The sequence below is a fragment of the Arthrobacter sp. LAR12-1-1.1 genome, assembly GCF_040676555.1.
Taxonomy (GTDB): domain Bacteria; phylum Actinomycetota; class Actinomycetes; order Actinomycetales; family Micrococcaceae; genus Arthrobacter.
Genome location: NZ_JBEGIG010000056.1, coordinates 114,418 through 171,529 on the forward strand (window position 1 = coordinate 114,418; position 57,112 = coordinate 171,529).

Consider the following 57,112-nt stretch of genomic DNA (forward strand, 5'->3'; position numbering starts at 1 on the left):
ACCGGAAGGTGGGGACCGCCGTCGTGCCGGACGCTCCGGCTCTAGATGCCTTGGGTGCTAGGCGAGGCGGGTCAGCCAGCCGTGGGTATCCTCCACGGTGCCGGTCTGGATCCCCAGCAGCTGGGCGCGGATGGCCAGGGTGGTCTCACCCGCCGTGGCGTCTTCGGAGCCGATGAACTCGGTGGCGTCCTTGAGCACGCCGATGGGGGTGATGACCGCGGCGGTGCCGCAGGCGAAGACCTCGGCGATGTCCCCGGAGGCAACGCCGTCGCGCCACTCATCCAGGGTGATCTTGCGTTCGGTGACTTCCCGGCCCATGTCCCGGGCCACCTGCATCACGGACATCCTGGTGATCCCCTCCAGGATGGTTCCGGACAGCGCGGGGGTGACCAGCGAGCCGTCCTTCATGACGAAGAAAACGTTCATGCCGCCGAGTTCCTCGACGGCGTTGTCGTTGAACTGGTCCAGGAACAGGACCTGCTTGCAGCCGTGTGCCTCGGCTTCCTGCTGGGCGATCAGCGAGGCGGCGTAGTTGCCGCCGCACTTGGCGGCGCCTGTTCCGCCGCGGCCGGCGCGGGCGTACTCACGCGAGATCCAGATGGAGACGGGCTTGAGTTCGCCGCCGAAGTAATTGCCGGCCGGGGAGGCGATCACGCGGAAGGAGACCTCGCGCGCTGCCCGCACGCCCAGGAACGCCTCGGTGGCGATCATGAAGGGCCGCAGGTACAGGGCTTCGCCGTCACCGGAGGGCACCCAGTCCTTGTCTGCCGCGACCAGTTCGCGGATGGCGCCGAGGAAGTACTCTTCCGGGAGTTCGGGCAGGGCCAGGCGCCGCGCGGACTTGTTCAGCCGGGCGGCGTTGGCCTCGGCCCGGAACGTCCAGATCGAGCCGTCGGCGTGGCGGTAGGCCTTGAGGCCCTCGAAGATCTCCTGGCCGTAGTGCAGCACTGCGGCGGACGGGTCCAGGGAAATCGGGCCGTAGGGCTCAACCCGAGCGTTGTGCCAGCCACCGTTGCCTTCGGCGTCGACGCTGTAGTCGACAATCGAGGTGTGGTCGGTGAAATAGTCGCCGAACCCCGGGTTCGCCAGGATGGCTGCACGCTCTTCAGCAGACTTCGGGGTCTCCGACAGGTGCTGGGTGAATTCGACGCCATGGGCAGTCTGAGTCATGGTTCCTCCACGATCGGCTGCCTGGTGTGGGAACGTCGTTCACCCTCGGACCACGGCAGCATATTGGTGATTCGAAACAAGCTTACGCCCGTTGGCAGCGGGGTTTAGCGGCACCTGCAGGGCAGAGAATACGGCCAGGACCTACAGCGCCGCCGCGATGGCGTCGCCCACCGCGCTGGTGGTGCGGACGGCGCCGTCGCGGGCCTCGACGTCGGCCGTCACGGCCGCCTCGATCTTCCGGGCGGCGCCGGCGAAGCCGAGGTGGTCGAGCAGGAGCGCCGCGGAGAGGATGGCCGCGGTGGGGTCGGCCTTCTGCTGGCCGGCAATGTCCGGGGCGGACCCGTGGACCGGTTCGAACATGGACGGCGCGGTGCGGTCCATGTTGAGGTTGCCGGAGGCGGCGAGGCCGATCCCGCCGGTCACGGCTGCCGCGAGGTCGGTGATGATGTCGCCGAACAGGTTGTCGGTGACGATCACGTCGAAGCGGGCCGGATCGGTGACCATGAAAATCGTGGCGGCGTCGACGTGGAGGTAGTCGTGCGTGACCTCGGGGAACTCCTGGGCCACTGCCTCAACCGTGCGCTTCCAGAGCTGGCCGGCGAAGACCAGGACGTTGTGCTTGTGCACCAGCGTGAGCTTCTTGCGGGGGCGTTCGTTGGCCCGGCGGAACGCATCGCGGACCACGCGTTCCACGCCGTGGGCCGTGTTCACGGAGACCTCGGTGGCCACCTCGTGGGGGGTGCCGGCGCGCAGTGTGCCGCCGTTGCCCACGTACGGGCCTTCGGTGCCCTCGCGGACCACGATGAAATCGATCTTGCCCGGGTTGGCGAGCGGGCTGCCAACGCCGGCATACAGGCGGGAGGGCCGCAGGTTGACGAAGTGGTCCAGGCTGAAGCGCAGCTTGAGCAGGAGCTCACGCTCGATGATGCCGGACGGGATCCGGGTGTCGCCGGGGGCCGCCCCGACGGCGCCGAACAAGATGGCGTCGCGCGTGCGAAGATCGGCGAGGGTGGCCGCGGGCAGGGTCTCCCCCGTCTCGAGCCAGTGCTCCGCGCCCAGCTTGTAGTGGGTCTGCTGGAGCACGATCCCCTCGGCGGCCGCGGCCTTCTCAAGGACCTTCAGGGCTTCGGCCGTGACCTCCGGACCAATGCCGTCGCCCGGGATGACTGCCAGATCAATCGTGGATGCGCTCATGTTTTCAGCGTAGCCAAGTGATCCACATTCTGGTCAAGTCGTCTCACTATCCGATCATGCCTCCGGACGAAGAACGCTCCCGCACCCCAATTCAGGGGTGCGGGAGCGTCAGGCGGCGGACCGACTCAGGCCTCGGCGGGTTCCTCGTACTTCGGGAACACCGGGGCCGGGGCCGGCAGTTCCGTGCCGGCGACGATCGGCGTGCCGACGGCCGTGAACTGGCGCGCCGGGCCTTCTGGCTGGCCGAGCGTGTGCAGGATCGCCGCCGTCGCCGTCGGCATCACCGGCTGGGCCAGGATCGCGACGATCCGCAGCACCTCGAGCGTCACGTAGAGCACCGTGTTCATGCGTTCGACGTCGGTCTTGCGCAGCACCCAGGGAGCCTGCTCGGCGAAGTAGGCGTTGGTGTCCCCCAGGACTGTCCAGATGGCCTCCAGGGCGCGGCTGAACTCCTGCTTCTCGAACGCGGCCCGGGCGGCGTCCAGCAGCCCGTTGGCCTGGGCCAGAATTGCGGTGTCCTCGGCGGAGAACGCGCCCGGCGCGGGCACGCGGCCCTCGCAGTTCTTGGCCACCATGGACAGCGACCGCTGGGCCAGGTTGCCGAAGTTGTTGGCGAGGTCGGAGTTCATCCGGCCCACGATTGCCTCGTGGTTGTAGTTGCCGTCCGCGCCGAAGGGGACCTCGCGCAGGAAGAAGTAGCGCACCTGGTCCAGGCCGTACTGGGCCACGAAGTCCGCGGGCGCCACCACGTTGCCCAGCGACTTGGACATCTTGACGCCGTTGTTCTGCAGGAAGCCGTGGATCATGATCCGCTTCGGCAACTCCAGTCCGGCGCTCATGAGGAACGCCGGCCAGTAGATGGCGTGGAAGCGGGAGATGTCCTTGCCGATCACGTGGACGTCGGCCGGCCAGAACTTTTTGAAGGAGCCCGAGTCGACGTCCGGGTAGCCGACCCCGGTCAGATAGTTGGTCAGCGCGTCGACCCACACGTACATGACGTGCTTGTCGTTGCCGGGCACGGGAACGCCCCAGTCGAAGGTGGTGCGGCTGATGGACAGGTCCTCCAGCCCGCGCCTGACGAAGCTGATGACCTCATTGAAGCGGGACTGCGGGGCACCGAATTCGGGGTGGGCCTCGTACAGCGCCAGCAGCTTGTCCTGATAGGCGGACAGCCGGAAAAAGTAGCTCTCCTCGGCCGTCCAGGTGACCTCGGTGTCCGATTCGCGCGAGTAGCGGATGCCGTCGTCCTTGACCACGGTCTCGTCCTCGACGTAAAACGCCTCGTCGCGGACCGAATACCAGCCCTCGTACTTGGACAGGTAGATGTCCCCGTTGGCCTCCATCTTCTTCCAGATGGCCTGCGACGCCGCGTAATGGTCGGCGTCCGTGGTGCGGATGAAGCGGTCGTACGAGACTCCCAGGGCGGCGTGCGCCCCCTTGTAGATCTCGGCGTTCCGGTCCACCAGTTCCTTGGGCGTGACGCCTTCCTTCTCGGCGGCCTGGGCGATCTTCATGCCGTGCTCGTCCGTTCCGGTCAGGAAGAAGACGTCGTACCCGTCCAGGCGCTTGAAGCGGGCCATCGCATCGGTGGCGATGTACTCGTACGCATGGCCGATGTGCGGCACCCCGTTGGGGTACGTGATGGCCGTGGTGATGTAGAACGGGGTCTTATCAGTTGAAGTCACGGTCTAAATCTAGATCAGTTCTGTGAGGGTATCGCTCTGGCGGACCAGTTCGTGGTCATGTGAAGCCACCAGCACGGCAATGCCGTCCGAGGTGGTGTCCTTGAGGATGCTGATGATGCGGTTGGCCGCGGCACGGTCCAGGCTGGCCGTGGGCTCGTCGACCACCAGGACGCGGGTGCCGAGGATGAGCGCCCGGGCGATCGCCACGCGCTGGCGTTCACCGCCGGAGAGCTGCGCCGGGCGGTGGCGCATACGCCGGCCGAGGCCCACGAGGTCCAAAAGGTCCTTGGCCATGTCGCGGCGCTGCTCAACCTCGCCGTCGGGCACGGCCGGCAGCAGGACGTTCTCGAGTGCGCTCATCCCGTCGATCAGGGCGCCGCCCTGGTCCACGTAGCCGATCAGGGCGCGGCGGCGGTCGGCGATCTCGTCGTCGCCCATGGTCTCCAGCGAGTCGCCTTCCCAGAACACCCGGCCCGACGTCGGCAGGGTCAGTCCCGCGCCGACGGTCAGGATGCTGGTCTTGCCCGAGCCGGAGCGGCCCGCGACGCAGTGCATTTCGCCGGCGTGCAGCGTCATGTTGAAGTCGTCCACCACGTTGACGGCCTCGGCACCGCCCTTGCCGCCGCCGTAGTGGATGGTGATGTTGCTCAGTTCCAGCGGCGTGGCGTGGTCCGTGGCCTTCACGATCGTGTTGGCGCGGGTCTTGTGTGCACCGCGACGGGTGCTGGCGGTCATCCGGTCGTGTGCCTCCCGGTCAAGGTTCAGCTCGTTAGTCATTGGACCACTTTCGTTGCAATCGGAATCCAGCAAAGTACAGCTACGAGACCGGCAATTGCGGCCCACAGCGCGGCATAGGGGGCGAGGAGGAGGCCGATGCCGAGGGCGCCCACGACGCCGAGGGGCAGCGCGACGGTTCCCACCATGGCGTTTTCAAAGAAGCGGACCTGGCCCAGCATGTCAGGGTTCCAGCCCATGGCCCGCAGCGTGCCGAGGTACTGGCGCTTGGCCTGCAGCTCGAAGCGCCCGGTGACCATGGTCAGCAGCAGCCCGACGGCAACGCCGGACACAGCCAGGATGATGCTCGGGAGCGCGATGCTGGCCGCGGCCAGCCCGCTGAGGGCGCTGGCGCCGGCGGCCCGGGGAATGTCGATCAGCAGGGCGACCAGTCCGCCGACGGCCGCGGCGAAAACACCGACGGCAACGGCGAGTGAGATGGTGTTGAACTTGTTGGCGCTCAGCTGCCGGTTGGCGAAGGTCAGCGGGGAATCGACCGCAATGAGCCGTTCATCGTGTTGCGGCTCCTGGTCCACTACCTCGCGGTGGCGCAGCTGCTGCGCAGCGACGAACGCCGCACCTACGTACAGCACCAGGACCGACGCCGAGACCACCGCGGTGGCGGTGCTCCAGCTGATCAGGCTCAGGGCGATTCCGGCGACGGCCAGCAGCGCGGCGCCGACGCCGAATTCGGCCAGCACCCAGGAGCGGATCCTGCGCTGGGTCCAGCCCATGGCACGCAGGGTTCCGGCCTCGCTGCGCCGTTTGCGGATGTAGCTGACGGTGGAGGCGCCGGTCAGGAGGGCGGCGCCGCAGAGGGTCAGGAACAGCAGGGTCAGGTTCGTGGCGGTCAGGGAGCCGGAAACGGCGTCCGCGGCGTCCTGGCGGACCCACGACTGCTGCACGGTGCCCAGCGGCGATTCCTTGCCGGCGTCGTCCTTGGAGTAGCCGGGAACGGCGATGCTGGCGTCCTCGCGGGCCGAACCGGCCACCACGGTGGCCTGCAGGCCCATGTCGCGGATCTCGTTGGCGAGCTTCTCCACCTCGGGCTGCGCCTGCTTCCAGCTGCCCGGAACCTTGGCGCGGACCCGGACGGCGTCGATCACGGAGGCGTTCTGCTCATAGCCGCGGGCGGCGGCGAGGCCGTAGAAGTCGGTGATGGCACCGGCGGACTGGCTGACCAGTCCCGTGGCGCTCAGCGAAGGCTTGAGCTCGGTGTTGACGTCGGTGCCGGACGCATCCTTGGTCAGGGTGAACGGCGCGGGGTCGTAGCCGCCCAGGGGCAGCCGGTTGACGTCGCCGGCGGCATCCTTGACGCTCGCGGCGTCGAACGTGCCGTAAACCATGGCCAGCGGCGTGGCCAGCTTCTTGCCGGTTTCGAGGTTCTCCCGGTAGGAGCGCTCATCGACAGGATTGCGCTGGGTCTGGTCGACGGCGGCACCGTTGGCGGCCTTGTCCGGCAGGCGGTTCACGGTGACCCAGTCACCGGGCGAGGCGCTCTTGTCCACGGCGCCGTTGGCGGCGGTTTCGCCGTCCTTGTACGCCGGGGCGGCGGCAAAGTTGGTGCTCCAGGTGGCGGGGTTGTAGAGGCCCTGGCTGAAGGAGCCGGTGTCGCCCATGAGCTGGGAGAGGTCCTTGGACCCGGGCCAGGCGAGGGCGAACGGGGACTTCGAAACGAACGGCAGGTAGTCCTTGTCCAGCGAGCGGGTCACGGTGCCGACGTCGTTGGTGACGTTGCCGGAGTCGTCGATTTCCTCGATCTTGACCGAGTACTTCAGATCCACGGCGGTGCCGGAGCGGACGATCAGCGGGATGGCCTGCGAATCGGCGGTGAGCTGGCCGTCACGCTTGGCCTGCTGGTACTGGGTCATCAGCGGTGCCCAGTACTTGAGTTTGACGCCGAGGAAGTCCGGGCCTTCCTTGAGTTCGTCCATGGAGATGCCGTTGGTGAAGAGGCTCTCGAAGTGCCGGCCAATGGCGCCGGCGTTGCGGGCGTCCGCGGGCGGGGCTTTCTCCAGCGGGGCCAGGAAGTCACCGGCCGTGCCGAGCAGTGCGCGTTCGGAGACGGGGTCGACGGCGACGACGGACTCGGTCACCTGCGGCGCCATGGGCAGGGAAACGGAGAGGTTGAATAGGTTGTGCTCGGAGCCGCCGGCCGGGGTGGGGAACTTGATGCCGGTCTCGCCCTCCGGGCCCTGGATGCGGACGTTCTGGCCGCCGGCGACCTGTTCCTGGATCAGCTTCGCCTTGCCGACGGAGCCCTCGGCCGTGGTCTTGAACAGGGTCTGGTCCGAGTGGCCGTCGGAGCTGACGGCGCTGGCGGTCAGACGGTACTTCTTCGGCGTGTCGCTCAGCACCGATTCCGCGGCCGGCCACTTGCTCGGGTCCGTGGCGGTCGGGTCGCCGGAAGTGCCCGCGAGGCCCGCGTTGAAGCCGAGGTAGTCGGTGGCATCCAGCCGCGGCGATTCCAGGTTCTGCGTCACGCGCGAGACCAGGCTGATGGGCGCGGCCACCGAGGTGCCGGAGAGCTTGCGGATCGAATCCAGCTGCTCGAAGCTGACGCCGCCCTGGCCGGTGGCGATGTCCGGCTGCATCAGGCCGCCGTTATCATCGGCCTTGGCCTGGACCAGGACGTCATAGAGCCCCCGCGAGTTTTGGTCCACGGTCCTGTTCAGCGCCGCCTGGGACTGACCCTGGACGAGCACGGACAGGCACATGGCCACGATCAAAATGGACGCGGTCAACAGAAGCACTCTGCTTCTGATGAACCTCTGGACGGCGTTCATTGGGCTCCTGAAAGCTGGATTGCGTGCGCACGCCGCAGTTCATTTCCTGCGGAATTGAGGGCGTCCCGTGCCGGGCGTGCAAAAGTAAAGGCCGGTCTGCCGGCCGCGGACCGAAATTCGGTCCTAGCCATTGTACGCAGACCGGCCGGCCGCTTGTGGCCGCCGGCGGCGGTCATGCCGCCGCCGGCGGCCTGCGGGGAGGATTTTAGTCCTCGAGGTCAACCTCACGGACCATGTCAGCGCCGATCCCGGCCTTGATCGCGTCAAGGACCTGCTGGGGAACGGAGCTGTCGATGGTCAGCAGGGCCAGCACCTGGCCGCCCTCTGTCTGGCGTGCCACCTGCATGCCGGCGATGTTGATGTTGTTCATGCCCAGGATGTGGCCGATTGTGCCGATCACGCCGGGGCGGTCCGAGTAGGCAACCACCACGAGGTGTTCGCTGATCGGGATCTCCACCTCGTAGCCGTTGACGCCGACCAGTTTCTGGATCTGCTTCGGGCCCGTCAGGGTTCCGGCGACGGAGATCTGGCTGCCGTCGCTGAGGGCGCCGCGCAGGGTCAGGACGTTGCGGTACGACTCGGTGTCCGGCGTCGTGATGAGCCGGACGTTGATGCCGCGCTGCTCGGCGATCACGGGGGCGTTGACGTAGGAGACCTGCTCGGTCACGACGTCGGCAAAGATGCCCTTGAGTGCCGCGAGTTCCAGCACCTTGACATCGAGCGAGGAGATCTCGCCTGCCACCTCGACGTCGAACTGCGTGAGGGAGGCATGGGTCAGCGCGGTGAAGATGCGGCCCAGCTTTTCCATCAGCGGGATGCCGGGGCGGACGTCCGGGGCGATGACGCCGCCGGCGACGTTGACGGCGTCGGGGACCAGTTCGCCGGCCAGGGCCAGGCGGACGGACTTCGCGACGGAAACGCCGGCCTTTTCCTGGGCCTCGTCGGTGGAGGCGCCCAGGTGCGGGGTCACCACGACGTTGTCGAGCTTGAAGAACGGCAGGTCGGTGCTGGGTTCCTTGGAAAAGACGTCGACGCCGGCGCCGGCGATGTCACCGGCCTGCAGCGCGGTGTAGAGGGCTTCCTCGTCCACCAGGCCGCCGCGGGCGACGTTGACGACGTACGCCGTGCTCTTCATCTTCTTGAAGGCGTCGGCGCCGAGCATGCCGACGGTCTCCGGGGTCTTGGGCATGTGGATGGTGATGAAGTCCGACTGTGCAAGGAGCTCATCGAGGGTCACCAGCTGCACGCCGAGCTGGGCGGCCCGGGCGGAGGTGATGTAGGGGTCGTACGCGAGGATCTTGGTGTCGAAGCCCTTCAGGCGGGCCGCGACCAGGGCGCCGATCCGGCCCAGGCCGATGATGCCGATCTTCTTCTCGAAGAGCTCGATGCCGGTGTACTTGGAGCGCTTCCACTCCCCGTCCTTGAGGGCGGAGCTGGCCTGCGGGATGTGGCGGGCGAGGCTCAGGATGTGCCCGACGGTCAGTTCGGCGGCGGAGACGATGTTCGAGGTCGGCGCGTTGACCACCATGACGCCGGCCTGCGTGGCCGCTTTGATGTCGACGTTGTCCAGGCCGACGCCGGCGCGGGCGATCACCTTGAGGTTCTTGGCGGCGGCGATGGCCTCGGCGTCCAGCTGGGTGGCGGAGCGGACCAGGATCGCGTCGACGTCGGCGATCGCGGAGAGCAGCTGGGAACGGTCGGAGCCGTCAGTCTGGCGGATTTCAAAGTCCGGGCCGAGGGCCTCGACTGTGGCGGGCGAAAGTTCCTCAGCGAGGAGTACGACAGGTTTGGTGCTTGTCACCGGTGACCTCTTTAGCTCTCTTGTGTATCTGGTGGGGATTTTGGTGAATCGGGTGATGCTGGTGATGCGCGTGGTGCTGGACAGCAGGGAAGCCGGACCCCAGGATGTGGTGTCCGGCTCCCCTGCCGGGCAATGCCTAGCGGGCGACTGAACCTTCGGTGTAGTCGTCCTCGTTCTTGATCCAGGAGAACAGCTTGCGCAGTTCGCGGCCGGTGGCCTCGATCGGGTGGTCCTCACCCTTCTTGCGCAGGGCCTTGAACTCCGGCGCGCCGGCGTCCTGGTCATCGATGAAGCGCTTGGCGAAAGTGCCGTCCTGGATGTCCGCCAGGACAGCCTTCATGTTTTCCTTCACCTGCGGGGTGATGACGCGCGGGCCGGAGACGTAGTCGCCGTATTCCGCGGTGTCGGAAACGCTCCAGCGCTGCTTGGCGATGCCGCCTTCGACCATGAGGTCGACGATCAGCTTGAGCTCGTGCAGCACCTCGAAGTAGGCGACCTCGGGCTTGTAGCCGGCCTCGGTGAGGGTCTCGAAGCCGTACTGGATCAGCTGCGAGGCGCCGCCGCAGAGGACAGCCTGCTCGCCGAAGAGGTCGGTTTCGGTCTCTTCGGTGAAGGTGGTCTCGATGACGCCCGCACGGGTGCCGCCGATGGCCTTGGCGTAGGACAGGGCCAGTTCCTTGGCCTTGCCGGACGGGTTCTGCTCGACGGCGATCAGGTCCGGCACGCCGCGGCCGGCTTCGAACTCGCGGCGCACGATGTGGCCCGGGCCCTTGGGGGCAACGAGGGCGACGTCGACGTCGGCCGGGGGCTGGATGTAGCCGTAGCGGATGTTGAAGCCGTGGCCGAAGAACAGGGCGTCGCCCGGCTGCAGGTTCGGGGCGATGTCCTCGGCGTAGACGTGGCGCTGGACCTGGTCCGGGGTCAGGACCATGATGAGGTCGGCCTCGGCGACGGCGTCGGCAACGTTCAGGACCCGCAGTCCCTCGGCCTCGGCCTTGGCACGGGACTTCGAGCCTTCCTTCAGGCCGACGCGGACGTCAACGCCGGAATCGCGCAGGCTGAGGGCGTGGGCGTGGCCCTGGGAGCCGTAACCGATGACGGCGACGGTGCGGCCCTGGATGATCGACAGGTCGGCGTCGTCGTCGTAAAACATTTCAGTCACTGGGGTGTCTCCTTTTGAGTGGATTCTTCGTAGATATTCTCTGTGGTGCTGCGGTACAACGGGGCGCCTCCGTCTATGCGGTGTCTTAGGCGCTGCGGAGGGCCCTGTCACTCATGGAGCGGGATCCCCGCCCAACTGCCAAGGTGCCGGACTGCACGATTTCGCGGATGCCGAAAGGCTCCAGCACTGACAAGAGTGCCGTGAGCTTCTCGGGGTGGCCCGTTGCCTCAATGACCACCGACTCTGTGGAGACGTCGACCACTGAAGCGCGGAACAGGTCTGCAGCCTGGGTGACCTGCAGGCGTGTTGCGGCATCCGCACGTACCTTGACCAGGATGTGGTCGCGCTGTACGGAAGATTCTGAGGTGAGCTCGACGATCTTGATCACGTTGACCAGCTTGTTCAGCTGCTTCGTGACCTGCTCGATCAGCTCGCCATCGGCGTCGACCACCACGGTCATCCGGGACATGCCCGGGACTTCGGTGGGGCCGACGGCCAGGGAATTGATGTTAAAGGCCCGGCGGGCGAAGAGGCTGGCGACGCGGGTCAGCACACCGGGCTTGTCTTCGACCAGAACGGACAATGTGTGGCGGGTCATGTTCAGTCCTCCTCTTCCCATTCCGGGGTCATGTTGCGGGCAACCTGGATCTGGTCGTTGCTGACCCCGGCGGGGACCATCGGCCACACCATCGAGTTGGGGCTCACGACGAAGTCGATGACCACCGGGCGGTCATTGATCTCCAGGGCCTTCTGGATGGTGGCGTCGATGTCTTCGTCGCGTTCGCACCGGAAGGCAGCGCAGCCGTAGGCGTCCGCCAGCTTGACGAAGTCCGGGATGCGGACCGTGTCATGTCCCGTGTTGAGGTCGGTATTGGAGTAGCGGCCCTCGTAGAACAGGGTCTGCCACTGCCGGACCATGCCGAGGGAGGAGTTGTTGATGATGGCGACCTTGATCGGGATCTTGTTGATCGCGCAGGTGGCCAGTTCCTGGTTGGTCATCTGGAAACAGCCGTCGCCGTCGATCGCCCAGACCACGCGGTCCGGTTCGCCCACCTTGGCGCCCATGGCCGCCGGAACGGCGTAGCCCATGGTGCCGGCGCCGCCGGAGTTGAGCCAGGCGTGCGGGCGTTCGTACTTGATGAACTGCGAGGCCCACATCTGGTGCTGTCCGACGCCGGCGACGTAGACGCCCTCGGGTCCGGTCAGGGCGCCGATGCGTTCGATGACGCGCTGGGGGGCACTGAGCCCGTCCTCGGGTTCGGTCCAGCCGAGCGGGTAGGTTTCCTTGAGGTTGTTAAGGAACGCCCACCAGGTGGTCAGATCCGGGGTGCCGAAGGCCTCGAACTGCAGGCGCAGGGCCTCGGTCAGCTCCGGGATGATCTCCTTGACCGAGCCAACGATCGGGACGTCGGCCGTACGGTTCTTGGAAATTTCCGCCGGATCGATGTCGGCGTGGATGACCTTGGCGTTCGGGGCAAAGGACTTCAGGATGCCGGTCACGCGGTCATCGAACCGGGCGCCGAGGGTGATCAGCAGGTCCGACTGCTGCAGGGCCGTCACGGCGGAAACCGTGCCGTGCATGCCCGGCATGCCCACGTGCTGCGGGTGCGAGTCCGGGAACACGCCCCGGGCCATCAGGGTGGTCACCACGGGAGCGCCCGTCAGCTCAGCGAGTTCGCGCAGTTCGGCCGAGGCGTGGGCCTTGACCACACCGCCGCCGACGTAGAGCACGGGCTTGCTGGCACCGGCAATGAGCCGGGCGGCCTCACGGACCTGCTTGCTGTGGCCGCGCACCACCGGCCGGTATCCCGGGAGATCGATCTTGGGCGGCCAGGAGAACGTCATCTGGCCCTGCTGGGCGTCTTTGGCGACGTCCACGAGGACCGGGCCCGGGCGTCCGGTGGAGGCCAGGTGGAAGGCTTCGGCCATCACATGCGGGATGTCGTTGGGGTCGGTGACCAGGAAGGAGTGCTTCGTGATCGGCATGGTGATCCCGACGATGTCCGCTTCCTGGAAGGCGTCGGTGCCGATCACCCCGCTGGAGACCTGTCCGGTGATGGCCACTATCGGCACGGAGTCCATGTGGGCATCCATGATGGCGGTGACGAGGTTGGTGGCACCGGGGCCCGAGGTGGCGATGCAGACGCCAACCCGTCCGGTGACCATGGCGTAGCCTTGCGCGGCGTGGCCGGCTCCCTGTTCGTGACGGACCAGAACGTGGTTCATTTTGGAGGCCATCAAGGGGTCGTAGGTGGGCAGGATCGCGCCACCGGGCAAACCGAAAATGTCCTGGACGCCGAGTTCTTCGAGCGAACGGACAATTGCTTGCGAACCGGTCATGACCGTCGGGGGTACGACGTTGTTCGGTCCGAGGACAGGAGAGACGGCAGCAGAGTCGACGCCGGCGTCAGCCGGACGTTCGACGCGTTCCGGAGCCTTGTGGGCTCCAGTGGACTTGGTGGCCATCAGCGAGGGGCTGATCGGCGATCCTTTGCTCATCGGACTCTTCCTTTGTGGATCTTCGGTGATCGTGGAACTACGGTGTCTTACTGGTGGTGCGGCTGGTGATGCAGGAAATAAAAAAACCCCTCAGCCGGCGGGCTCTTCGAGGGGTTGCGCGTGACGGTTCGTTACCAGTGAAGGCTATTGAGCCACGCGCTTGGTAAGTACGACGACGACGCCGGCGGTAACGATCTCGATCATGCGTTCAGTTTTCCCTCTGAGTGAGACAGGTGTCAACGGGCCCGGCCTCTGTCTCACTATTTGGACAACACTGTCCACTGATTGGTCCTCCTAGTTTCCCTCTTGCCTTGGACGCCAAAACGGCGAGCCGCCCAATTTGGCGGCAGGCGGGAGTCTCCTACCCCGAGTGGACGGCGCGGACGCCGCCCACTCGGGGCCCCTCGGAGCCTCCCTTATTAAGCGTGGTCACCCACGCTTAGAGAATCAGCCGCAGTAGGCGCCGGTGGAGGCGCTGTGGACGAGCTTGGCGTACTTGGCGAGGACGCCCTTGGTGAACTTGGCCGGGAGCGGCTCCCAGCCGACCTTGCGGGCCTCGAGCTCGGACTCGTCGACCAGGAGGTCGAAGGTGCGGGCCGCGATGTCCACGCGGATCCGGTCACCGTCCTTGACGAAAGCGATGGGGCCGCCGTCGACCGCTTCCGGCGCGACGTGGCCGATGCACAGGCCGGTGGTTCCGCCGGAGAACCGTCCGTCGGTCAGCAGCAGGACGTCCTTGCCCAGGCCAGCGCCCTTGATGGCGCCGGTGATGGCGAGCATCTCGCGCATGCCGGGGCCGCCCTTCGGGCCTTCGTAGCGGATCACCACGACGTCGCCCTTATGGATCTCGCCCTTGTCCAGGGCGTCCAGGGCACCCTGTTCGCGCTCGAACACGCGGGCCGTGCCCTCGAAGACGTCGGCGTCGAAGCCTGCGCTCTTGACGACGGCGCCTTCAGGGGCCATCGAGCCGTGCAGGATGGTGATGCCGCCGGTCTTGTGGATCGGGTTGTCCAGTGCACGCAGGATCTTGCCGTCCAGGTCCGGCGGGTTGATCGCGGCGAGGTTCTCCGCCACGGTCTTGCCGGTGACGGTGAGGCAGTCGCCGTGCAGCAGGCCGGCGTCGAGCAGGGCTTTCATGATCACCGGCACGCCGCCGATCTTGTCGACGTCGGTCATCACGTAGCGGCCGAACGGCTTGAGGTCGCCCAGGTGCGGGATCTTGTCCCCGATCCGGTTGAAGTCTTCCAGCGTCAGCTCCACCTCGGCTTCGCGGGCGATCGCGAGCAGGTGCAGCACGGCGTTGGTGGAACCGCCGAAGGCCATGGTGACGGCAATCGCGTTCTCGAACGCCTTGCGCGTCATAATGTCCCGGGCCGTGATGCCCAGGCGCAGGAGGTTGACCACGGCCTCGCCGGACTTGTGCGCAAAGGCATCGCGGCGGCGGTCCGCGGAGGGCGGTGCGGCGGAGCCGGGCAGTGACATGCCCAGGGCCTCGCCGATGCAGGCCATGGTGTTCGCCGTGTACATGCCGCCGCAGGCGCCTTCGCCCGGGCAGATTGCTTTTTCGATGCGGTCCAGGTCCTCGCGGCTCATCTTGCCGGCCGCGCACGCGCCGACGGCTTCAAACGCGTCGATGAGGGTGACTTCCTTTTCGGAGCCGTCCTCAAGCTTGACCCAGCCGGGCATGATGGAGCCGGCATAGAGGAACACAGAGGCCAGGTCCAGGCGGGCCGCCGCCATCAGCATGCCGGGCAGCGACTTGTCGCAACCGGCCAGGAGCACAGAGCCGTCGATCCGTTCGGCCTGCATGACCGTCTCGACCGAGTCGGCAATGACTTCGCGGGACACCAGGGAGAAGTGCATGCCCTCGTGGCCCATGGAGATGCCGTCGGAGACGGAGATGGTGCCGAACTGCATCGGGAACCCGCCGCCGGCGTGGACGCCTTCTTTGGCGCCCTGGGCCAGCCGGTTCAACGAAAGGTTGCAGGGGGTGATCTCGTTCCACGAGCTCGCCACGCCGATCTGCGGCTTGGCGAAGTCGTCGTCGCCCATGCCGACTGCCCGGAACATGCCGCGCGCCGGGGCGGCGTGGATTCCATCGGTAACGACCCGGCTGCGGGGCTTGATGTCCGGCTTGGTGTCTGCTGCTGTTTGGGTGTCCTGACTCATGGCTCAAAGTCTAGGGCTCCGCCGCAGACGCCAACGACCCCACAACGGAGCGTTAAGCGGAAAACCGGGAATATTTCGATCAAATAGTGGACTCTCGTCTCACATCATGAACCGCGAGGCCGGTTTGCCTCAGATCCGGTGAGCCGTGTCACGCAGTTCCGGGGCTTCGGCGACACTCTGGGCTTCGGCCTTGAGCATCGCCAGGACCTGCTGGATGGTGGTCCGGGCCGCGACATCCGGACGGGCCAGCGCAACGATGCTCCGGCTCGCCTTCACGCCCTTGAGCGGGCGCAGGACGAACCCCCGGCCCTGGTTGCTGACCGCCGTGTACCGCGGCAGCAGGCTCAGCCCATGCCCGGCGCTGACCAGGGCTTCCAACACCCGCAGATCCGGGAACTGCTGGGCACGGACGGCTTGCGAGTCGGCACGCACCTCGATCTGGCGCAGCACGGTGTCGAAGGGAAAGCCCTCGGGAACTCCCATCCACGGGAAGCCGACGACGTCCTCGGCGCACAGCGTGGCCTTGCCGGCCAAGGCGTGCCCGGCCGGCAGTGCCACATCCAGCGGTTCGTCCAGCAGCGGCACCACAGTCAGGCCCTGGCCGCCGAAAACCTCCGGACCGTCGACGCTGTGCGCCAGGACGATGTCGTAGTCCGCGGTCAGCCCGGCGAACCCGGCAACGCCCGGGTCCTCGAAATGCGCTTCGAACCGCAGCCCTTCCACGGACTTGACCCGGTGGAGCATGCCCGGAAGGAACATCTCCGCGGCGCTGGGAAAGAAGGCCGCCACCACCCTCGTCTGCCAGCCGCGCCGGTACGTGTCGATTGTTGCTTCTGCCCGCGCCATGGCCGTCGACACGTCGGCGGCGGCCCCGGCCATGGCCAGCCCTGCCTCGGTTAGCCGAACTCCCCGGCCGGACTTCTCCACCAGTACGACGCCCAGTTCCTCCTGCAGGGTCTTTAGCTGCTGCGACACGGCCGATGGCGTGACCTTCATGGCCTCGGCGGTGGCGCCGACGGTCCCCCGGCCGGCGAGTTCGCGCAGAATCTGCAGTCGCTTGAAATCCATGAGGCGAGGCTACACGCCGGGGCCAGGTTTGATTGCTGGACAGCCGGCTTCGCCCGGACGTAACGTCAAGCATCGGCAACCCATGCCTCCTGGACTGAAAGGCTCTGCTATGGACTGGATAGTCTGGCTCGTCGTCATCATCGTGGTGGTCGCTGTCATTTGGTGGCTGCTGAACCGCAATAAGAGCCGCCCGGGCGCAGGATCCGCATCCGCTGCAGGCACCGGCACCAGTACCCCGGCCGGCACTTCTGCCGGTCCGACGGCGGCGGCAGGATCTGCTGCCGGTCCGACGGCGGCAGCCATGGCCGCGCCGGACGCAGCGCCGGCGCCTGAGCCGGCCGCGACTGCCCGGGAGTCGGCGCCCGCCCCCGAGGCGCCCGAGTCCCCGGCGGCCACAGCCGCCCCTCCGATCGAGCCGGCCGCCACCGAGGCGGCACCGGAAGCAGCAGGCACATCGGGCAATGCCGAGTGGGAGACCCAGTGGTCCGAGACCGCCCCGCCGGCGGACACCCATACTCCAGCGGCCCATTTTGATCCGGCCCACGGCGCACACGCTGCGGCGGCGGAACCTGGTGCGGGTGCGGAACCGGCAGCCGCGGCGGGCCTTCCGGTCCACCACCCCGAATACACCGAGCCCCACGCGCCGACGCTGCCCGGAGCCGAATCGGCAGCCGCGGAACCGGTCGAGGACGAAAACGCCGCTGCCGGCGGCACCGGCACTGTGTCCGGTACCGGCAGGAGCACGAGCACCGGCACTGGCACCGGCACTGGCACCGGCACCGGCACCGGCACCGGCACCACGATGCCTGCCGCGGCCGGCCCCGTGACGCAGCCCGCGCCCCTCCCTGGCGCAGAAACGATGCAGACAGCAGCATCGTCCGCGGCGGCCGAGGCCTCCGCAAGCCACACGGCCGAGCCCACCGGCCATCTGGCCACTGAGCAGCCCTACGGCGAGGGGTCAGCGGCTCCGGCGGCGGACGGAAGCGGCCCCGAAGGATTCACCGTCAAGGGCAATGCCTCGTCGATGATCTACCACGACGAGACCAGCCCGGCGTATGACGAAACCCGGGCGGAAGTGTGGTTTGCCTCCGCGGCGCACGCCGAAGCGGCCGGGTTCCGGCCGCCGCGCCGGACGCGGCAGTAGCCGCCGGCCCGGCCGGCGTCCCGCACGTTCTCACCATCTCCCTTGATGCTCCCCCGCTTCGCTGGCAGGCGCTTCTTTTCCAGGGCAGCAGCCCGGGCCACCGCCCTGGCCGTTGCGCTGTTGTTCCTGGGCGCCTGTACAGGTGGCGGCCCAACCACGCCCGTGGTTCAGTCAGGCGACGGCACCGCAACCGGCCCAGCAGCCACACCGCCTGAACCGACCGTTGCGGGCCGGATCGACGGGCTGAAACTGCCGTGGTCCACGGTCTACCTGCCCGACGGCACCGCGGTGATCTCCGAGCGCGACACCGCACTGCTCAGGACCATCAAAGGCGGCCAGCTGGGTACGCTCGGCAAAGTGCCCGGCGTCGTACCCGGCGGAGAAGGTGGCCTCTTGGGCCTTGCCCTTTCCCCCGACTTTGCCGCGGACCGGTACCTTTACGCGTACTTCACCGCGCCGGCGGACAACAGAATCGCCCGCATGCGGCTGGAGGAGCGCGGCGGCCGGCTGGAGCTCGGTGCCCTGCAACCCGTTTTCACCGGGATTCCAAAGGCCGGCACGCATAACGGCGGACGGATCCGCTTTGGGCCCGATGGCTTCCTGTATGTGGGAACGGGCGACTCGCAGCGCCGCGAACAGCCGCAGGACAGCGGCGCCCTGGGCGGAAAGATCCTCCGCCTCACCGCGGACGGCCGGCCGGCGCCGGGAAACCCGTTCGGCGAGAACCCGGTCTACAGCCTTGGCCACAGGAACGTCCAGGGGCTGGCGTGGGACAGCGCGGGCCGGCTGTGGGCCAGCGAATTCGGCCCCGACGTCAACGACGAGCTCAACCTGATCGTGCCCGGCGGCAACTACGGCTGGCCGGACGTAACAGGCGCCCCGCACCGCTCCGGCTTCCTGGACGCCAAAGTGGTGTGGCCGTCGACGGCGGAGTCGTCCCCCAGCGGACTGGAAATTGTCGGCAGCACCGCCTACCTGGGCGCCCTGCGCGGCCAAAGACTCTGGATTGTTCCCCTCAGGGGCGAATTTGCCGAAGATCCTGTGAGCTATTTCACGCGAGAGTACGGCCGGGTTCGCAACGTTTCACTCGCTCCTGACGGCCGGCTATGGCTCCTCAGCAACGGCCAAAACCCTGATTTTGCGCTGATTTTGGACCTTCACAGCTAGCCGCAACCGGCCCGCACCCTCCGATTTCACAGGACAGCCAATCTCGTGTAGAGTTTCATGTCGTTGCGGAGAACAACGAGGGAAATAAAAAGCCCGCGGTGAACGAAAACAACAGATGCACCTCTAGCTCAACTGGCAGAGCAATTGACTCTTAATCAATGGGTTCCGGGTTCGAGTCCCGGGGGGTGCACCACCGAGAATCCCCGTCCTGCAGGCCTACCGGCCCGCGGGACGGGGTTTCTTTTTTGTTGGCGAAAGCAGCCTCACCGGGCCCAGCTTCCCGACCGGCCGGAGGTGTAACCCTACGATGGTGAGGATGAACTCCATCCGGAAGGCCTGTTACGTGTCCGCCGTGGCAGTGGTGCTCGGGGCATCGCCTCTCGTCCTGGCGTTGCCCGCAGCGGCCGATCCTTGCGGGCCAGCCGGCCTCCTCCCGGCGAAATTCTGTCCGGCACGGCCGACGCCGGGGCCGCCGGCCGCCTCCCCGACGCCCAGCCCGACTGTCCCGGGCAACGTTGCCCCGCCACCGTCGGGAGCCGTGCCTCCCCCAGCACCCTCCCAAAGGCCGACGCCAGCGCCGTCCCAGGGGCAGCCCGTCCAGCCCCCGCAGGTCCCGGCGCCGCCGACGTCGGACCCAGTTCCAGCAGCGGACCAAGACAATGCGGCCCCACCGGCCACGGCGTCTGTTCCGGCTGCTGTCACGACTGGGACCTCCGCGCCTCCAGCGGCGGATGCGAGCCAGCACCCGGACCCCTCAGCGGAGCAGCCGCTGGGTGCCGTGGGCAGCCAAGGTGATTCGGGACCGGACGGGCAGCTCGGCATAGCCGGGTCCCTGCTGGCACTAAGTGGCCTCCTCATCGGGCTCTCCGCGGCAATTGGCCTCCGCCGGCCGGCCCAACCGTGAATCGGCCGCCGGACCGTCACATTTCGGCTGTCACACTTCAATGTGGGGTCGGCGGCCGTCGAGTCACGCCGTGTCCCTAGACCTTCTCGCGGGGCCGGTCAACTACCGTGTCCGGCTCTTCGACTGTGAACTCCTTGCTGCGGCGCGGGAAGCCCCAGAACCTGCTGTCCTTTGCCTCCACGCGGGGCTCCGGGCGATCCTCAGATTCCTTTGCGGCATCCTTCCGGACATCCCGCCAGGAATCCCTGTTGTACGGATAGCACATCACTGACCTCCTTCATGGTGATTGCCCTTTAATCGTCCCTCCGATGCGGTGGCGCGTCGATACTCCGGGCCTGCCCATTTCCGCCTGAACGGCGAGCCGGGCCTGGGGTTCTCTGGGAGCTGTCCGTCGACGCCGCGCGGTCTTCCCGCCGCCATGGGCCGCGGCTAGACTCGACCCAACACACCGGCAAATGGGGGAATCATGGATTTCGTCAGTCTCGACAACACCGGTCACCGCCGCTGACGGCCACTCCCCGCGCTCACAGCCGTCCCCATGTACCCTCTGACCTAGAGAACCAGAGAGTGCATGGAACAACCGCACTCGCCCTGCCACGCCCCGCCCCGCCCCGCCCCGCCCCGCCCCGCGAAGGATGAACAGCCATGACCGTCCCGCCCAACGCTTCAGCCCCTGGCCCGGGCTGGTATCCAGACCCTGCCGGCTCCGGCCGGCTTCAGTGGTGGAACGGTTCGGCCTGGACCGGGCAGTTCAGTGCACCCCAGTTCCATGCGGCGCCGGCCCAACACCCGGTGGCACTGCGCAGGCGCATCAGTGACCGGACGCCGGTCTACAACCCGTACATCTGGACGATTGTGGCTCTGCCGCTGGTCTCGCTCATCCTGCTCATGTTCTGGAACCCGGCGCTCCGGCTGCGAACCGTGGGCACGCGGCAGATCCCGACAATTGATCCGGCGTCGATCTTCACGGCGCCGTATTTCCTCCTGGTGGCCACCAGCTTCGTGATCTTCGGCGTGTCCGCACTCCTGGCTTATCTGGACTGGGACCGGCTGCGCAAGGACGGCGTGGTCCGTCCGTTCCACTGGGCGTGGGTGTTCCTCAGCCCTGTGCTCTACGTGATTGGCCGCTCCGTGATTGTCCACGAGGTGGCCCCGCGGCGCGGGCTGGCCCCCGTGTGGGCCACCATCAGCGTCACTCTGCTCACCGTGGTGCTCACCGGACTCAAGATGTCCGCCATCTTGGCCACCCTGGCGAACCAGGCCGCGACGATATAGGACTTCGTCGGGCGAGGTTGGCCTGAGGGATGTGCAGCCCCTTGAGCCGGCGGCTAGTTCAGCGGGGCGGTCTCGGCGGCAACGCCCGACTCGGTAGCGGCACCCGGCGCCGCAGCGGCGCCCGTAACGATGGCCGTGGCCTCCGGGGACGTGGATTTGGTTGCCAGCACCCTGACCACGGCCTGGAGCTCCTGGCGCAGCAGATCCGGGTCAATGGGCGTCGCGGCGAGCACGGAGCGTTCCATGTCGGCGGCCGCCGTGACGGCCTGGCGCCCCTGGTCAGTCAGCGACACCACATGGCTGCGCCGGTCGGAGGTGCTGCGCTGCCGCGAAATGTGGCCGTGCGCTTCCAGCCGGCTCAGTGTCTTGCCCATGGTCTGGGCCTGGACCCGGACGAGTTGGGCCAGTTGGGCTTGTGTCATAGGCCCATTCGCCGAGAGCACCTCCATGGCGATCACCCCGGCATGGGTCAGGCCAATGGCCCCCAATTTTTCGTTCCAGGAATGTTCTACAAGACGTGCTGCCGTGGACAATAGGCGGCCCGTGGGCCAGCGATCCATATCAGGCATACCCAAGAGTATAGCGAGCAGCGGATTCGTCCGGCGCCGATCGCCTCACTAGGCTGGATGATCACCCCACTTCACGACACACCTCACCAAGGAGATACCCGTGCCTGAGCAACTCACCGCCGGTGCCACAGCACCGGATTTCACCCTCAAGAACGCCGAAGGACAGGACGTCAGCCTCCGCGATTTCCGGGGCCGGAAGACAGTGATCTACTTCTACCCGGCGGCCGCCACACCCGGATGCACCAAGCAGGCCTGCGATTTCCGGGATTCCCTCGGCGCGCTTCAGGCCGCAGGTTATGACGTGGTGGGCATCTCCCCTGACCCTGTCCGGAAGCTTGCGGCCTTCGCGGCCGCCGAAGGGCTGACCTTCCCGCTCCTCTCCGACGAGGACCACTCCGTTGCCGAGGCGTACGGGGCCTGGGGCGAAAAGAAAAACTACGGCAAGACCTACCAAGGCCTCATCCGTTCCACCATCGTTGTCGACGCCGACGGCCAGGTCGCCGTCGCGCAGTACAACGTCCGGGCCACCGGGCATGTCGCCAAACTTCGCCGGGACCTGAAACTCGACGCCGGATAGGTACAATAGAGCCTGGCGTCCGCCGCCGGGGTTCTTATCCCGGGACGACGACGGCGCCGCGCGCGAGTGGTGAAATTGGCAGACACGCAGGATTTAGGTTCCTGTGCCTTCGGGCGTGGGGGTTCAAGTCCCCCCTTGCGCACAGAGAGAACCCCGGTCTTCGGACCGGGGTTCTCGTGGTTTCCGGCGTTATTCCGGGGTTTTTCAGGAGTTTTGAAGAGGCCAAAAAGAATTTCACATCCGCACCCATCCGTTTCCTCCGAGCAGCCGAATACCCATTGAGACACCAACCAAGGGTCGGTGCCCAACAGTCGGGAAAGGGCCGCAGCGGCAAAGTTCGCCGCCGGCAAACATCGGCACAACAAAGGAGAAACCGAAATGCAGAACATCAAGCGCACCACGTTCGCCGTTGCAGGTATCGCAGCTGCCGCCATGCTCAGCCTCACTGCCTGTGGTGGAGCCACCGCCTCGTCGGCCCCCGCCTCCTCGGCACCGTCCTCCGCACCGGCGGAATCCAGCATGGCATCCCCTTCCACGACCGCCTCCGCCGCAGCCATGGATCCGGCCGCCAACCTTGTCGGCTCCGGTTGCGCCGCCTACGCCGCCCAGGTTCCCAGCGGTGCCGGCTCCGTCTCCGGCATGGCACTTGACCCGGTGGCCACCGCGGCGTCCAACAACCCGATCCTCACCACCTTGACCGCCGCTGTTTCCGGCAAGCTCAACCCCAAGGTCAACCTGGTGGACACGCTCAACGGCAGCGAATTCACCGTCTTCGCCCCGACGGATGACGCCTTCAAGAAGATCGACGCCGCCACGATCGAGGCCCTGAAGACGGATGACGCCACGCTGAGCAAAATCCTGACCTACCACGTAGTCCCCGGCAAGATCACCCCGGACCAGATCGTCGGCACCCACAAGACGGTTCAGGGCGGTTCGGTAACGGTAACCGGCACCAAGGATGCCCTCAAGGTTGACGACGCCAACGTTGTCTGCGGCGGCGTCCAGACTGCCAACGCCACTGTCTACATGGTCGACTCAGTCCTGATGCCCAAGTAGGCAGCTTCAAGCCCTCCTGCCCGGCTCCAGCCTGACTCCCTGGACCACTAGGAGAAGCCAAGGCCCGCACCCCCAGGTGCGGGCCTTCGCTTTTTGTGGTGCCGTGCCGCAGGGGGCTGATGGCCGGAGACGGTGTGCCACAAAAGCTGGCGGACCCGGCCGTCAACTAGACTGGGGCTGTTCCGCAGCCGGCGGACCATCCAGTTCTTAGAGGTGATTCTCGAGTGCCCAGCAGTACAGTGCCCAGCAGGACAGTGCGGCGGATTGCCGCCGGCATCGGGGCCGCTCTCCTTGTGCTGCCGCTGGCGTCCTGCACGGGCAATCTCGGCCCGGCACCCAGCTCCGCAACCGCCTCTCCCACCTCCACCGCGGCACCCACCGCGGTCTTCACCTTCGGCACCGGCTCGGAGCCGCTGGGGCTCGATCCTGCCCTGGTCTCCGACGTCGAGTCCTACCGCGTCACCCGGCAGGTCCTGGAAGGCCTCGTTGGCGTGGACCAGACCACCGGCCAGCCCACGCCGCTTCTGGCCACCGAATGGTCCCAGAGCGATGAAGGCCGGACCTACGAGTTCAAGCTGCGCGAGAACGTCACGTTCCAGGACGGGACGAAGTTCGATGCCGCCGCGGTCTGCACCAACTTCAACCGCTGGTTCAACTTCTCGCAGGCCCTCCGCGACCAGGCCACGGGCACCACATTCAAGGGTGTGTTCAAGGCCCATGCGGACCAGGCCCCGCTGTCCATCTACAAGAGCTGCACCGCGGTGGCGCCGGACAACGTGCGGATCGGCCTCAGCCAGCCCTTCACAGGATTTCTCCAGGCGCTCACCCTCCCGGCCTTCGCGATCTCTTCGCCCAAGGCCCTCGCCGCCGGGAACGCGGACGTCCTGAACCAGAACCGGGGCGGGCAGCCGGTGTCCGCCTACGGCCTCCACCCGGTGGGCACCGGACCATACGTCTTCGGCTCCTGGGACCCGGGCAGCGTCACCCTGGGCAGCAACAAGGACTATTGGGGCGAGAAGGGACAGATCGGGACCATCAAGTTCGTGACCTACGATCACCCGCAGACCCGGATGCAGGCACTCCTGGAAGGCAAGATCGACGCGTACGACGCCGTCACTGTGGGAAACTTCGACCAACTGGTCAAGAGCGGAAAGCAGATCATCCAGCGGGACCCCTTCTCCGTGATGTACCTGGGCATGAACCAGGAAGTCCCTATCCTGCAGAACCTCAAGGTGCGCCAGGCGATCGAGATGGGGCTGGACAAGGACACGCTGATCCGCCGGTTCTTTATCGACAACACAGCCCAGGCGTCCCAGTTCGTTCCGCCCAAGCTCAGCGGCTTCAACAACAACGCCGCAGCGCTGGGCTACAACCCGGGCAAGGCCAAGGAACTCCTGGCCGAGGCCGGCTACAAGGGTGAGGAGCTGAAGTTCTACTATCCGCTCAACGTCACCCGGCCCTACCTGCCGACGCCGGAAAAGGTGTACGCCGAAATCAGCCGGCAACTGACCGCCATCGGGCTCAACATCAAGCCCGTGCCCGTGGACTGGGCAGACGGCTACCTGCAGAAGGTCACCTCTCCGGGCGACCACGCCCTGCACCTGCTCGGCTGGAACGGCTCGTATTCGGACCCTGACAACTTCGTGGGCCCGCTCTTCGGCGAGAACACCGGCGAATTCGGCTACCAGGATCCCCAGGTCTTCTCCAAGATCGCCCGGGCCCGGGGCTTGCCGGACGGCAAGGACCGCACTTCGCAGTACCAGACCATCAATGGGCAGATCGCGGCCACGGTGCCCGCGGTTCCCATTGCCTTCCCGATCTCGGCACTGGCGCTCTCGGACCGGGTCCTGAAGTACCCGGCGTCGCCGGTGCTTAATGAAGTTTTCACAAAGGTCGAGCTAAGGCCTTGACGCCCGGGGTCAATTTCAGTTAGTGGGCGGTGCGGGATATTCTGTGACAGCCAGAGCCGCTGCTATCGGAGACTGATTGTGACTTTCATTTCCAAGACCCAACATGCCGACGTCGTCCTGATTGGCGGCGGCATCATGAGCGCCACGCTCGGTGCTTTCATCAAGCAGCTTGAGCCGAACTGGACCATCTCGCTGTTCGAGAAGCTCGACGAACCCGGGCTGGAAAGCTCCGGCCCGTGGAACAACGCCGGCACCGGACACGCGGCGCTGTGTGAGCTTAATTACTCCCCCGCAGCCAAAGACGGCTCGGTGGACCCCGGCAAGGCCCTGAACATCAACGAACAGTTCCAGCTGTCCCGCCAGTTCTGGTCCCATCTCGTCTCGAATTCCCTGATCGGCTCCCCCAAGGGCTTCATCAACACCGTTCCGCACATGAGCTTCGTGATCGGCGAGGACCACACCAAGTTCCTCCGCACCCGCTACGAGGCCCTCAAGCCGAACCCGCTGTTCCGCTCGATGGAGTATTCCGAGGACCACGCCCAGATCGCCAAGTGGGCACCGCTGATCGTCAAGGGCCGCGACCCGAAGCAGCGGGTCGCGGCAACCCGCGCCGCCGAGGGCACCGACGTCGATTTCGGTGCCCTGACCCGCGAGCTGACCACGTACCTGGGCAACAACGGCGTGGAGATCAACTACGGCCACAACGTCAGTGACATCAAGCGCGCGTCCGGCGGCGGCTGGGACCTGGCGCTCAAGCACCCGCGCTCCGGTGAGCACGGCTCCATCCACGCGAAATTCGTGTTTGTCGGTGCCGGCGGCGGCGCCCTTCACCTGCTCCAGGCCTCCGGCATTCCGGAAAGCAAGGGGTTTGGCGGCTTCCCGGTCTCCGGCCAGTTCTTCCGCTGCACCGACGAGGCCCTCGCGGCCCAGCACAGCGCGAAGGTCTACGGCCAGGCATCCGTCGGCGCCCCGCCCATGTCCGTGCCGCACCTGGACACGCGCTACGTCAACGGCAAGCGCTCCCTGCTGTTCGGCCCCTACGCCGGTTTCTCCACGAACTTCCTCAAGAACGGCTCCTACCTGGACCTGCCGCTGTCCATCCGCCCCTCCAACATCATCCCGATGCTGGCCGTGGCCAAGGACAACATGGACCTCACCGCCTACCTGATCAAGGAGGTCGCCAAGCGCCACGGCGACAAGGTCGAGGCCCTGCGGGAGTACTACCCCGAGGCCCAGGACGGCGACTGGGAGCTCATCACCGCCGGCCAGCGGGTCCAGATCATCAAGAAGGACCCGAAGAAGGGCGGCGTGCTGCAGTTCGGCACCGAGGTCATTGCCGGACGCGACGGCACCATCGGCGCCCTGCTCGGCGCCTCCCCCGGCGCGTCCACGGCCGTGCCGATCATGATCGAGCTGCTCCAGAAGTCGTTCCCCAAGAACTTCAAGGGCTGGCAGTCCAAGCTCAAGGACATGATGCCCGGCTACGGCATCAAACTCAACGACAACCCTGAGCTCGCCGCGCAGCTGGAGGCCCAGACAGCCAAGACGCTGCAACTCGAACAGGTCACCGCCCGCAACTAAGCCGGGGCCGGGCCACGGCTGGTCTACACTGCTGGTTTGGGACCGCTGCAACTCGTTGACGTCACCGTTTTGATGTCCCGTTGTGCAGGACGCCCTCGACCCACCAGGAGACCATGAGATGTTCCGGCTTGCAAAGCTGTCTCTCGCCAACAGGGCCCTGATCGCGCTGATCACGGTGTTCGCGTCCGTGTTCGGCGTGATCACGATGTCCTCGCTGAAGCAGGAGCTCATCCCCTCCATCGAGTTCCCGCAGATCACGGTCATCTCCTCGATGCCCGGCGCGTCGCCGGAAGTGGTGGACAAGCAGATCAGTGCCCCGCTGGAAAAGGCACTGAACAGCGTCGAGGGCCTGGAGTCGACGTCGTCGACGTCCCGGAACGGCGTCTCCCAGATCTCCCTGGCGTTCACGTACGGCTCCAACCTGGACCGGGCGCGGAACCAGATCGACCGCGCCATCTCCAACGCCAAGCAGGCCTTGCCGAAGGACGTCCAGCCGCAGGCGATCGCCGGGAGCATCAGCGACTTCCCGATCGTGTTCCTGGCCGTGTCTTCGGACAAACCGCTCAGTGAACTCAACGCCGATCTCGCCCGGCTCAGCGTCCCCCGACTGCAGAAGCTCGACGGCGTCAGGGGCGCCGACGTGACCGGCGGCGCCACGCAGCACATCCAGATCCTGCCGCGGCCCAAGGACCTGGCCGCGTCGGGCGCGGGCATCCAGTCCATCAGCGACGCGCTGAAGAACAACGGGGCGTTGGTTCCGGCCGGCACCATCGAGGAACAGGGCAAGACCCTCTCGCTGCAGATCGGCAGCCCGGTGGACTCCCTCGACGCCATCAAGGCCCTCCCCCTGGGCGCGGCCCGCGATGCGGCGACCATCGGCAGTGTGGCAGATGTCAGCCTCGTCGAGGACGCCCGCACGTCCATCACACGGACCAACGGCAAGGAAACCCTCGCCCTGTCCGTGACCAAGAAGCCCGAGGGAGACACCGTCGCGATCTCCCATGCGGTCAAGGACGCCATCGCGCAGCTCGAGGCCGAGCTCGGCTCCAATGCCAAGTTCACCCCGGTCTTCGACCAGGCGCCGTTCATCGAGAAGTCCATCAAGGACCTCACCACCGAGGGCCTGCTGGGACTGGGCTTCGCCGTCCTGGTGATCCTGGTGTTCCTGATGTCCGTGCGAGCAACCCTGGTCACGGCCGTGTCCATCCCGCTGTCCCTGCTGATCACGTTCATCGGGCTCTCGGCCACCGGCTACTCGCTCAACATCCTGACCCTTGGCGCGCTCACGATCGCAATCGGCCGCGTGGTGGACGACTCGATCGTTGTCATCGAAAACATCAAACGGCACCTGAGCTACGGCGAGGACAAGATCACCGCGATCGTGACCGCCATCCGCGAAGTCGCCGGCGCCATCACGGCGTCCACCCTGACCACCGTGGCCGTCTTCCTGCCCATCGCCTTCGTCGGCGATCTGGCCGGTGCGCTGTTCCGGCCGTTCGCCCTGACCGTGACCATCGCCCTGCTCTCCTCGCTGCTGGTCTCGCTGACCATCGTGCCGGTGCTGGCCTACTGGTTCCTGCGCACACCCGCCGTCACAGGCTCCCCGGCCGGTTCTGCCGCTGACATTGCCGCCAAGGCGCACGAGGCCGAGCAGAGCACGCTGCTGCAGCGCGGCTACCTGCCCGTCCTGGCCGGTACGCAGCGGCACCCGGTCCTCACACTTATCGCCGCGGCCCTGGTGCTTGCCGGCACCGTGGCGATGTCACCGCTGCTCGCCACCGACCTCCTGGGCCGCTCCGGCGAGAACAGCATGACCGTCAAGCAGGCCCTGCCGGCGGGGACCAGCCTTGACGAGGCCAGCGCATCGGCGATCCGGGTTGAGGACACCCTGCGGGGCATCGACGGGATCAAGGACGTCCAGGCCACCACCGGCAACGCCCAGACCGGCTTCTCGGCCCTGCTCTCGTCCGGCGCGTCGAATTCGACCTTCACCGTGGTGACGGACGAGAAAGCCAACCAGGGCAAGCTCCAGGACACCGTCCGCAGCGAACTCTCCAAGCTCGGCGACGCCGGAAAGATCACGGTCGGTTCCCAGCAGGGCGGCTTCGGCACGTCGTCGACCGTGGACATCACCCTCAAGGCCGCCACCACCGCCGATCTCCGGACCGCCAGCGACGCAATGGTCAAGGCCATGGACGGCGTTCCCGGCAGCAGCGAGGTGGCCACCAACCTGGCCGCCAGCCAGCCGGTGGTCCAGGTCAAGGTGGACCGGGCCAAGGCCGTCGCGGCCGGCCTGAACGAGGAGCGCGTGGCCGGGGTGCTGGCCGCCACGATCAGCCCGATTCCGGCCGGGACTGTCCGCATCGACACCAACGACTTCCCGGTCCGGATCGGCGAGGGAACCCGCTTCACGAGCATCGACGCGGTCCGGGAGATCCCGCTGCCGACGGCGGCCGGCACCGTCCCGCTCGGCAGCGTCGCCTCGGTGGAGCAGGTGGACGTCCCCGTCTCCATTACCGCCAGCAACGGCCAGCGCACCGCGCGGGTCTCGGTGACGCCGTCGGGCTCCAACCTCGGCGCGGTCAGCACCGAGGTGCAGAACCGGCTCAAGTCAGTGCAGCTGCCGCCCCGGGTGACCGCCACGATCGGTGGCGCCACGACGCAGCAGGCCGATTCGTTCCGCCAGCTGGGACTCGCGCTGCTGGCCGCCATCGCGATCGTCTACGTGATCATGGTGGCTGCGTTCAAATCCCTCATCCAGCCGCTGATCCTGCTGGTCTCCGTCCCGTTCGCCGCGACAGGCGCCATCGCCCTGCTCGTGGTGACCGGGGTGCCGCTGGGGCTGCCGTCGCTGATCGGCATGCTGATGCTCGTGGGCATCGTGGTGACCAACGCGATTGTGCTGATCGACCTCATCAACCAGTACCGCCAGCCGCGCAACGGCGAACCCGGGATGAACGTGGCGGACGCTATCACGCACGGCGCCCGCCAGCGCCTGCGCCCCATCCTCATGACAGCGCTCGCCACGGTGTTTGCTCTGACACCAATGGCGCTCGGACTCACCGGCGGCGGCGGATTCATCTCCCAGCCCCTGGCGATCGTGGTGATCGGCGGCCTGATCTCCTCGACCGCCCTCACACTCATCCTGGTCCCTGTGCTGTACCGGCTCGTGGAAGGCCGGCGTGAGCGCAAGGCGCTACAGAAGTCGCTGCGCCGCGGACGCCATTCCGGGCCGGCCGTGACCGAGGACTTCCCGGACGACTACCCCGAAGACGCTCCCGTGCCAACCGGTTCGCACTAGGAACCAGAACTCGGCGTTCCTGCCTTGTCCCGCGTTAGCCGGTGCGTCCCGTGGGCCGCGTTGGCTGCAGCACGGGCCGCGTGGGCACCGTGGGCTGCGTGGGTTCCGTGCGTTCCCTTCGAGAGCTTCAGGCGCCCACCAGTTGCCGCGGCGGCGTCCCTGTGGCGGGGCCCGCTGGACACCAGGGCCGCGAGGGCTGCGGGTGCGGCGGGGACCATCACTTCGCGCGACGGGTTGCCGGAAAATGTTGCGTTCTCCGGGACGTCTTCACCCTTCATCAGAAAGGCGTCGGCCCCGAGTGACGAACCTTCGCGCATCGTCGCCCCGTAGTTGACCCAGGCGTCCACGCCCATGGAGCAGCGGTTGCCGATCACGATGTGGTGCCCGTACATGTCCCCCAGCTTGGCCAGCACCGGCACGGCGAGGGCGCTGACCATGAGCTGAGCGGCCTCGAACCAGTTGACGTCGGCGTCGTGGATCCCCAAGTGCCGGGCTATCGGTGAGGATGGGCGTGTAATAGCCCTGCAGGATTCCGCTGGTGAGCTCCACCAGACACAGAAAAGCTACGACACGTCGCATGGGGGCCTTCCGGGCGGGCCGGGCACCTCGCGGCCAGCCGATTGATTGCATCCTAGGCCCGCGCTCCTGCCACAGGCGGCAACGCGGCCGGGAAGACGAGCCGGGAAACCCGGCCGGGACGGTGCGGGAATATTCCCCCGTGGCGGGCGTTATACCCGTCGATAGATGCAAATGCATGTAAATCGGTTATAGTTGAAGCAGATCCCGGATCACCCCGGCCACGGAAAGGCACACCATGCAGATCGGCGTATTCAGCGTCAGCGACATCACCACCGACCCCACCACGGGCCGCACCCCGACCGAGCACGAGCGCATCAAGGCCTCCGTGGCGATCGCCAAGAAGGTCGAAGAGATCGGCATGGACGTCTACGCCCTCGGCGAGCACCATAACCGGCCTTTCTTCTCCTCCTCCCCCACCACCACGCTCGCGTACATCGCGGCCCAGACCGAGCGCATCATCCTGTCCACGGCCACCACACTGATCACCACCAATGACCCGGTGAAGATCGCCGAGGACTTCGCGATGCTCCAGCACCTCGCGGACGGACGCGTGGACCTGGTCCTGGGCCGGGGCAACACCGCCCCTGTCTACCCCTGGTTCGGCAAGAACATCCAGGACGGGATCGAACTCGCGATCGAGAACTACTCCCTTCTGCGCCGCCTCTGGGATGAGGACACCGTCAACTGGTCCGGCAAGCACCGCACCCCGCTGCAGAACTTCACCTCCACCCCGCGTCCGCTCGACGGCGTCGCCCCCTTCGTGTGGCACGGCTCGATCCGCACGCCGCAGATCGCCGAAGTGGCGGCGTACTACGGTGACGGTTTCTTCGCCAACAACATCTTCTGGCCCAAGGAGCACTACCAGCAGCTGATCGGCCTCTACCGCGAACGCTACGAGCACTACGGCCACGGCGAGGCGGACCAGGCCATTGTGGGCCTCGGCGGCCAGTTCTTCATGCGGAAGAACTCCCAGGACGCCGTCAAGGAGTTCCGCCCCTACTTCGACAACGCACCGGTCTACGGCCACGGCCCCTCGCTGGAGGACTTCACGTCCCAGACCCCGCTGACGGTCGGCAGCCCGCAGGAAGTGATCGAAAAGACCCTCACGTTCCGGGAGTACTTCGGCGACTACCAGCGCCAGCTTTTCCTGATCGACCACGCCGGCCTGCCGCTGAAGACCGTCCTGGAGCAGCTGGATCTGTTCGGCGAAGAAGTCCTGCCGGTGCTGCGCAAGGAGTATGCCGCGCTCAAGCCCGCGCATGTCCCGGAACCGCCGACGCACGCCGGCCGGGTGGCCGCCGCGCTGGCAGCGGGACCCACCGACGCCGCCGCCGCCGCAGAGACCACCAGCAAGGGCTCATGATGGCGGCCAGGACCACAGAATCGCCGGTACGCCTGGCCGCGGAAACGTGGGAATCCCTGTTCCGGGCCCAGGTGGCGGTGATGCGCAAGCTGCAGGCGGCGCCGGCGTTCAAAGCCCTGGCGCTCAATGAGTACGACGTCCTGTTCACGCTCTCGCGCTGCCCCTCCGGGTGGCTGCGCCTGAACGAGCTCAACGACAACGTCCTGCTGAGCCAGTCCAGCCTGAGCCGGCTGGTGGAGCGGCTCGAAAAGCGGGGGCTGGTCGAACGGACTCCGGCCCCCGAGGACGGCCGCGGGATCCTCATCCGGCTCACCGATGCCGGACGGGACCTGCAGAAGCAGATCGGCCGGGAACACGTGCGCGACATCGCCGCGCTCGTGGGCCCGGCCCTCTCCGCCGCCGAACAGCAGGAACTGCTGCGGCTGACCGAAAAGCTCCGCGCCTCGGTCGCCGTGCGCTAAGACCGTCTGAAACCCTGCGCAAAGACCCGGCGCCGGCCCGCTGGCCGGCGCTGCCTACTGGATGGTGACGAGCTTCGCCGGGTCTTCCAGCGGCAGCTCATCGACGACGGCGGTGACGCTGAGTTCCTTCAGCGACAAGCTGCCGCCCACGGTGGACAGGAATGCGGTGTCCGAGGAATCGCGCCCGGCCGTGATCCGCAGCATGCTCTCCCGCGGCGCCAGCCCCGTCGGGTCGATGACGTGCCAGGCGCCGTTGATGTGCGCTTCGGCGACGGCGTGAAAGTCCATCGGGGTCAGGCCCGGGGCATAGACAGCCGCCAGCCGGGCCGGGACGTTCTTGGAGCGCAGCAGGGCAATGGCGAGGTGGGCAAAGTCCCGGCAGACGCCGCGGCGGTGCAGCAGGGTTTCGACGGCGCCGTCGGTCCCCCGCGAGGATCCGCTGACGTAGCGCAGTTCGCTGAAGACCCAGTTGCGGATGGCGTGGAGCAGCTCTTCGCCCTGAAGCCCGCCGAATTCGGCATAGGCAGTCGGCAGCAGCCGGTCCGACTCCGCGTAGCGGCTGGGCCGGACATAGCGGATCAGTTCCATGAGCCCAGGTTCCTCGGGCCGGGCGAAGCCGGTGACGGTGGCCGAATACTCAACCAGCACTTCGGTGGGTTCGGCGAATTCCATGTAGTGGAAACGCCCGCCGTGATGGTCCGAGAGTTCGGTCACCGGCACGTCCTCGCCTCCCGCGGTTACCATGAGCGACTCTTCGACCGACCCGTACCCGCCGTTCCGGGCCACGGCCACGGCGAGAGCCACCTTGGTCTCGGCAACGGTCTTGAAGGCCAGGCGGGCGGCTACGGCGCGTTCCATGTATCTCCGTATCTCCGGGATGTGGGATGTGAGGTGGGTGCAGGGGAAGTCGCCGCCAACGGCCCGGGGATGTGCGGGTGGGCGGGACTAGTTTTTGATCTTCAGAGACATTAGCATCCGCTGGACGTTGGCGAATTCGGACCCCTCATTGACGTACTTGGCCGCCTGGTCGAGAGTGTCGAACGCCTTTGCGGGGGCGACCTTCTGGTCAGGCGCCAGCGTTTTCAGCACCGTCAGGTCCCCAAACGAATAGTCCCCCTTGCCGGCCACGCCACGGACCACATTCTGCAACGCGCAGCTCTTGCCGCCGGTGCCGCCCACCACGTTGGTGATGCCGTAGGAGCCGAAGTACTTGTAGCCCTGGATAACCCGGAAGACCACGTGCGGGTCAATGGTTCCCTCGCCGCCGGCGTGCGGGAGGTCAACGGGCACGCTGCTGACCACGACGTAGTCCCGTGCGGCGCCGTCAGCGCAGGCCGGCGCAGGCTGCGGCGGCAGACCGGTCTGCAAGGTGGCCAGGTAGCCGCCTTCAGCGTCCTTCACGGTGATCTTCAGTGCCCCCGGCAGCGCACCCGAGTCTGGAGCAACGGATTGGACGATCCAGTCCTGCGGCACCTCAAAGCTGACGGTCTTTGCCGGGTCGGTAAAGACTTTCCAGGCCCCCGCGCTCGAGCCGGGGGTGGCGGCAGCGCCGGCCGAGGATGGCGGGCCCGACGGTGCGGGACCAGTGGTGGCAGACTGCCTCTCACTGTCAGTGGTACCGTCCGCCGCGCTGCTGCCTGCAGTCCAGACCGGCGTCCCCTTGCCGTCGCTGCTGCAGCCCGTCAGGGCTGCCGCCACCGCGAGCGCCGCGCCGGTGCGCAGCAGAGCGCTCCGGACTCCGGCGGTGCCTGATCCTCCGAAAGGGGCCGTCCCAGTCATGGTGCCAGCGTAGCCGGGGCGCCGCATGACTCAGAGTTCCCGCATCAGTGTTTCGTAGAAGCGGACGCCCCGGTCCAGCGTCTCCAGGGAAATTTTCTCGTCAACGGCGTGGATGGAACCGCGGGCCCGGACATCCATGAAGAACGGCGCGAAGCGGTACACGGTGCCGCAGATCCCGGTGAAGCGGCGCGAGTCCGTGCCGCCCATCATGATGTAGGGGGTGATGATCGCCTCGGGGAAGACCTGCCCGATGCAGTCCGCCAGCAGTTCCCACTGCGCGGAGTTCGGGGAGACCGGGGACGGGCCGTTGCCCTCCACGACGCGCAGTTCGACTTTCGGGTCGCGGATGATTTTCCGCAGTCGTGCCACGGTGCCCTCGACGGTCTCCCCCACCGCCACCCTGATGTTGGCGTTGGCCTTGGCCGTGGCGGCGAGGACGTTCGCCCCGGAGCTGCCTTCGAGGGTGGTGATGGCGACGGTGGTTCGGGTCATCGCGTTGGTCTCGTTGCCGAGCCGGCCAAAGAGCCAGGTGATCGGCGCCCGGAGCAGGGCGACGTTAGCGAACACGGTTCGCAGCGGCGGCGGCGTGTGCGGGCAGAAGCGGCGCAGCATCTCCGCGGTCACCTCCGGCAGCGACTGCGGGAACGGGCTGCGCTCGATCCGGGTGATGGCGCGGGCCAGCCGGGCCGTCGCGCCCATCCGCGGCGGCGTGGAGGCGTGTCCCCCTGGTCCCGGGTCAGCAGCTCCACGTCCAGGATTCCCTTTTCGGCCACGCCGACGACGGCGGCCGGGCGGCTCACCCCCGGGAAGGCACCGCCGGCGACGGCACCGCCCTCGTCCAGCACGAGCCAGGGCAACACACCGCGGCCGGCCAGCAGGTCTGCGGCGGCCGCCGCGCTGTTGCCGGCCGTCTCCTCGTTGTTGCCGAACGAGAAGTAGAGGTCATGCGCGGGGGCATGCCCCGCCCGGAGCAAGCTCTCGGCCGCCTCCAGGATGGCAACGAGCTGGCCCTTGTCATCGAGTGTCCCGCGGCCCCACAGGAAGGTGCCGTCGTTGTGGCCGGAGAACGGCGCCTGCGTCCACTGTCCTGGGTCGCCCGCCGGGACGACGTCGTAGTGCGCCATCAGCACCGAGGCGCGCTGCGCGGCCGCTGGGTCCTCCGCCAAGGCGCTGCCGGGCCAGCGGTACAGGAGGGCGTGGCCGTTGACGCGCTCCAGTTCCAGGGCGGCATGGACGGCCGGGTACAGCCGTGGCAGTGCCGCGATGAAGGCCTCGAACTGGTCTGTCTCCACCCCGGCCACGGCCCGGGAGGATACGGTCCGGTACGTCACGAGCTCCGCCAGCGACGCTGCCGCGCGCCCGGCGCTGCCCGGTGTTTCGCCGGCGCTGCCCGGTGTGTACCCCGCGCTGCCCGGCGTGGCCCCGGGGCTCTTGAGGGTATTGCCGGCGGCCGCGTTCTGCAGGGGGTTGCGCATGGGCGAAAGTCTACGGCTGGATGGTCCGCCGGAACGGGTTATTCGGCGCGGGGGTCCGGCCCGGAATCCGGGGCCCAAATTTCGGCCCCGGGAAAGCGGATACGCTGGGGGCATGGCCGAACATGACATTGACCGAACGCACTTTGGGGACCAGGGCGACGTGGCAGGCATGTCAGCGCTCGATATCGCGGACTGGCGGCTGCGGACCTTTGCCCTCTATGCCACCACGCGGAAGATTGCCGCGGACAGCCCGGCGGAGGCCCATTCGTACTGGCGCCAGGAGCGGGACCGCATGTTCGGCACGCACCCGGCCTCGGCGCTGACGGCAGAAGCCAAGGCCAGCTTCGGCGGCCTGAAGACGGCGGACTACGATCCGATCTACCGTTTCCATGTCCCGCTGACCCTCGAGGGCGCCGGCCGGGAGATGAATGTGGAGACCGGGACTGACGGCCTGGTCCGGTTTGTGCGGCTGGGCACCTTCGACCTTCCCGAGATGGGACAGCTCGCAGTCTGGAAGCTCAGGGGCTACGGCGGCGGCATCTTCGTGCCGTTCCGTGACGCCACCGCCGGCCAGCCCGGCGGCAGCTACGGCGCGGGACGCTACCTCCTGGACACCATCAAGGGGGCTTTCCACGGCGTGCGGGGCTCCGGGCCCCAGGCCGAATTCGTCCTGGACTTCAATTTCGCCTACAACCCCTCCTGCGCCTACAACGAAGCCTGGGCATGTCCGCTTGCGGGCCCGGCGAACCGGCTGGCCGTGGACATCCCCGTGGGCGAACTGTACTGAGCGGATGGAGACCCAGCTCGAACAGCAGGCTCCTGCCGCCGCCGTCCGCGGCCAGACCGCCCGCCGCCACCGCGGAATCCTCCGCTACCCGGTGGTCCGGCAGCTCATCCGGTTCACCGGCGTCGGGGTTGTCTGTACCCTGACTTCCTTGGCCCTGTACGCCCTGTCCCGGCCCTGGCTCGGGGCCCAGCCGGCCAACGCGGCGGCCCTGATCCTGACATCGTTCATGAACACCGCCCTCAACCGGCGCCTGACGTTCAAGATCACCGAGCGCCGCCGGATGAAGCGGGACCACCTCAACGGCCTGATCGTGATCCTCGTCGCGCTGCTGATCACCGGCGGCAGCCTGGCCGTCCTGCACTGGATCAACCCGGATGCCACCGTGGCCGAGGAACTGTGGACCACCACACTGTCCGGCTTCGCCGCGACCGCGGTGCGGTTCACGATGCTGCGGCACTGGATCTTCCGCCGCGCCCGCCACCGCTAGCTTCCCCAAGGGAGCGGACGCTGCCGACGGCCGTGCGGACCGCGGCCGCCGCCTCCTGCAACTGAACTGCCGTGACGGTCGAGTCGAAGCTGAAGCGCACCGCCGACTGGGCGACCTCGGGCTCGATGCCCATGGCAAGCAGCACCGGCGACGGCGCATCCGAGCCTGCCGCGCACGCGGACCCGCTGGAGCAGATGACGCCCTGGCGCTCAAGTTCCAGCAGCACGGACTCGCCGCTGGTGCCCGGGAAGCAGAAAGATGCCACCGAGGGCAGCCGCTCGGTGGGGTGCCCGGTGAGCAGCGCACCGGGAACACCGGCCAGCACGGCGCCTATAAACCCGTCGCGGAGGGCAGAGACGCGCCCGGCCGGTTCCCGGGGCAGCGTCAGGGCTGTCGCCAGCGCCACGGCCCCGGCGACGTTTTCCGTTCCCGAACGGCGGCCGCGCTCCTGCCCGCCGCCGTGGACCAGCGGTTCAAGACGGACCCGTCCGCGGACAAACAACGCGCCGCTGCCTTTGGGCGCTCCCAGCTTGTGGCCGGAAATGCTCAGCGCGTCAACGCCCAGTGCGCCGGTGTCCATCGGCAGCCAGCCGGCGGCCTGGACGGCGTCGGTGTGGAACGGGACGCCGTGGGCGCGGGCCAGCGCCGCGAGCCGGGCGATGGGCTGGACCGTGCCTACCTCGTTGTTCGCGTACATGATGCTGACCAGGGCCGTCCCGGGCTGCAGCACCGCGGCAAGGGCCTCTTCCGTCACCTGCCCGAAGCGGTCCACAGGGATCACGTCGACCGCGAAGCCGTGCACCCGTTCGAGGTATCTGGCGGATTCTTCCACCGCGGGATGTTCGACGGCGCTGATCGCCACCCGGTCCAGGCGCGGATCGGCGGCGCGCCGGGCCAGGGCGATGCCCTTGACGGCGAGGTTGTCAGCTTCGGTGCCGCCGGAGGTAAAGACGACTTCCCCGGGGCGGCAGCCCAGGGCCTTGGCGGTTGCGGTGCGTGCCCCGGCGAGCGCCGTGGCGGCCGCCTCACCCAGGGAGTGATGGCTTGACGGGTTGCCGAACTCGCCCGTGAGGTATGGCCACATGGCCTCCAGCACCTCGCGGCGGACCGGTGTGGTGGCTGCGGCGTCGAGGAAGATCACGGTGCGCCTCAGCCGGCCGTCTGTTCCGGGGCAGGAACGGGCTCGACATCCAGCTCAATGTCCAGGCCGAGGTCCAGGGCCGTGACGCTGTGCGTCAGGGCCCCGATCGAGATGACGTCCACCCCCGTGGCCGCGATGTCCGCCACGGTGGCGAGATTGACGTTGCCGCTGGCTTCGACACGGGCCCGGCCGCCCACCAGTTCGACGCCGGCCGCCAGCTCGGCCAGGGAGAAGTTGTCCAGCATGATGGTGTCCACCCCGGCCGCAAGTACGGGCTCGATCTGCTCGATGGTGTCCACTTCCACTTCGAAGTGTGTTGTATGGCCAAGCTGCGCCTTGGCGCCCCGCAGCACCGCGGTCAGCTTCGCCGGATCACCGCCGGTGAGGACCGCCAGATGGTTGTCCTTGGCCAGGACGGCGTCAGACAGGCTGAAGCGGTGGTTGGCGCCGCCGCCGCAGCGCACGGCGTAGCGTTCCAGCACCCGCAGCCCCGGCGTCGTCTTGCGGGTATCTGTGATCCGCGCCGCGGTGCCGTCCACGAGCGCCACGAACTCGGCCGTCCTGGTGGCGATGGCGCTCATCCGCTGGACCAGGTTCAGGCCGACGCGTTCGGCCAGCAGCACGGCGCGGGCGTTCCCGGTCACCCGGGCCAGTGCGGTTCCGGCGGCGAAGGCCTCGCCGTCGTTGACCAGCAGTTCGACGACGGCGCCCGGGTCGGTCAGCTTCATCGCCGCGGTGAAGACCTCCCCGCCGCTCAGCACGCCGGGAACGCGGGCATTGAGCACCGCAGTCGCCCGCGCCTGCGCGGGGATGAGCACCTGCGAGGTGATGTCCCCGTACGGGGCGTCCTCGTCCAGCGCCATGCGGAGGACGGCCAGGACGGCGGCCTCGGGCAGGCTCCCGGCGAGCGCCGCGGCACGGGAGGGCACGGCTTCCGGGGCTGCGGTTTCCGGTGAAGCGGTTGCGTGGGCAGTGGTGGTCACGAGGAAATCCTTTGCATGGAATGGGTGAGGGCTGAGGTGGCGTCCGTGTCGGCCCGGTAATGGGCACCGACGGATTGTGTGCGCTGCCGGGCCGCCGCCACGAGGAGTTCCGCAGCCAGCAGCAGGTTCCGGTCCTCATGGGCATCCTGGCCGAGACAGGCGCTGTGTCCGGCGCTGGGCCCGGCGTGGACTCCGCATTCAAGGCCGGCGGTTTCAGGGCCGGCGGCCCACTGCGCCAGCTGGAGCGCGGCGGCGTCGAGGCCGGCGCCCGTGCGGGTGACTCCCGCAGCCGCGGTCATGAGTCTCCCCAGGGCCGCGCGGGTGAACGGAACCTCCGCCGCGCCGGTGCCGCCTGTCTCTGGGGTAGCAGTCTCTGGGGTAGCAGCCTCTGGGGTAACGGCCGCCGCGGGCTGGACATGGCCGCCCGGCTTGAGGTCCCCGCGTGCCGGCGAGAGCCAGGCCGCCTCCGGCACGGGCGCACGCAGGAAGTCCTCCACCGCACGGCGGCCGAACACGAGGCCCTCAAGCAGCGAGTTGCTCGCCAGCCGGTTTGCCCCCTGCGCGCCCGTGCGCGCGACCTCGCCGGCGGCATACAGGCCCGGAACCGACGTGCGGCCCCGCAGGTCGGTGCACACGCCGCCCATCCAATAGTGGGCGGCCGGGGACACGGGTACCGTCTCCGCGGTCCAGTCGTAGCCGGCGGCGAGGGTGGCCGCCGTGATGGTCGGGAACCGCCGGGCCAGGAAGCCCGCACCCTTCTCTTCCTCGATGCCACGGGCGTCCAGGTAGACCGGGCTGTCCGGCGCGGCCCCGGTGGCCGACAGGTGCAGGGCGATGCTGCGGGAGACGACGTCGCGGGGGGCCAGCTCGGCATCGGGGTGGTAGTCCGGCATGAAGCGGTATCCCGCGGAATCCAGCAGCACCGCCCCCTCGCCGCGGACCGCTTCGGAGATGAGCAGGGCCGGCGGGCCGCCAGGGACCTCCTGGGCGGCAAGGGTGGTGGGGTGGAACTGAAAGAACTCGAGGTCCCGCACCGCGGCGCCGGCACGCCAGGCCAGGGCCAGCCCGTCGGCGGTCGCGACGGAGGGATTGCTGGTGCGGGCAAACAGCCGCCCGGCACCGCCGGTGGCGAGCAGGACGGCGTCGGCAGCGAGCTGCTGGGGCCGTCCGCCGGCCAGGTAGGCCACGCCGGTGACCCGGGCCGGCGTCGGGGGCGTGCCGCCGGGCTGTGACAGAGCATCCGGTTCCGTCAGGAGTTCGGTGACGAACGCGCTGGTCTCCACCCGGAGCCGGCCGTGGACAGCACGATCCAGGACTGCGCGTTCCAGGACGGCGGCGACGAGCCCGCGGGCGATGCAGGCGCCCGTCGCGTCCCCGCCGGCGTGCAGGATGCGCGGCGCCGAGTGCGCCGCTTCCAGGCCCAGGGCCGGTCCGCCGTCGGGACCCGCGTCGAAATGCACGCCATAGCGGCCCAGGCCGGCGATGTCCCGGACGGCCTCGGTGCATAGGACACGGACTGCCTCGGCGTCGTTGAGCCCGGCACCGGCGGCGAGCGTGTCCGCGATGTGTGCTGCCACGGAGTCCCCGGGGGCGGCATCCTCCGGGGCCAGCACGGCGGAGATGCCGCCCTGGGCGTAGAAGGTGTTGCTCTGCTCCAGCGTCCCCTTGCTCAGGAGGACCACCTCGATGTCACGGCCGCTTCCGGTAGCGAGCAGCGCGGCGTAGAGCCCCGCAACCCCGCTGCCGACAATCACCAGCCGCCTGGTCACGGCCGCGCCGCCAGCATGCGTTCCAGCGCCACCTTTGCCGGGGCGGCAACGTTCTCTTCCACGGTGATGCGGTTCAGCACCTCACCGCGGACGAGCGCTTCCAGGACCCAGGCAAGGTAGCCGGGGTGGATGCGGTACATCGTGGAGCAGGGGCAGATCACCGGGTCCAGGCAGAAGATGGTGTGCTGCGGGTATTCCGCCGCGAGGCGGTTCACCATGTTGATCTCGGTGCCGATCGCAAACGTAGTGGGTTCGGTGGCCGCGGCGATGGCTTTCTTGATGAAGTCGGTGGAGCCCGCGGAATCGGCGGCGTCCACCACCTCCATGGGGCATTCCGGGTGCACGATCACCTGCACGCCGGGGAACTCTGCGCGGGCCTTTTCGATCTGGCCAACGTTGAAGCGCTTGTGCACCGAGCAGAAGCCGTGCCAGAGGATCACCCGGGAATCGAGCAGGGTCTGTTCGTCATTGCCGCCGAGGTCCTTGCGCGGGTTCCACATCGGCATCTGCTCCAGCGGCACCCCCATGGCCTTGGCGGTGTTGCGGCCCAGGTGCTGGTCCGGGAAGAACAGTACGCGCTGGCCGCGCTCGAACGCCCACTCCAGCACCGTCGCGGCGTTCGAGGACGTGCAGACGATCCCGCCGCGCTCGCCGCAGAAGCCCTTAAGGGCTGCGGAGGAGTTCATGTAGGTGACCGGGATGACCGGGACCCGGCCGTCGGCGTCGGGCTCCGTGCCGAAGACTTCCTCAAGCTGTTCCCAGCACTCGGTGACCGAGTCGATGTCCGCCATGTCGGCCATGGAGCAGCCCGCGGCGAGGTTGGGCAGGATCACGGCCTGGTCCGGCCGGGACAGGATGTCCGCCGTCTCGGCCATGAAATGCACGCCGCAGAAGATGATCGCTTCCGCGTCCGGCCGGGTCAGGGCCGCATTGGCGAGCTGGAAGGAATCGCCCACGAAGTCGGCATACTCGATCACTTCGTCGCGCTGGTAGAAGTGCCCCAGCACGACGGCGCGGTCCCCCAGTGCCGCTTTGGCGGCGCGGATCCGGGCGTCGAGTTCGGCGTCGCTGGCAAGCTTGTACTCCTCCGGGAGCTGGCCCTGCCGGGGCGTCGAGGCGGGGGCGGCGTCGGCGGAGGAGGCGCCCGGCCCGTAGGCGGGGACACCGGCGAGGGCTTCGGCGAGGTCGTAGTCCCAGGGCCCGCGGGCCAGCGCGGGGCTGCAGGTGGAGGCGGCCGCGCGCCCCGTCATGGTCGTGGCCTGCTCGCGCGTGATCAGCTGGATTGCCGTGTTGACGCTGCTCATGGTGTGCTCCTGTTGTCTGGGTCAAGGCCTGGGCGGCCGGTAAAGCGGTAGAGGCGTGGCGGGCGGTGCTTGCCGCCCTGCAGATAGTGATCGGTTTCTTCGATTTCCGGCGTGGCCTTGACCTGCCGGCGGAAGTTGGCGGGATCGAGTTCGCGGTCCAGGACGGCCTCGTAGACTTCCCGGACCTGGGCGAGGGTGAAGTACTCGCCCAGCAGGTGGTAGGCGATGGATCCGTAGGCCATCTTGTTGCGCAGCCGCCACAGGGCGTAGTCGATGATCGCGTTGTGGTCGAAGGCCAGCTCGCCGAGCCCGTCGGCACGGAACCAGCGCACGTTCTCCGATTCGTCGGCGAGCGCGGCCTCCGTCGGCTGGACGAGCGCCCAGTACACAATCGAGACGACGCGCTGGGTGGGCGAGCGGTGCAGCCCGCCAAAGGCGTAGAGCTGTTCGAGGTAGTTCGGGGCCAGCCCCGTGGTCTCGCGCAGGTTCCGCGAGGCGGCGTCCTGGAGTGACTCGGAATGCGTGAGCGGGCCGCCCGGCAAGGCCCAGAGGCCTTTGAACGGCTCGCGGATCCGGCGCACCAGCGGAATCCACAGCGTGGGCCGTCCGGACCGCTCGCTGGGGCGCAGCGCAAAGATCACAGTGGAGATGGCCAACGACGGCGGAGCGGTCTGGCGCTCCGAGACGTTGGCTGCTGTGGTGTAAACGGTGATCCACCCGCCCTCTTGGGTCCCGGGCGGGTCCGCGATGGACTGCCCGGACAGATCCGGTCCGACCGCCGGATTAGTTATAGTCAATTTGACTAGAACTAATGATACGGCGACGCTGGCCGGGCGCAAAATGTTTCAGGTCACATGCCCGGCCCTGGGGCGGCCCGGGCGTTCGGCCCGGGCTTGCCTGCGGGTGCCGGCACCGGTATTAATCGGGGCTATGGACTCAGAAGATATGGACCCGGAGGGTATGGACGCAGCAGCAGTCAGGGCCTGTTACGCGGGAGCGGCCCAGGCGTTCCTGGAGGTCGCCGGACGGGTACCGCATCAGGGGTGGTCGCGGCCGGCACTGGGTGAATGGGATGTCCGGGCACTGACCGGCCACACGAGCCGCGCACTGACAACCGTGGAGACCTACCTCGCCACCCCGGCCGCCGGGGAGCGGGTGGCGGGTCCGGTGGAATACTTCCTGGCCGTTCGGGGCGTCGCCTCGCCGGATGCGATCGCGCAGCGAGGCAAGGAAACCGGGGACGCCCTGGGCGAGGATCCAGCCGCAGCGGTGCGGGAGCTGGTCCAACGGGTCACCGCCCTCGTCAGGAACACGCCGGACGATGCCCTTCTGGCCACCCCCGCCGGGGTAATGACGCTCGTCGACTACCTTCCGACCCGGACCTTCGAGCTGGCCGTGCACACCCTGGACCTGGCGCGCGCCCTGGGGCTCCCGGCGCCCGCTTCCCTGGCCCCGGCGGTCGCGGCCTCGCTGGAGCTCGCCGGAGCCATCGGCTCCCGGCTGCCGTCCGCCGGTGAGCTGCTGCTCTTGCTCACCGGCCGGACCGGCCTGCCCGGAAACCTGAGCGTCCTCTAGCCCACGGCCCGGTTCACCCGCCTGGCTTCTCACTGCTTGCGGCCGCGGCTTCGAGCAGCGGCAGGGTGCGCCCCTGGAAGTGCGTGTTGAGGACGATCACGGAGGAGGACCGCAGGATCGTCCGGGTGGCAATCATGGCATCGAGGACGCGCTGGAGGTCAGAGTTGGACCGTGCCGCGATGCGGGCCATGAGGTCCGAGCTCCCGGACACGGTGTGGATCTCAATCAGTTCGGGGATCCTCGCCATGGCCTCCACGACGGCGTCGTGCCCGAGATCCTGGTTGATCGTGAGGGAACAGAACGCCACCACCGGGAAGCCGAAATGTGCCGGGTCCGGCTGCGGCACCCACGAGCCGATCACCCCGCCGGCCTGCATCCGGTCCAGCCGCGACTGCACCGTCGCCCGGGCCACCTTCAGCACCCGGGAGGCTTCCAGGACCGAGGCCCTGGGAGAATCCGTGAAAAATCGGACAATCTTTGCATCCAGCGGATCAACGTCCATGGATTTTTCCTTTCCACGCGGCCCGGGTGGGACAAACCGCCGCCAATACCCTGATTCAGTTAGCAAACTGCCATCATGCTCTCACGCCGCCGGCGCCCCGGCGATCGTTAGCGCCGGCATAAAGACGGTAAATTCAATAGGTCCCATAAGGACGCACAGATCCAAACCACACAAAGGTTCGCCAGTATGACAACGAAGTCCATAGCGAAGTTGCCCACTGCCCTCCCGGCCCCGAAATTGGGGCACAGCATGAAGCCGCGCCAGCTGACCATGATGGGATTGGGCAGCGCGATCGGCGCCGGCCTGTTCCTCGGCTCGGGGGCCGGAATCCAGGCGGCGGGACCCGCCGTCCTGATCTCCTACCTCGTCGCCGGAACCCTGATCATCCTGGTCATGTGGGCGCTCGGCGAGATGGCCGCGGCCAACCCCAACAGCGGCGCCTTCTCCGTCTACGCGCAAAAGGCGATGGGCAAGACCGCCGGCGCGACCGTCGGCTGGCTCTGGTGGCTGCAGCTCGTGGTGGTCATCGCGGCCGAAGCCCTGGGTGCGGCTGCGCTCCTGTTCACCGTGTGGCCGGTGATTCCCGTCTGGGCGCTGTCACTGATCTTCATGGCCCTGTTCACGGCAGTCAACCTCGCCGGCGTGAAGAACTTCGGCGAGTTCGAATTCTGGTTCGCCATCCTCAAGGTCGCCGCCATCGTGCTGTTCCTGGCCATCGGCGCGGCCCTGCTGCTGGGCTGGCTGCCGAACGTCCCGTCCCCCGGGCTCAGCAATTTCACCTCCGACTTCGCCCCGGCAGGCCTGGGCGGCATCGCCACCGCACTCTTTGTGGTGATCTTCGCCTTCGGCGGCACCGAGATCGTCAGCGTGGCCGCAGCCGAGACGGAGAACCCGGCGCACAGCGTCGGCCAGGCGATCCGCACCGTTGTGTGGCGGATCCTCGTGTTCTACATCGGCTCGGTATTCGTCATCGCCGCCGTCCTCCCCTCGACCTCGGCGGCCTTGAAGTCCCCGTTCGCCGGCGTCCTCGACGTCGCCCGCATCCCGGGTGCCGGTGCCGCGATCACCCTGGTCGCCGTCGTCGCGCTTCTCTCCGCGCTGAACGCCAACCTCTACGGCGCGTCCCGGATGGTCTTCTCGCTGTCCGAACGCGGCGAAGCCCCGCGGTTCCTCTCGAAAGTCAACACGGCACGCGTTCCCGTGGTGGCCGTGGGCGTCTCGGTGGCCTTCGGCTTCCTCGCCGCCGTCCTGGAACTGCTCTTCCCCGACCAGATTCTCCCGGCACTGTTCCAGCTTGTCGGCTCCACCTGCCTCGTGGTCTGGGGCACGGCCCTCGTGTCCCAGCTGATCCTGCGGCGCCGGGCGGACCGTGACGGCACCGTGCTGCCGCTGCGCATGAAAGGCTTCCCCGGGCTGACGGTCTTCGGACTGGTGCTCCTGGCGCTGATCTTCGCCGTCGGCTTCAGCAGCCCGGAAACCAGCACGCAGCTCTTCAGCACCCTGGCATTGGTGGCCGGCATCGCTGCGGCGTGCTGGATCAGCGCCCGGATCACCCGCAACCGCCGCGCCAGCGTCGAGGCTGACTAGCCGACCAGCCGGGGCGCTAGACAAATTGTCAGGCGTCCCGGCGCTACGGGCGGCAGAAGTGTGCAGTCTGGGCACCCCGGCCTAGGCTGATTGCCCACCCCGCCGCCGGTGACTAGGGTCACAGGCATGGATACACTTCTCCCCGTGGCTTCCGGCGGCGCTGCCGGGCCGCTCACTGCCGACGAGCTCCGAGAGCTCTATTCGCTGATGGTGGCCGTCCGGCACCTCGACACCTCGGCCATCGCCTGGCAACGGCAGGGCATCATCCCCGGCTACGCCCCCGAGCTCGGCCAGGAGGCGGCCCAGGTGGGCAGCGGCTACGCCGTGGACACCACCCGGGACTTCGTCTTCCCCACCTACCGCGAAATGGGCGTCGCCCGGACCATGGGGGTGGACATGGTGGCCTACATGTCCACCCACAAGGCCACGTGGCACGGCGGCCTGTACAACCCGATGGAATCCCGGCTGGCCCCGATCCAGGCGGTCGTCGCCGGGTCCGTCCTGCACGCCGTCGGCTGGGCCCACGGCCAGACGCTCGATCAGCAAGACGGCGTCGCCCTGACCTACTTCGGCGACGGCGCCTCCTCGCAGGGCGATGTGCACGAGGCGATGAACTTCGCCGCCGTGATGAAGGCCCCGGTGGTGTTCTTCGTCCAGAACAACGGCTGGGCCATCTCGGTCCCCACCGAACGGCAGGTCGCCGGCGGCTCCGTCGCGGCCCGCGCCGCAGGCTACGGGATCCCGGCGCTGAAGATCGACGGCGACGACGTCGTCGCGGTCCTCGAGGCGACCCGCCGCGCCTTCGCCCATGCCCGCTCCGGCAACGGCCCGGTGCTCATCGAGGCCATGACCTACCGCCGCGGCCCGCATTCCACCTCCGATGATCCGGGCCGCTACCGCTCCCTCGACGAGGAACGCGACGGCGCCGGCATTGACCCGCTCGAGCGGCTCCGGCAGCGGCTGCTGGCCGAGGGAATCGCGGACGAGGCATTCTTCGCCGAGGCGCTGGCCGCGGCCAAGGCCGAAGAGGAGCAGATCCGCACCGGCATCCAGGCTCTCGGCTCCCGTCCCGGAACTGAAATGTTTGACCTGGTCTTCCAGGAAACCACCCCTGCCCTGCAGGCCCAGGCCGCCAACTGGCGCGAGGAGTCCGAACATGTCTAACTCGATACTCGAAGGCGCAAACGCCACCGGCGACGACACTGCCACCAACACGGCCGCAGACAGCCCCGCACCAACCACCGTGATGTCGATGCAGCAGGCGCTTAACCGTGCCCTCGACGAGGTCCTCGCGGACAACCCCAAGGCCGTCATCTTCGGCGAGGACTGCGGCCGGCTCGGCGGCGTCTTCCGCATCACCGACGGATTGCAGGCCAAGCACGGCGCGCAGCGCGTCTTTGACACCCCGCTGGCGGAATCGGGCATCCTCGGCATGTCCGTGGGCCTGGCGATGGCCGGGTTCCACCCCATTCCCGAGGTCCAGTTCGACGGCTTCGCCTACCCGGCCATCAACCAGATCGTCTGCCAGATCGCCCGGATGAACTACCGCAGCCGGGGCACCATGCCGATGCCCATTACCCTGCGCGTGCCCAGCTTCGGCGGCATCCGGGCCCCCGAACACCACGGCGAAAGCCTCGAGGCGCTCTTCGCCCACGTGCCGGGCCTGAAGGTGGTCTCGCCGTCCAACCCGCATGAGGCCTACCACCTGCTCAAGTACGCCGCCACGCGGCCGGACCCGGTGATCTTCATGGAACCGAAGTCCCGTTACTGGCAGAAGGGTGAGGTGGACGCCGCCACACACGATGCAGGCGGCGGCTCCCCCACCGGCGCCAAGGTGATGCGCGAAGGCCGCCACCTCACGCTCGTCGCGTGGGGCGCCATGGTCTCCCGCTGCCTGCAGGTGGCCGAGCTCGCCGCCGAGGACGGGATCGACATCGAGGTCCTGGACCTGCGCTGGCTCAAGCCGATCGACGCCGAAGCTTTGACCGCGTCCGTGCGCAAGACGCGCCGCGCCGTCGTCGTCCACGAAGCGCCGCTGACCTCCGGCCTCGGCGCCGAGGTGGCGCAGCTGATCACCCAGAGCTGCTTCGACACCCTCAAGGCAGCGGTGGAACGCGTCACCGGCTTCGACGTCCCGTACCCCTCGGGCGACCTCGAAGATGAATACATCCCGAACATTGACCGGATCCTCTTCGGCATCCAGCGAGTATTGGAGTACAAACGTGGCTGAAATTTCCTTCCCGCTCCCCGATCTCGGCGAGGGCCTGATCGAGGCAACCGTGCTGGAATGGCTGGTTTCACCGGGCGAGCAGGTGGAGCGCAACCAGCCGCTCGTGGAGGTCGAAACCACCAAGTCGGCCGTTGAATTGCCCAGCCCGCAGGCAGGTAAGGTAGTGCGTATCTACGGCGGGCCCGGTGACAAGATCAATGTCGGCGAGCCCCTGATTGTGTTTGAGGTGCCGGACAACACCGCCGGCATCGTGGGCACGGTCCCGAAGGAAGAGGCACCAAAGCGCCGGGTCCGCCTGAGCGCAGTACTTGATGAGGACTAAGAGCATGAGCGGCAGACACACCGGCGAACTGCATTCCCACACCGTGGAGGGCACCGACCCCCAGCTTTACGTGCAGGTGCATGAGCCCCAGAACGACGCCGGGCTCCGTCCGGTCCTGCTGCTGCACGGGTTCTCCTCCTCCTCCAAGCTCAACTGGGAGGACTCCGGCTGGCTGGCCGCGCTCCTGGAGGCCGGCCGGCGCGTCATTACCGTGGACCTGCCCGGCCACGGCCGCAGCGGTGCGCCCGAGGACATGGACTCCTACTCCCCCAGCCGGATCCGCGCGGACCTGCTGCAGATCGTGTTCGACGCCGGCGTGCGGCCGCTGCGCGACGGCGACCCGTCCAGCGGGCTCGACCTGATCGGCTATTCGCTGGGATCCCGGCTTGCCTGGGAGTTCGGCGCCACCCAGCATGAGCTGGTGCACCGGCTGGTCCTGGGCGGCCCCAACGTCGCCGACCCCCTGGCGGACTTCGACCTGATCGCCGCGCAGCGGTACTTGGCCGACGGCACGCCGATCGCGGACGAATCAACCGCCGGGCTGCTGAAGATGGCCATGCTGCTGCCCAGCAACAACATCTTCGCCCTGCTGTCCCTTATCGAGGCGATCAAGACCGAGCCGTACGATCCCGCCGAGGCGGTCCCGCACATGCCCATGCTCCTCGTAGCGGGGGAACAGGACGACCGGGCCGCCTCCATGCCGGAGCTCGCCGCCCTCGGCGCCAAGGCCGGCGGCATGGTCGAACAGCTGGTGCTGCCGGGCCGCAACCACACCAACGCCATCACCAGCCGCGCCTTCAAGCAGGGTGCCATCAGCTTCCTGGGCGTCTAGGCCGACAGGCAGCCGCCAACACAGGCCAACACAAAAAGAGGCACGGACCGCGGTCCGTGCCTCTTTCGTGTCTTGCCTTGCCTACCGGGACAACAGCCTAGTGGTGGCTGCTGACGCCGAGCGGGCGGCCCTTCGTCTCCCCGGCCAGCAGCACGCCGACCGCGGAGATGACGCAGAGGATCATGATGTAGATACCGATGGAACCGGTCCACCCGGTGCCCTGCAGCAGGACCTCAGCGATGGTGGCAGCGAACGCACCGCCGAGGATGGCGCCGAAGGCGTAGCCGATCGAAATGCCCGAGTAGCGGACGTTCGCCGGGAACATCTCGGCGTACATCGCGGACATCGGGCCGTAGGAGAGGCCCAGGCCGATCGTCAGGACGAACAGCGCGACGCCGTAGAGCACGATGTTCTTGGTGTCGATCAGCGCGAACATCGGGATCATCCAGGCAAAGACAATTCCGTAGCCGAGCAGGAACGTCTTGACGCGGCCGATCTTGTCCGACAGCCAGCCGCCCGCCAGGGTGAAGATCAGCCAGCCGAAGGAAGCCAGCGTGGTGGCCAGCAGGATCTGCGCGGTAGGCATTTTCAGGGACTTGGTGGCGTAGGAGATGAAGAACGCAATCAGCAGGTAACCGGCGGCGTTGTTGCCGATGAAGATCATCGTCGAGTAGAGGACGGCCTTCTTGTGGTTGCGGAGAAGCTCGCCCAGGGGCGCCTTGCTCCCTTCCTTGCGCTCCTGCATCTCCTTGAAGACGGGGCTCTCGGCGACCGCCCGGCGGATCAGGTAGCCGACGACGATCAGCACGATGGAGAGCAGGAACGGAACCCGCCAGCCCCAGGCCGCGAAGTCTTCCTTGGACATGGACGTGTTGAGGAAGAACAGCAGGCCCGTCGCGAGGATCATGCCCACGGGCACGCCGATCTGCGGGTAGGCCCCGAACAGGCCACGCTTGCTCTTGGGAGCGTGCTCGACTGCCATCAGCGCGGCACCGCCCCATTCGCCACCGGCGGAGAAGCCCTGGACAACACGGAGCAAGATCAGCAGGACCGGGGCCCAGAAACCGATCTGGGCGTAGGTCGGCAGCAGGCCGATCAGCGCCGTGGCGGCACCCATCATGATGAGGGTGAAGACCAGCATGGCCTTGCGGCCGAGGCGGTCACCGAGGTGGCCGGCGACGATGGCGCCGAGCGGGCGGAACAGGAAGCTGATACCGATGAGGGCAAAGGACAGGATCTGTGCCAGGCCCGGGTTGGAGGCGTTCAGCGGTGCCAGGAACAGCGGTGACAGCAGCGTTGCCGTCAGCTGGGCGAAGATGAAGAAGTCGTACCACTCAATGGTGGTACCGACCAGTGTGCCCGCGAGGACCTTGCGTTCCTCATGCTTGCTGCTGGGGCCCGCCTCGGTATCGACACGTGAAGTTGCGGTCATTGAAACTCCGTTGCTGGGGGCAGAAATACTGCCCGGGGGTGGGTGCGAAGTGGATAACTGATTGCCTCGTGAATTACTGATTGAACGGTCAGTTAGTAACCTGAATACTACTATGAAATGTGTGATAGGGCACACATATTCGCTGAGGAATGTCTTCCGCGGATCAGTCCGCGCGGTTGAGCAGTTCGCGGACCCTGGCCCGGACCGGCTCGCGGTCGTAGCTGTTCACGAGGGCGCTGGCCATGCGGACCGGATCCCCGAAGAAGAAGTACTCGTACAGCGACTGGCGCCCGGAGAACCCGGAAATGGAGGCGTCGAAGGCCAGTTTGAAGAGCCGGACGCGTTCGGGGCCCGTCAGGGACTTGCCCTGCAGGTACAGCTCGATGTCCGCCCGGGCCTCGCTGTTGACGTCCGCCTCGCCCGGCAGGGCCATGAGGCCCGACGCCGAGAACTTGCGGATGATCTGCGGGAAGCGCTGGGCCATCTTCGGATACCAGTTGCGGGCGGCATTCAGGGTGGTCCACTTCGGCAGCATGACGCCGGCGTCGTTGAGCCCGGCGTCGGCCTCGGAGGCGCGGACCAGCGCCTTGCCGATTTCGACGTCGATAATCAGCTCGGCGATGTCTTCCTGAATGTGCTGGAAGCCGTCAATGCCGATCGACTCGGCCAGTTCCGACGCCAGGCCCAGGAAGAACTCGCTCTTGGCGATGGTGCGGGTAACCACCTGGTGGGTCATCAGCGCGCCGGCGCCGGTTTCGGCGTAGAAGCTGTTGCACAGCTGCGGGTTGCCGAGCATGAAGATGCGCTCGTTGGGCACGAAGACGTGGTCAAAGACTGCGACGGCGTCCATTTCCTCATAGCGGGAGGCCAGCGGCTCGTCGTGGGTGCTGCCGCCGTTGTACAGCGAGGTACGGCAGAGGTAGCGCAGGCCCGGGGAGTCGTTGGGGATGGCGAACGCGTAAGAGTAGGGCGCGTCTTCCGGGGTGCCGCGCAGGACGGTGGACGGGAACACGAGGAGCTCGTCTGCGATCGGGGCGATGGTGGCGAGCATGCGTGCGCCCTGGATGACGACCCCGTCCCCGCGCTCCTCCACGATCCGGGCCGAGAGCTGGCCGCCGAGCTGCTCCGAGCCGGAGACCGAGCGGTTAACCTGCGGCGGGATGAGGGTGTGCGTGGCGAGGACGTCGTTTTCCCGGGCCCACTCGTAGTAGTTGCGGATGTTCTCGCCGAACTTCGGATCCGCCTGCGCGAACCACTTGCCGGCCGTGCCCAGCGCCGTGAGCGCGGAGTTCATGTAGTCCCCGGAGCGGCCAAGGAAGCCGTTGGAGGACTCGGCCCAGGTGGAGATGGCGCGGCGGCGCCGCTGGAGGTCCTCAATGGTCTTCGGCACCAGGAAGGATGCGTTGACCAGGTCCCCGGTGCTGGGCGAGGCGTAGGTGAGCGCCTCCTGGTACTTCCGGTCGTGCTGCATGTCGAAGAGCCCGGCGTAGGAGCGGGCCACATTGCGGAAGGCCGGGTGTTCGGCGATCTTCTCGCTGACCACCTCGCCGTCGATCACCACGTGCGGGGTCATGGCGTTGAGCTTGTCCAGGTACTGCCGTCCGGTACGGATACCCATTGGTCTTTCCTCCAGTCGTCGTTGAGCTGAAACGCGTTGAATGGATGTGGTGCGGCGCTAGAGCAGGTCCTCCATGCCCAGCTGGCTTTCCGGGATGGTGGTGAAGGTGCTGTTGGCGAACGCCAGGGCGTCGCCGTTGCGGTAGTTAAAGTCCACTACCTCGCCGATATACAAGGTGTGGTCCCCGCCGTCGTACGCCGCCCAGGGCTTGCATTCGAAATAGGCGAGGACATTGGACAGCCGCGGCGCCGTGTCCCCTTCCACCCACAGCGGCTCGGGGCCGGGGCGGCCGGCGAAGTGCATGGCCAGGTGCCGCTGCTCGGCGCCGAGGATATTCACCGTGAAGGGCCGGCCGGTGAGTTCATTGTGGGCCTTGGCAGTGCGGGCGATGCTCACCAGCACCAGCGGCGGCTCCATCGAGACCGACGTGAAGGAGTTCACGGTGATGCCGTGGCGCTTCGTTACCCCGTCGAAGGTCACGATCGCGACGCCGGTGGCAAACCTGCCGAGGCTGCCCCGGAAGTGGCTCGCCCGCGGCGCAGACAGCGGGCCCTGGCCCTGGACACCCCCGGCGTGGTCGCGTGGCTTGGCAATCATCACTGATCCCCTGCGTTCGTTGCGGTCTTGTTAGGCTGCGGTTTGTATGACCTATGTTTTGGGTCACCTGTGCTTTGAACCCTTGGTGTTCTATAATCGAACAAGTAGTTCCCATATAGAACGCTAGCGGACCGTGAGCCGGAACACAAGGGTTGCCCGGCACGCCCGGCGTCCAGCGACCCCGCACCTAGGATGGACCCCATGACCCCGAACGCCGGCACCGCCCAGGCTTCCCCGTCCCAGACGCTGTCCCGCGGCATCAGGGCGCTGGAGATCCTCGCCGAGGCGCAGCAGCCGCTCACCATTGCCGAACTCGCCGATGCCATGGGCGTCCACCGCTCTGTGGCCTACCGGATCCTGCGCACCCTGGAGGACCATTCGCTGCTGGTGCGCGATGACGGCGGCCGCGTCCAGCCCGGACCGGGCCTCGCCGTCCTGGCCCGCGGGGTCTCCCGCAACCTGCAGTCGGCGGCCCTGCCGGAGCTGACCCTGCTGGCCAACACCCTGACCATGAGCGCCTTCGTGGCGGTCTGGGACCGGGAGGAGTGCGTGACGCTGGTGACGGTGGATCCGCGGCACAGCGGCGCCGCGGTGGTGCAGCACCCGGGGTCGAGGCATCCCATCAGCGCCGGGGCACCGGGCATCGCCATCCAGTCCGCCTTCCCGGAACAGGAGTGGCGGGCCTTGGTCCCGGGCATCCCGTACCGGGCCGAAGCGGCCGAGGCCCGGCGCCGCGGCTTTGCCGCCAGCCATGACGAGGTGATCCCCGGTGTGTCGTCCATTGCGGTGCCGCTGCGCGTGCCGGGCAGCCGGCCTGCCGCCCTCGCCGTCGTCTATATCCGCGCCGCGCAGGATCCGGACGAGGTCGCCGGGGCCCTCACGGAGGCGGCCCGGCGCATCGAGGCGCAACTGGGCTAAGTGCGTGGAACGTGCCGCCGTCGCCCGCTCCCTCCGATGCCCTATCAGTAGATGTCCCCTTGATTGACTTTGCCGCCGTTTTAGGGACCACAAGTGATAGCGCAACGGCGGGTTAGCGGGGGTTAGGCGGCCGGTGCCGGCTTCCGCCCGCGTTGCCGCAGTACGACGGCGGCGGCCGTTCCCAGCAGGAACAGCGCCGTGGCGGCGCACACCGGAACCAGGAACGCCGCCGAATACCCGAAGTTCTGGGCCAACTGCCCGGCGATGGAGGATCCGAGCGCGGTGCCGGCGACAATGCCGCTGGCCAGGGCCGTCATGACCGTGCCGAGCTTCCCGGCCGGTGCCACGAGGCCGCCGATGGCGAAAACCGTGACCATGAGCGGGCCGACGGGCAGGCCCAGGACGAACAGCACAAGGACCATGGGCATCGCCGTCGTGGGCAGCAACAGCAGGGACGCGAGCCCGGCCATGAGGGCCGCGCAAGCAATCCAGCGGACGTTCACCGTGAGGCGGCGGGGCCAGTACGCGACCGAGAGGGCGGCAGCCGCAGAGCTCAGTCCCATCGCGGCGTAGAGCAGGCCCGCGAGCTCGGACGTGGCGAAGCTGGCAGAGAAGGAACTCAGGGATGTCTGGGTGGAGCCGAAGAACGTGCCCATGCACACCATCGCCAGCACAGGAAGGGCGACGGCGGCGAAGGTTCTGGCGCGCTGGGCGGCCGTGCGGCTGCCCGCGTGCCGGTCCCCCGCCGCGGCGGGAGCCGTGCCGGCGGGCCGACGCCGCGCTGTGCGGATCACCGCGTGGTGCGTGGGGTGCACGGCGAAAGCGGGTACGAGGACGACAGTCAGCGCAGCGGCGAGGGCCAGCGGCAGCCACGGCGCGAGCAGGCTCGCGAGGATGCCGACCAGTGCCGGGCCGAGCACGAACGTGAGCTCGTCCGCGGTGCTCTCATAGGACAGCGCGGTGTCCAGGTCCGCGGAGTTTGCGGCCGCCCCTCGCCCGGGTGTCCGGGAGGTCAGCGCCATCCAGCGGACGCGGGCCAGCGGACCGACCTGCGGGCAGCTGGCCCCGGCCACGAAGGCCGCGGCCAGCACGGGGACAGCGGCGGCGAGGTCCTGCGCCCCGGGACTGAGGTATGCCGCGAGGATCAGGGCGATGATGGCCACGGTGTTGGCGATGGCGGACACGAGCAGGACGCGGCGCTGGCCGAGCCGGTCGGCGAGGACGCCCAGGACTGGAGCGCCCAGTGCGGAACCGATGCCGACGGCTCCGGCGGCGGCGCCGCCCACGGCGTAGGAGCCCGTGACGGCGGTGACGAGCGTCAGGGCGCCGACGGTGAGCATGGCCAGCGGCAGGCGGGCGAAGAGTCCCAGCGGGATGAAACTGCGGCCGGCGAGCAGCGGCAGCCGCGCAAAGCGGCCGCCCTTGGCGGGCGCGGGGGCCGGCAGTGCGGCAGTCGAAATGAGGGCGTCGGTCGAAAATGGGGCGTCAAGAGTAGACGCCAAAGAAGACGGTGAAGGGTTCATGGTTTCCGGGTTCGCTCAATAGTGCGCATCGTCCCTCCTCCCGATGCGCGCGACCCGGTAACAGATCAATGATAGCCGATGCCCGGACGGCCGGCCCGGGACGGGGGGTCGGCGACGAGGGGTCGGAAACGAGAGCTCAGACCCGGGTGTCGTCGCTGATGTGCAAGGTGGAGCCGCTGCGGCCCTTGACCACCTGGAGCTGGGTGCCAATGCGCTGTTTCATTTCCGCCACATGGCTCACGAGCCCCACTACCCTGCCGCCGTCGCGGAGGCCTTCGAGGGCGTCCATGACTTGTTCCAGCGCCTGCTCGTCGAGGCTGCCGAAGCCCTCGTCCACGAAGAGCGTCTCGATGTCCACGCCGCCGGACTCGTGCTGCACAACGTCTGCCAGCCCGAGGGCCAGGGCCAGTGAGGCCATGAAGGACTCGCCGCCGGAGAGGGTGGCGGTGTCCCGGCGCTGGCCGGTCCACTCATCCACGACTTCCAGGCCGAGGCCGGACTTCGCGCCCCGAGCGGCCTTGGCATCGGTGTGCTGCAGCGTGTAGCGGCCGTCGCTCATGCCGATCAGGCGTTCGGAGGCAGCGACGGCCACCTGCTCAAGCCGGGCGGCGAGGACGTAGCTGTTCAGGCTCATGCGGTAGGTGTTGTCGCCTCCGCCCTTGGCGGCGTCTGCCACGGCGGCGAGCAACGCGGCCCGGTCCCGCGGTTCCCTGCCGGCGGCGGCGAGTTCGGCGTAGTCACCGGCGATGCGTCCGAGGGTCCGGCGCGAGTTTTCGGCCAGCCCGGCCGCCAGCAGGGCTTCCCGGGCTTTGCGGTCGGCCGCCGCCGACTCCGTCCTGAGCTCTTCGAGGGCGGCGTCGCTGACGAGGTCCCCGGCGGCCCGCTCGGCCGCTGCCAAAGCCAGGTCCTCTCCGGCGAACAGTTCCTGGATCCTGGCGGCTTCGTCCTGACCGGCCCGGATGGCCGTTTCGAGGCGTGTTGCCACCGGCGCCGGCAGCAGTGCTTCCCGCGCGGCGGTTTCAGTGCTGAAACCGGCTGCGGGCAGGGCCTGCTCAAGTTGCCGGCGTGCCTCCGCGGTGCGGGCTGCGGCCTGTTCGACGGCCGACTGCGCGGCGTGGGCGTGTTCCAGGACCGCCGTCGTTGACGCCAGGGCGGCGATCCGCTGTTCGAGGGTGGCGTGGCCGGCGCGCAGCTTGTCCAGGGCGCGTTCCAGGGCCGCTGCCTGTTCGTCGATTTCCGCGATCGTGGATTGCGTTTGGGCGATGCCGGCGGCGGCGTCGGCCTGCGCCCGGTCCGCGGCGGCGATGGCCGCCTCGAGTTCTGCCAGCCGGGCCCGGCTGGCGGCAAGGTCCGTGGCGGCGCGGCCGGCCTCGTCGGCCCGTTCGCGGGCCAGTGCCGCTTCCGCGCGGGCTTCCCCGGGAGGTGTGCTGCCGCCCTGGGCTGCCAGGACGGCGACGTTCTGGTGGGCGTCGGCGAGATCGCGCCCGAGGGCAGCGAAGGCCTCTTCTGCCATGTCGCTGGCTAGTTGCGCGGCCTCCTCAGCCTCGGCGACAGCCAGTGCGGAGGCTGCGGCGGGGGCCGGCGCCGGGTGCTCCGGGCTGCCGCAGACGGGACAGGGGACTCCGGCGAGGAGTTGGGTGGCGAGCTCGGCCGCGGCATTCGTGAGCCGTTGCTCACGGAGGTCCAGCCAGTGCTGCCTCCGGTCCTGGTGTACGTTCCGGGCCGCGGCGTGCTGTTCCGAGATTGCCGAGCACCCGGCCTCGGCGGCGAGGAAGCGGCCAACGATGGTCACGAGTTCGTCAGCTGCCGTTGCCTCCTTGGTGCGCAACTGGACTTCCGCGGCCACCTCTTCGAGGGGGCGGATTCCGGCGGAGAGGGCCGCCGACTCGGAGCGCAGGGCGGCCAGGGCGGCGGCACCGGTCCCCCGCCCGGTTTCCAGCTCCTGCAACTGCTGGCGCAGCCGGCGGCCGCGGTCAGTGAGTCCGATGAGCCGGGATTCGTCGGGCAGGCGTTCTGTGAGCACGGCGTGCAGGGACCGCAACCGTGCAAGGGTGCT

The 57,112-nt window shown here is 67.9% G+C and carries 47 protein-coding genes, 2 tRNA genes and 1 pseudogene (1 of these 50 cut by a window edge); 21 read left to right on the top strand and 29 right to left on the bottom strand.

Annotated elements, in window-relative coordinates; all coding sequences use genetic code 11:
* Window positions 1-57: 57 nt before the first annotated feature.
* From MRBLAR12_RS20465 to MRBLAR12_RS20515, 11 genes are all read right to left on the bottom strand, one after another.
* A complete protein-coding gene (locus MRBLAR12_RS20465; protein ID WP_364748036.1) occupies window positions 58-1,170 on the bottom strand; it encodes a branched-chain amino acid aminotransferase in 1,113 nt (370 codons plus the stop codon).
* Between the two features lie 141 nt (window positions 1,171-1,311).
* Window positions 1,312-2,364: a 3-isopropylmalate dehydrogenase gene (locus MRBLAR12_RS20470; RefSeq protein WP_364748037.1), complete on the bottom strand. Its 1,053-nt coding sequence runs from the start codon at window positions 2,362-2,364 to the stop codon at window positions 1,312-1,314.
* A gap of 125 nt (window positions 2,365-2,489) precedes the next feature.
* Window positions 2,490-4,049 carry a methionine--tRNA ligase gene (metG, locus tag MRBLAR12_RS20475; protein WP_229994600.1) on the bottom strand — a complete coding sequence of 520 codons (1,560 nt, stop codon included), beginning with the start codon at window positions 4,047-4,049 and terminating at the stop codon, window positions 2,490-2,492.
* Between the two features lie 9 nt (window positions 4,050-4,058).
* Window positions 4,059-4,826, bottom strand: a complete 768-nt coding sequence (locus MRBLAR12_RS20480) for an ABC transporter ATP-binding protein (protein WP_414645550.1) — start codon at window positions 4,824-4,826, stop codon at window positions 4,059-4,061.
* Window positions 4,823-7,609 carry an ABC transporter permease gene (locus MRBLAR12_RS20485; RefSeq protein ID WP_364748041.1) on the bottom strand — a complete coding sequence of 929 codons (2,787 nt, stop codon included), beginning with the start codon at window positions 7,607-7,609 and terminating at the stop codon, window positions 4,823-4,825. Before MRBLAR12_RS20485 ends, MRBLAR12_RS20480 begins: the two co-directional genes overlap by 4 nt.
* A gap of 205 nt (window positions 7,610-7,814) precedes the next feature.
* Window positions 7,815-9,410: a phosphoglycerate dehydrogenase gene (gene serA / locus MRBLAR12_RS20490; RefSeq protein ID WP_229994598.1), complete on the bottom strand. Its 1,596-nt coding sequence runs from the start codon at window positions 9,408-9,410 to the stop codon at window positions 7,815-7,817.
* 136 nt (window positions 9,411-9,546) lie between these two features.
* A complete protein-coding gene (ilvC, locus tag MRBLAR12_RS20495; RefSeq protein ID WP_026538933.1) occupies window positions 9,547-10,572 on the bottom strand; it encodes a ketol-acid reductoisomerase in 1,026 nt (341 codons plus the stop codon).
* Between the two features lie 85 nt (window positions 10,573-10,657).
* Window positions 10,658-11,170, bottom strand: coding sequence for an acetolactate synthase small subunit (ilvN, locus tag MRBLAR12_RS20500; protein ID WP_018773531.1), 513 nt, complete (start codon window positions 11,168-11,170; stop codon window positions 10,658-10,660).
* Between the two features lie 2 nt (window positions 11,171-11,172).
* Complete coding sequence (locus tag MRBLAR12_RS20505) at window positions 11,173-13,071, bottom strand: acetolactate synthase large subunit (protein WP_364748045.1); 1,899 nt, start codon at window positions 13,069-13,071, stop codon at window positions 11,173-11,175.
* Window positions 13,072-13,518: 447 nt separating this feature from the next.
* Entirely contained in the window at window positions 13,519-15,240 is a 1,722-nt protein-coding gene (ilvD, locus tag MRBLAR12_RS20510) for a dihydroxy-acid dehydratase (RefSeq protein WP_229994596.1), read from the bottom strand.
* A gap of 129 nt (window positions 15,241-15,369) precedes the next feature.
* Entirely contained in the window at window positions 15,370-16,308 is a 939-nt protein-coding gene (locus MRBLAR12_RS20515) for a LysR family transcriptional regulator (RefSeq protein ID WP_229994595.1), read from the bottom strand.
* Window positions 16,309-16,417: 109 nt separating this feature from the next.
* Between MRBLAR12_RS20515 and MRBLAR12_RS20520 the strand changes: the two genes are divergently transcribed.
* From MRBLAR12_RS20520 to MRBLAR12_RS20530, 3 genes are all read left to right on the top strand, one after another.
* Window positions 16,418-17,452 (top strand): hypothetical protein, encoded by a 1,035-nt coding sequence (locus MRBLAR12_RS20520; RefSeq protein WP_229994594.1) that lies wholly within the window; start codon window positions 16,418-16,420, stop codon window positions 17,450-17,452.
* Between the two features lie 45 nt (window positions 17,453-17,497).
* Window positions 17,498-18,619: a PQQ-dependent sugar dehydrogenase gene (locus MRBLAR12_RS20525; protein ID WP_364748130.1), complete on the top strand. Its 1,122-nt coding sequence runs from the start codon at window positions 17,498-17,500 to the stop codon at window positions 18,617-18,619.
* Window positions 18,620-18,736: 117 nt separating this feature from the next.
* Window positions 18,737-18,812: transfer RNA gene (locus MRBLAR12_RS20530), tRNA-Lys, on the top strand.
* A 787-nt stretch (window positions 18,813-19,599) separates the two neighbouring features.
* On the opposite strand, the gene MRBLAR12_RS20535 is transcribed toward MRBLAR12_RS20530, so the two are convergent.
* Complete coding sequence (locus MRBLAR12_RS20535; RefSeq protein ID WP_364748048.1) at window positions 19,600-19,791, bottom strand: hypothetical protein; 192 nt, start codon at window positions 19,789-19,791, stop codon at window positions 19,600-19,602.
* 377 nt (window positions 19,792-20,168) lie between these two features.
* Here MRBLAR12_RS20535 and MRBLAR12_RS20540 point away from each other — a divergent pair, with 377 nt between their 5' ends.
* The gene (locus MRBLAR12_RS20540) at window positions 20,169-20,798 is read left to right on the top strand and encodes a DUF2510 domain-containing protein (protein WP_229995742.1); all 630 of its coding nucleotides are present in this window, start codon (window positions 20,169-20,171) and stop codon (window positions 20,796-20,798) included.
* A gap of 53 nt (window positions 20,799-20,851) precedes the next feature.
* Here MRBLAR12_RS20540 and MRBLAR12_RS20545 read toward each other — a convergent pair whose 3' ends face one another.
* A complete protein-coding gene (locus tag MRBLAR12_RS20545; RefSeq protein ID WP_414645551.1) occupies window positions 20,852-21,367 on the bottom strand; it encodes a MarR family winged helix-turn-helix transcriptional regulator in 516 nt (171 codons plus the stop codon).
* Window positions 21,368-21,467: 100 nt separating this feature from the next.
* Here MRBLAR12_RS20545 and bcp point away from each other — a divergent pair, with 100 nt between their 5' ends.
* The 6 genes from bcp (at window position 21,468) to MRBLAR12_RS20575 (ending at window position 29,792) form a co-directional block, all read left to right on the top strand.
* The gene (gene bcp, locus MRBLAR12_RS20550; RefSeq protein WP_229995737.1) at window positions 21,468-21,944 is read left to right on the top strand and encodes a thioredoxin-dependent thiol peroxidase; all 477 of its coding nucleotides are present in this window, start codon (window positions 21,468-21,470) and stop codon (window positions 21,942-21,944) included.
* 60 nt (window positions 21,945-22,004) lie between these two features.
* Window positions 22,005-22,086 (top strand) — tRNA-Leu (locus MRBLAR12_RS20555).
* A gap of 236 nt (window positions 22,087-22,322) precedes the next feature.
* On the top strand, window positions 22,323-23,000 hold the full coding sequence (locus MRBLAR12_RS20560; protein WP_229995738.1) for a fasciclin domain-containing protein: 678 nt from the start codon (window positions 22,323-22,325) through the stop codon (window positions 22,998-23,000).
* A 254-nt stretch (window positions 23,001-23,254) separates the two neighbouring features.
* Window positions 23,255-24,910: an ABC transporter substrate-binding protein gene (locus MRBLAR12_RS20565; protein ID WP_414645559.1), complete on the top strand. Its 1,656-nt coding sequence runs from the start codon at window positions 23,255-23,257 to the stop codon at window positions 24,908-24,910.
* A gap of 78 nt (window positions 24,911-24,988) precedes the next feature.
* Window positions 24,989-26,491, top strand: a complete 1,503-nt coding sequence (locus MRBLAR12_RS20570) for a malate:quinone oxidoreductase (protein WP_364748052.1) — start codon at window positions 24,989-24,991, stop codon at window positions 26,489-26,491.
* A gap of 118 nt (window positions 26,492-26,609) precedes the next feature.
* On the top strand, window positions 26,610-29,792 hold the full coding sequence (locus tag MRBLAR12_RS20575) for an efflux RND transporter permease subunit (protein ID WP_364748054.1): 3,183 nt from the start codon (window positions 26,610-26,612) through the stop codon (window positions 29,790-29,792).
* Window positions 29,793-30,169: 377 nt separating this feature from the next.
* Here the strand turns inward: MRBLAR12_RS20575 and MRBLAR12_RS20580 are convergent.
* Window positions 30,170-30,371, bottom strand: a pseudogene (locus MRBLAR12_RS20580) (MFS transporter); the annotation flags it as partial.
* Window positions 30,372-30,606: 235 nt separating this feature from the next.
* Here MRBLAR12_RS20580 and MRBLAR12_RS20585 point away from each other — a divergent pair.
* Complete coding sequence (locus MRBLAR12_RS20585) at window positions 30,607-31,734, top strand: LLM class flavin-dependent oxidoreductase (protein WP_364748056.1); 1,128 nt, start codon at window positions 30,607-30,609, stop codon at window positions 31,732-31,734.
* Window positions 31,734-32,195 carry a MarR family winged helix-turn-helix transcriptional regulator gene (locus MRBLAR12_RS20590; RefSeq protein WP_229995744.1) on the top strand — a complete coding sequence of 154 codons (462 nt, stop codon included), beginning with the start codon at window positions 31,734-31,736 and terminating at the stop codon, window positions 32,193-32,195. Before MRBLAR12_RS20585 ends, MRBLAR12_RS20590 begins: the two co-directional genes overlap by 1 nt.
* Before the next feature lie 54 nt (window positions 32,196-32,249).
* Here MRBLAR12_RS20590 and MRBLAR12_RS20595 read toward each other — a convergent pair whose 3' ends face one another.
* The 4 genes from MRBLAR12_RS20595 to MRBLAR12_RS20610 all read right to left on the bottom strand — a co-directional run bounded on the left by MRBLAR12_RS20595 (window position 32,250) and on the right by MRBLAR12_RS20610 (window position 35,449).
* A complete protein-coding gene (locus tag MRBLAR12_RS20595; RefSeq protein ID WP_229995745.1) occupies window positions 32,250-33,053 on the bottom strand; it encodes a transglutaminase-like domain-containing protein in 804 nt (267 codons plus the stop codon).
* An 87-nt stretch (window positions 33,054-33,140) separates the two neighbouring features.
* Window positions 33,141-33,974, bottom strand: coding sequence for a hypothetical protein (locus MRBLAR12_RS20600; protein WP_364748059.1), 834 nt, complete (start codon window positions 33,972-33,974; stop codon window positions 33,141-33,143).
* 30 nt (window positions 33,975-34,004) lie between these two features.
* The gene (locus MRBLAR12_RS20605; protein WP_364748060.1) at window positions 34,005-34,673 is read right to left on the bottom strand and encodes a M20/M25/M40 family metallo-hydrolase; all 669 of its coding nucleotides are present in this window, start codon (window positions 34,671-34,673) and stop codon (window positions 34,005-34,007) included.
* Window positions 34,595-35,449 (bottom strand): M20/M25/M40 family metallo-hydrolase, encoded by an 855-nt coding sequence (locus tag MRBLAR12_RS20610; RefSeq protein WP_364748063.1) that lies wholly within the window; start codon window positions 35,447-35,449, stop codon window positions 34,595-34,597. The genes MRBLAR12_RS20605 and MRBLAR12_RS20610 overlap by 79 nt, the downstream gene beginning before the upstream one ends.
* 112 nt (window positions 35,450-35,561) lie before the next feature.
* Between MRBLAR12_RS20610 and MRBLAR12_RS20615 the strand changes: the two genes are divergently transcribed.
* Both MRBLAR12_RS20615 and MRBLAR12_RS20620 read left to right on the top strand, forming a co-directional pair.
* Window positions 35,562-36,236, top strand: a complete 675-nt coding sequence (locus MRBLAR12_RS20615) for a DUF1684 domain-containing protein (protein ID WP_229993867.1) — start codon at window positions 35,562-35,564, stop codon at window positions 36,234-36,236.
* 4 nt (window positions 36,237-36,240) lie between these two features.
* Entirely contained in the window at window positions 36,241-36,723 is a 483-nt protein-coding gene (locus MRBLAR12_RS20620) for a GtrA family protein (RefSeq protein WP_229993866.1), read from the top strand.
* Here MRBLAR12_RS20620 and MRBLAR12_RS20625 read toward each other — a convergent pair.
* From MRBLAR12_RS20625 to MRBLAR12_RS20645, 5 genes are all read right to left on the bottom strand, one after another.
* The gene (locus tag MRBLAR12_RS20625; protein ID WP_364748067.1) at window positions 36,677-37,864 is read right to left on the bottom strand and encodes a cysteine desulfurase family protein; all 1,188 of its coding nucleotides are present in this window, start codon (window positions 37,862-37,864) and stop codon (window positions 36,677-36,679) included. The genes MRBLAR12_RS20620 and MRBLAR12_RS20625 overlap by 47 nt on opposite strands.
* 8 nt (window positions 37,865-37,872) lie before the next feature.
* Complete coding sequence (gene nadC, locus MRBLAR12_RS20630) at window positions 37,873-38,727, bottom strand: carboxylating nicotinate-nucleotide diphosphorylase (RefSeq protein ID WP_229993873.1); 855 nt, start codon at window positions 38,725-38,727, stop codon at window positions 37,873-37,875.
* Between the two features lie 116 nt (window positions 38,728-38,843).
* Complete coding sequence (locus tag MRBLAR12_RS20635; RefSeq protein WP_364748070.1) at window positions 38,844-40,616, bottom strand: L-aspartate oxidase; 1,773 nt, start codon at window positions 40,614-40,616, stop codon at window positions 38,844-38,846.
* The gene (gene nadA / locus MRBLAR12_RS20640; protein WP_364748072.1) at window positions 40,613-41,920 is read right to left on the bottom strand and encodes a quinolinate synthase NadA; all 1,308 of its coding nucleotides are present in this window, start codon (window positions 41,918-41,920) and stop codon (window positions 40,613-40,615) included. Before nadA ends, MRBLAR12_RS20635 begins: the two co-directional genes overlap by 4 nt.
* The gene (locus MRBLAR12_RS20645; protein WP_229993872.1) at window positions 41,917-42,633 is read right to left on the bottom strand and encodes an NUDIX hydrolase; all 717 of its coding nucleotides are present in this window, start codon (window positions 42,631-42,633) and stop codon (window positions 41,917-41,919) included. The genes nadA and MRBLAR12_RS20645 overlap by 4 nt, the downstream gene beginning before the upstream one ends.
* Before the next feature lie 217 nt (window positions 42,634-42,850).
* Here MRBLAR12_RS20645 and MRBLAR12_RS20650 point away from each other — a divergent pair, with 217 nt between their 5' ends.
* Window positions 42,851-43,495, top strand: a complete 645-nt coding sequence (locus tag MRBLAR12_RS20650; protein WP_229993862.1) for a maleylpyruvate isomerase N-terminal domain-containing protein — start codon at window positions 42,851-42,853, stop codon at window positions 43,493-43,495.
* 13 nt (window positions 43,496-43,508) lie between these two features.
* Here MRBLAR12_RS20650 and MRBLAR12_RS20655 read toward each other — a convergent pair whose 3' ends face one another.
* Window positions 43,509-43,997: an Lrp/AsnC family transcriptional regulator gene (locus tag MRBLAR12_RS20655; protein WP_229993861.1), complete on the bottom strand. Its 489-nt coding sequence runs from the start codon at window positions 43,995-43,997 to the stop codon at window positions 43,509-43,511.
* A 186-nt stretch (window positions 43,998-44,183) separates the two neighbouring features.
* On the opposite strand from MRBLAR12_RS20655, the gene MRBLAR12_RS20660 reads away from it, so the two are divergent.
* The 5 genes from MRBLAR12_RS20660 to MRBLAR12_RS20680 all read left to right on the top strand — a co-directional run bounded on the left by MRBLAR12_RS20660 (window position 44,184) and on the right by MRBLAR12_RS20680 (window position 48,968).
* A complete protein-coding gene (locus MRBLAR12_RS20660) occupies window positions 44,184-45,584 on the top strand; it encodes an amino acid permease (protein ID WP_229993860.1) in 1,401 nt (466 codons plus the stop codon).
* Window positions 45,585-45,710: 126 nt separating this feature from the next.
* Entirely contained in the window at window positions 45,711-46,748 is a 1,038-nt protein-coding gene (locus MRBLAR12_RS20665; protein WP_229993859.1) for a thiamine pyrophosphate-dependent enzyme, read from the top strand.
* Entirely contained in the window at window positions 46,741-47,814 is a 1,074-nt protein-coding gene (locus MRBLAR12_RS20670) for an alpha-ketoacid dehydrogenase subunit beta (protein ID WP_229993858.1), read from the top strand. Before MRBLAR12_RS20665 ends, MRBLAR12_RS20670 begins: the two co-directional genes overlap by 8 nt.
* Window positions 47,807-48,136 carry a biotin/lipoyl-containing protein gene (locus tag MRBLAR12_RS20675; protein ID WP_018775751.1) on the top strand — a complete coding sequence of 110 codons (330 nt, stop codon included), beginning with the start codon at window positions 47,807-47,809 and terminating at the stop codon, window positions 48,134-48,136. The genes MRBLAR12_RS20670 and MRBLAR12_RS20675 overlap by 8 nt, the downstream gene beginning before the upstream one ends.
* A 4-nt stretch (window positions 48,137-48,140) precedes the next feature.
* Window positions 48,141-48,968 carry an alpha/beta fold hydrolase gene (locus MRBLAR12_RS20680; protein ID WP_229993857.1) on the top strand — a complete coding sequence of 276 codons (828 nt, stop codon included), beginning with the start codon at window positions 48,141-48,143 and terminating at the stop codon, window positions 48,966-48,968.
* Between the two features lie 97 nt (window positions 48,969-49,065).
* Here MRBLAR12_RS20680 and MRBLAR12_RS20685 read toward each other — a convergent pair whose 3' ends face one another.
* From MRBLAR12_RS20685 to MRBLAR12_RS20695, 3 genes are all read right to left on the bottom strand, one after another.
* Entirely contained in the window at window positions 49,066-50,400 is a 1,335-nt protein-coding gene (locus MRBLAR12_RS20685) for an MFS transporter (protein ID WP_229993856.1), read from the bottom strand.
* 163 nt (window positions 50,401-50,563) lie between these two features.
* A complete protein-coding gene (gene hpaB / locus MRBLAR12_RS20690) occupies window positions 50,564-52,018 on the bottom strand; it encodes a 4-hydroxyphenylacetate 3-monooxygenase, oxygenase component (protein WP_229993855.1) in 1,455 nt (484 codons plus the stop codon).
* A 57-nt stretch (window positions 52,019-52,075) separates the two neighbouring features.
* Window positions 52,076-52,615: a flavin reductase family protein gene (locus MRBLAR12_RS20695; RefSeq protein ID WP_229993854.1), complete on the bottom strand. Its 540-nt coding sequence runs from the start codon at window positions 52,613-52,615 to the stop codon at window positions 52,076-52,078.
* Window positions 52,616-52,816: 201 nt separating this feature from the next.
* Here MRBLAR12_RS20695 and MRBLAR12_RS20700 point away from each other — a divergent pair, with 201 nt between their 5' ends.
* Entirely contained in the window at window positions 52,817-53,533 is a 717-nt protein-coding gene (locus tag MRBLAR12_RS20700) for an IclR family transcriptional regulator (protein ID WP_229993853.1), read from the top strand.
* 122 nt (window positions 53,534-53,655) lie between these two features.
* Here MRBLAR12_RS20700 and MRBLAR12_RS20705 read toward each other — a convergent pair whose 3' ends face one another.
* Both MRBLAR12_RS20705 and MRBLAR12_RS20710 read right to left on the bottom strand, forming a co-directional pair.
* The gene (locus MRBLAR12_RS20705; protein WP_414645552.1) at window positions 53,656-55,056 is read right to left on the bottom strand and encodes an MFS transporter; all 1,401 of its coding nucleotides are present in this window, start codon (window positions 55,054-55,056) and stop codon (window positions 53,656-53,658) included.
* A 136-nt stretch (window positions 55,057-55,192) separates the two neighbouring features.
* On the bottom strand, window positions 55,193-57,112 hold the 3' portion of the coding sequence (locus MRBLAR12_RS20710) for an SMC family ATPase (protein ID WP_364748080.1). It continues 1,152 nt past the right edge of the window; only the last 1,920 of its 3,072 coding nucleotides appear in the window; its start codon lies off the right edge, out of view — the gene reads right to left on this strand; it ends in the stop codon at window positions 55,193-55,195.

Coding starts and splice junctions, on each gene's coding strand:
- MRBLAR12_RS20465 (WP_364748036.1), bottom strand. CDS start 1,170: ATGACTCAGACTGCCCATGGCGTCGAATTCACCCAGCACCTGTCGGAG.
- MRBLAR12_RS20470 (WP_364748037.1), bottom strand. CDS start 2,364: ATGAGCGCATCCACGATTGATCTGGCAGTCATCCCGGGCGACGGCATT.
- MRBLAR12_RS20480 (WP_414645550.1), bottom strand. CDS start 4,826: ATGACTAACGAGCTGAACCTTGACCGGGAGGCACACGACCGGATGACC.
- MRBLAR12_RS20485 (WP_364748041.1), bottom strand. CDS start 7,609: ATGAACGCCGTCCAGAGGTTCATCAGAAGCAGAGTGCTTCTGTTGACC.
- ilvN (WP_018773531.1), bottom strand. CDS start 11,170: ATGACCCGCCACACATTGTCCGTTCTGGTCGAAGACAAGCCCGGTGTG.
- MRBLAR12_RS20505 (WP_364748045.1), bottom strand. CDS start 13,071: ATGAGCAAAGGATCGCCGATCAGCCCCTCGCTGATGGCCACCAAGTCC.
- ilvD (WP_229994596.1), bottom strand. CDS start 15,240: ATGAGTCAGGACACCCAAACAGCAGCAGACACCAAGCCGGACATCAAG.
- MRBLAR12_RS20515 (WP_229994595.1), bottom strand. CDS start 16,308: ATGGATTTCAAGCGACTGCAGATTCTGCGCGAACTCGCCGGCCGGGGG.
- MRBLAR12_RS20520 (WP_229994594.1), top strand. CDS start 16,418: ATGGACTGGATAGTCTGGCTCGTCGTCATCATCGTGGTGGTCGCTGTC.
- MRBLAR12_RS20525 (WP_364748130.1), top strand. CDS start 17,498: ATGCTCCCCCGCTTCGCTGGCAGGCGCTTCTTTTCCAGGGCAGCAGCC.
- MRBLAR12_RS20540 (WP_229995742.1), top strand. CDS start 20,169: ATGACCGTCCCGCCCAACGCTTCAGCCCCTGGCCCGGGCTGGTATCCA.
- MRBLAR12_RS20545 (WP_414645551.1), bottom strand. CDS start 21,367: ATGCCTGATATGGATCGCTGGCCCACGGGCCGCCTATTGTCCACGGCA.
- MRBLAR12_RS20560 (WP_229995738.1), top strand. CDS start 22,323: ATGCAGAACATCAAGCGCACCACGTTCGCCGTTGCAGGTATCGCAGCT.
- MRBLAR12_RS20575 (WP_364748054.1), top strand. CDS start 26,610: ATGTTCCGGCTTGCAAAGCTGTCTCTCGCCAACAGGGCCCTGATCGCG.
- MRBLAR12_RS20585 (WP_364748056.1), top strand. CDS start 30,607: ATGCAGATCGGCGTATTCAGCGTCAGCGACATCACCACCGACCCCACC.
- MRBLAR12_RS20590 (WP_229995744.1), top strand. CDS start 31,734: ATGGCGGCCAGGACCACAGAATCGCCGGTACGCCTGGCCGCGGAAACG.
- MRBLAR12_RS20595 (WP_229995745.1), bottom strand. CDS start 33,053: ATGGAACGCGCCGTAGCCGCCCGCCTGGCCTTCAAGACCGTTGCCGAG.
- MRBLAR12_RS20600 (WP_364748059.1), bottom strand. CDS start 33,974: ATGACTGGGACGGCCCCTTTCGGAGGATCAGGCACCGCCGGAGTCCGG.
- MRBLAR12_RS20605 (WP_364748060.1), bottom strand. CDS start 34,673: ATGGGCGCGACGGCCCGGCTGGCCCGCGCCATCACCCGGATCGAGCGC.
- MRBLAR12_RS20610 (WP_364748063.1), bottom strand. CDS start 35,449: ATGCGCAACCCCCTGCAGAACGCGGCCGCCGGCAATACCCTCAAGAGC.
- MRBLAR12_RS20615 (WP_229993867.1), top strand. CDS start 35,562: ATGGCCGAACATGACATTGACCGAACGCACTTTGGGGACCAGGGCGAC.
- MRBLAR12_RS20620 (WP_229993866.1), top strand. CDS start 36,241: ATGGAGACCCAGCTCGAACAGCAGGCTCCTGCCGCCGCCGTCCGCGGC.
- nadC (WP_229993873.1), bottom strand. CDS start 38,727: ATGGCGCTGGACGAGGACGCCCCGTACGGGGACATCACCTCGCAGGTG.
- nadA (WP_364748072.1), bottom strand. CDS start 41,920: ATGAGCAGCGTCAACACGGCAATCCAGCTGATCACGCGCGAGCAGGCC.
- MRBLAR12_RS20650 (WP_229993862.1), top strand. CDS start 42,851: ATGGACTCAGAAGATATGGACCCGGAGGGTATGGACGCAGCAGCAGTC.
- MRBLAR12_RS20655 (WP_229993861.1), bottom strand. CDS start 43,997: ATGGACGTTGATCCGCTGGATGCAAAGATTGTCCGATTTTTCACGGAT.
- MRBLAR12_RS20660 (WP_229993860.1), top strand. CDS start 44,184: ATGACAACGAAGTCCATAGCGAAGTTGCCCACTGCCCTCCCGGCCCCG.
- MRBLAR12_RS20665 (WP_229993859.1), top strand. CDS start 45,711: ATGGATACACTTCTCCCCGTGGCTTCCGGCGGCGCTGCCGGGCCGCTC.
- MRBLAR12_RS20670 (WP_229993858.1), top strand. CDS start 46,741: ATGTCTAACTCGATACTCGAAGGCGCAAACGCCACCGGCGACGACACT.
- MRBLAR12_RS20680 (WP_229993857.1), top strand. CDS start 48,141: ATGAGCGGCAGACACACCGGCGAACTGCATTCCCACACCGTGGAGGGC.
- MRBLAR12_RS20685 (WP_229993856.1), bottom strand. CDS start 50,400: ATGACCGCAACTTCACGTGTCGATACCGAGGCGGGCCCCAGCAGCAAG.
- hpaB (WP_229993855.1), bottom strand. CDS start 52,018: ATGGGTATCCGTACCGGACGGCAGTACCTGGACAAGCTCAACGCCATG.
- MRBLAR12_RS20695 (WP_229993854.1), bottom strand. CDS start 52,615: ATGATTGCCAAGCCACGCGACCACGCCGGGGGTGTCCAGGGCCAGGGC.
- MRBLAR12_RS20700 (WP_229993853.1), top strand. CDS start 52,817: ATGACCCCGAACGCCGGCACCGCCCAGGCTTCCCCGTCCCAGACGCTG.
- MRBLAR12_RS20705 (WP_414645552.1), bottom strand. CDS start 55,056: ATGAACCCTTCACCGTCTTCTTTGGCGTCTACTCTTGACGCCCCATTT.